We start from the raw sequence: 56,994 nt of genomic DNA, 5'->3' as shown, positions 1-56,994 counted from the left end.
GCTCAGGCGAAAGCCTAATTCCCTTTAAATTGACTATATGCATTTGTGAGGGATATATCAATCGCGGCATACCGTCTCCTTTTGCGGGATTCAGTAGATGCAACTGCGCAGAGCCTATGCCAACACGCTCCGTTTCTTGAGAGAAAGAAAAGGGTTGAACCAACTGGAGCTGGCAGGCGCCGTGGATGCGTCCTACATCAGCCGTCTAGAGCACGGCGAGAGTGCGGTGACCATTGAAACCAATGAGGCATTGGCGGAGGCCTTGGAGATAGGCCCTTTGGCAGTGCTGGCATTAGTGCATGGGGCTAAAAGTAGTGGCTCAGCCCGAGAGATGTTAAAGGAGGCAACCGAAGAGCTAGAGCGCCTGGAGCTTCTGGACTGCCAGATCCCGATTGACCAAGGCGGGCCACTTCATCCCCAAGTGGCCAAAGGTGTGGAAACTACAAAGGCCGTCCAGGCGTTGAAAGCCGATGGACTGAGTCAAGCTGAGGTAGCCCGGGCACTGAACGTTTCTACATCGACCGTGGGCCGCCATTGGCACCGTTCCTGACTGGCAGCCTTGGCTAACTGCAGACTCGATGAATCTGTTGAGGATATGAGCTGCAGGCCCGGTGCTCTATCCGCTATGATCGAGTCCTCCATCGACTCTCTCACGTTGTACAGGCAGCATGACACTCAGTGACGCGGTACTGGTTTTATTGCTGGCGGAGCGGATCCACGGAACAGACGCTGCGGTTCGCCGTGCGGGCAAGAACATTGTAAAGAAATTACCGCGCGGTAAGCGTGACATCCTGTACAAGCTGATCGACAGCCCTAACCCGATCAAACTCATCCAGCACATCGCCGCCAATCTAGATGATTAAGCGGTTCAAAGGCTGCGAGAGGTGGCGTTTGCCATCACTCGTTTCTCTTCGACGCGATCAGTGCATCGAAAGCCTCTCTGCTTGACAGCCCCTCCCTCATTTTTGATAACAAAAAATCAGCGTCCAATGCTGCTGGATCAAAGCACTCGCGCGCATACCTAACGAAATCGAGCCAGAGTGTCAGCGGTAGCGCAATTCGCTCCTGGTTGCGACACCGATAACTGGGGCGCTGCAGCAGCTTAGGCTCTCGTACAACCAATTGCTCGCAGACTCGACTTAAGACTTCAAATGGGCCGTCAGTCATGCCGATGAGGGAAGGATGCCGCCACCGTCCAATCGATTGGATTGGCGCCAGGACATCGACCTTGTGCAGACTGACCAATCGCTGTATTTCAGTCTCAAACGCATCCAAGCCAAGGGTTGTCATCAAGCGCTCGATAATTTCGAGCTCGGCCAAATTATGTCGCTCCAAGTCGCGAACCTGCTGCTCGCGGGAGGCTGACTGGAACGCTCGTAGATTTTTCAACATTGGCTGCCCTCCTTGATCGAACTCACCCATTCTCTGCTCCAAATCGGTTCGAATCGCCCTCCCGTTCGGCCTAATTATGGAGGCTTGGAGGTGTCAATGAAACCAGGGTCGATTCACTGTTAAGACCCAGCCAGTCATCTACGCTGGCGGGCGGTGGCATTCACAATCAACGGCTAGAGGACGCTCATGGTGGCCTCTCAGGACGTTTCACTGCGGGCAGATGCCACTGGATGACGCAGGGCGTCCTTCACAGAGCAATATATCGGGTACCTTAGCCAATGCTAACCACTCCATCCGCTGACGCTGCGAGGTCACTCACTAGGCACCGCGCGTGTTGTACGAAGTGGGTTCTATTTCAGGCGCAGGTACCCCACTCGAAAAAATATGGACTGCTTGTTTGTTTCCAAAGAGAAAGTAGGGCCTCACGGCCCCAAAAGCCGACCCCCCTGATAGCCCTCGGCCTGCCTGGCGGCAAGGCAACCAAGGGCTCAAAATCTTGTGATCTGTAAGCCGTAAATATCAGATGTAAAAACCGGTGGTGTCCCGTAGGAAATGCGGTGTCTGGGCCACTGCCGCTTTCCTCTTGCTCTCAAATATAAAACTCCGTCTCGCTTAAAAATTTTCAAGAGGGGGGGGCAAATTAATCAGGAGCTTCCGACGAACGGTCAGCGAAATTGACAATTTGCCAAGAACTGGTTTTCAACCCGAAGCGAGTGAAACCGGGGCTTCTAGGAAGAAATTAGCATGTCACGAGCTGCTACATCGTTTCATACAGGAGAAAACAGTAGGAGCAGCTCGACCTGCAGGCAGCAGGCCATTACACAGACTTCCCTCTAACCTGATTTCGCTACTGGATGAGGTGCTCAACTGCACAGAGGGGTGGTACGCTTTCCCAAAATGAATAGCAATGGCGTCTAGTAGACCCGCTCTAATCGTGAGCACGTTTGTACTCCCTTGGAACAATCATGAACGAGAACTGGCAGCGAGAGCGCGGACGACGACAAGCAATCTGGGAGCTTGCCGAGCTTCGGCCTGGAGATCGGGGTGCCAAAGCAATCCTGGAGCGCCTGGACGACCTTGAGCGACTCGATCGCGAGCAGCCCATCAGCGTCTGCAACCTTAGCCTAGAGCAGCTCTCTGATCTGCCCAGAGAGCCTCACAGTATCGGGTGCTGGATCATCAGAGACGCCAGTATTCCCGAACCCTGGAAAAGCCGCTTTACGGTCGCGTTAGGCCCAGCCGCGCGCGTCGTTGAGGGGTTCTATTGGCAGGATTGGATGGAATTTTTGCTGGCCTGGGAACGTGACCTGGAGCATGTCGAGCAGCATCGTCTTGAACTCGATGACGACTGAGCGAGCACGCCTAATGAAGCCCAAATGCCTTGCCGGGGCGTGTCGATACGGTGCGTAGGTCATGCGTGACGACCAGGCACCCCTGTCATTAATGAGATATAGGCCGCACAGCGCCTTCTTGGATTTTTCTAAAGGTCGCAATCACAGTGGTTGCGATGGCCAAGCCGGGCAGATTGCGCGTCGCTCCACTCCAATCCCACCTCATCGCAGACAGTGCGGGCTGTCAGTCTGTACCCTAGTCTCCACGGTGCGTATCACCGCCCTCATGCGGTCACATAGGAGACTCGCTCGCGAACACATAGTGATCGCCGCTTGCGCTTCTCATCAGCTTAAAGCCTTGCCTGACCTCCACGCATCTGAGAGGGGGTGTCGCAACTGTCATGCCATTTTCGGAAACGCCGGATTGATCGAAGTACACCTCAGCGGCGTATCGCTGCCCTGCCCTCGCCGCATTGAGAAGGTACGCGTCGATGCATACGCCCCATTCAACGCCCTGGGCCCTGATGATTTCCGGAGGAATGCCTTGCTCAAGGCCGGACGATTCTTCGGGGCTTGGGAGTTCACGCTGCCGCGCAAAATTAGCCATCAAGTCGATCTCAAATAGGGTAGAGGCCGTTGCGCTGTGCTGATCTATGGCGCTGCCTTCCCTTCTAGGGCGGAGGCACCTGATAGCGGCAGGCCGGCACGATTTAGCGATTAATTGCACGCAGGAGGGTCATCAAGACCTGCCAACGCACTATGGATCCGGCACGAAATAAGCAGGAAGCATCACTCCGTTGCATATCACCATCCTCACCTCAGGCGCCTCTAGGTGCGAGCACGGGTGAGAAACGGCATGCTTATATCGTATACACCATGTAACTGTACACGACAACGTGGCTATATCCTGCATTTTGAGGGATACGTCGTGTTAAAGCCGGCTATGGCAGCAGTAGTTCGGGCTTTGAGAGACAGTCTGGATTTGTCTCAAGAGGGCCTTGCAAGCGCGATGTCTCAGACTTTCTTGAGCCGGATCGAAAACGGCCACAGCAGTCCTACGGTCGACAAATTTGCGCAGCTTGCCCATGCCCTCGAACTGAGTCCAGTAACTCTTATGACACTGATTCTCTCGACCAGTGACAACACGCCTACCTCAGTCGTGCTCGCGAAAGCCGCCAAAGAACTGGAGGAGATCGAACGGAAGGTCAGCGCCAGTGACATTGCTGCTCATCTGGAGGGAATAGAGGTTTTGAAGCGGCCTGCCTCACGGCCCGCTGATCTCGACAAGTTGCAAAGGGTGCTGGAGTGCAAATCTGAAGGTCTGACCAAATCGCAGACCGCGCGGCGCCTTGGCTTGAGCCGATCCACGATCGGGTTCCTCTGGGAACGATCAATACCAGCCAAAAGCTGACCGCGTCCCAACTCGCGTGCCCTAGCCTGGAATGGGTTGTAGGTACCCAGCGGGCGCTATCACCAGATCAATGGTGCGAGTGATGTTCGTGTCGGGGTGCGGGCCAACATAGAGAAGGAAGATCCAAAGTAATTGCTCATGGTTGAGCATCTGAAAATAGATCCTGGCCGCCCCCTGCGGCGATGTCCGATCACCACTTTTCAGGTGAAGGTGGTGCACCTCATCCCGGATGACCCTGCCGTTCACGCTAATTTTGAGCTTGGTCTGGATCCCGCCGGTTTTGGCGAAGTGGAGGTTTCGGGTTTTGAAGAACTCGTCTAGCCCGACACCGCATCCGTTTCCCGCCACAAGCTCGACGAAGGCCTCCATCGCCGAAGTGACAAACCCTTGGCGGTAGTCGGGCAATCCATCGCAAAGCTCGATCGCGTCGCCAATCAGTACAAGTCGGGGGCTGGATGCTACCGCCCTGGCGATGTGCTGCGAGAGCGGTGGGTCTGGAGCAACCTCCTCTACAAGTGCCTGCATAAGAGCGTCAAAAACTGCATCCAGGAACGGCTCGGTTACCTTAGGGCGAGGAATGTGGAGGTAAGGCCAACCGTCGACTTCCATTTCGAAGTCATACACCTGCGCCCCCATCTCGACCATGGTCTCAAGCTCAGCCTCCATATCACCAGGCACGGGCGCGTAGGGCAGAACGTAGACCTCAGCGTTCTCGAATCCGCCGTCCAGGGGTTCGTAGTACTGCCTCAGCAAAGAGACAGCTACCTCAGGCTTCGGCATCAGTTGGAGCCGACCCGTTCGATCCAGGTCAGTGATGATCGTGCTTGGAGAGACACCACGACCTTCCAGGGCGCTTTCGACCCTTCTTCGCAACTGCTTCGGCACGCCGATTAGGAAGACCTGTCTCATGACTGCTCACATGCGTCAGAACTTGGATTTGCTCAGCACGCTGTTAAGCAGTACGGGAATGGCTGATTTCAGGATGTCTTCGTCGCTCATCAACTCCAGCAGGCGAATGGCCTGTTGACGAGAGCTGAGGATGTTGCCTGATGGGGCCGCTGGGCGTTCTACAGCAGATGCGCTGGCAGCCGGCGGCTGAATGCTCAGGTTGTCAGGATTGATGTTGTGTTCAACGGCCCACGCTTGAATCTTTTCGCTGATTTTGAGCGTGCGCATCTGGCGCCATTGCAGTTCCCGGTCACCGAGAGCCTTGGTAAAGGCCGCGTTCACGTCGCTGCTATAAGTCGATTCCACCAGTGCCTGCAGGGGCACCAGTTCACCGGGAGTAACTGCTGCTAGCTCTAGAAATTCGCGCATCCACGCTCGATGTGCATCGACCGGAATCTGAACAATTTCTACGAAGTCTGCTGGATTGCTGTCAACGAGTCGATGAAAGTCGTGGTCGACGCCTTCCACGAAGTGAACGACCCGATTGGTAATCAGGTTGTAGAACCGCTTACGGTTGGTGTCCGGGTTCGTAAAGGCTTGCCAGACGTCACTGCGCAAGGCGGTGGGTCGATCAACCTTCGTCCGGCTTTCCCGACTGATAGGCCTCTGCCGAACAGGTGCCACTTCACGCTTTAGCGTGACGCGCACGTCACCCGGGCCCTCTGGCCATTCGAGTTTTACGTAGTCGCCCAGCGGGCCTTTCAGAAAATCAGCGAATTTACGGCAGCCGTACTTCTTCTCATCAAGGGCCGGGTGGCCTTGCGATTTAAGGGTGGCATTGAGGCGTTGCTTGAGACGAGCACTGAGCTCGCCAGAGGAATTCGAGATCAGCTCGATGATGATTCGAGTGATAAGTTGCAATTCGTCCATAAAAATCCCAGGCTGAGAGCAATACCCCGCCACAGAGTGTGGCGGGTATCTAGGTGTCTATCATATGCTCTGGGTTCCAAACTGTTGGCAACGTCGTCTGAAGGGTAGAACTCCATACCAATCAGCGCTTGGGCGTTGCTACAGCCCTTGAGAAGCGATCCGGTCGCTCCATGAATGGGGCTATCGATCTCGTAGTAGCCCTTCCTGAAGATCATGATGATCAGGAAGCCGTACGACAATGTTAAGCGCACCACATGTTGTGAGTCAACGTCGCAACGTGCATTAGATCTGCACTTCGCATCGAAACCGCAAGCCGAGTGATGACTGAACGCCTGTGATACGTAGAGACCTCTGTTGGTCAAAGATGCAGAGTCGAGTCGGCCCCGAAGCCACCCTCCCCGCTAAAAGCAGATAAACCCAGACCACAGCCAAGCCCGCCCTGAAGGTCGCCCTATGGCCCACGACCTTAACCATTTCCTCAACCGCTCGCACGGGATTACGGCCTTAGAAATTCATAGATTGCGCCGTTTCACTATTCACACGAAATTTTTTTAAGGTATAATCCCGTCAAACGAAATAGAGACTTCTCTACATGAGCAAAACCCGTCAGCCCTCCATTCCCGAATTGTTGATCCGCCACATCCCTCGAAACATTGTGATGGGTGCCGAGGATGCCTTTGAAGCAGGTGCGCTCCGTGCCTATTTGGACACAAAGGACATGGACAAAAATCATCGGAAGAATGCGCTTGGGCAGATGCGAGCTTTCCGGATGAACGAGTCGTTTGAGCAGATGCTGCTTGCCGCCGACGCAGTTCATACACCCCTTAAAGGCAATGGGGTCGTCCTGGGCCATGCCGGCATCTTTAAGTTCGGTCGGGTGAATATGTCTGCCACCCTGTGGAACAACGTCAAGCGCGGCGCCACTCGTCGTCAGCTCGCGGAGGCCAACCAGGCCATGACTCAGCTGGTTCAGCCATCGCTGTTTGCTCCGGAACCTATCACCTCCGGTACGTTCTTTTTCGTGTCGTGCTTTAGCGGCTCCCTGACCAATCAGCCCGAAGCACCTTTGGAAATTCACATCGCGGTACCGGATGCGGAAATGAAAGGTTGGCTTTTCCGAGAGCCGTTGAGTAAGTTCCTCGCTCGCTACGATGCAGCACCAGAGCAGGTTGACAATGCGAAGCCGAAGCTCAAGACAGGTGTGCTCGAAACGGGTCTATTCGAAACAGGACATCATACAGAATCATGAGTCGCGGAATTACAGGGTTCGAGCCGGGGCGGCTATTACAAGCGCTCGCGGCTCGCGGCCTTTCTCAAGTCGCACTGGCAAGCATGGTGGGGGTCTCCCCTGCCACGATAAGCAAGTGGAAAAGCGGGCAGCAGTCTCCCGAGGCTGAAGCATTGGCTAGCCTTTCTCAGGTCATTAATGTGGCACCTGAATGGTTCACCCGCCCTTTACCTGAGAAATGCTCTCTCCCCTTGTTCCGAAGCAATGCCTCGGCGCATGCCAGCGCGCGAACGATGCTTGAAGCACGCCTGGAATGGGCTCAGGACATCGCACTTGCACTGGGCGAGTTCGTGGATTTCCCTGATGTGAATCTGCCCAAGCGCGCGTTCACAGATCCTGAGCAAATCACCAACGCCGATATTGAAGAAGCTGCCGATGAATGTCGCGAGCTTTGGGGCCTGGGTCGACGTGCGATACCTGACTTGGCAATGGCGGTTGAAGGTGCCGGCGTTATCTTGGTGCGCGAAGAAACGGGCGTTGCGACCATCGAGGGATTGTCGGCGTGGAGTCAGGTGTTGAACCGCCCACTCGTGCTGCTTTCCGCTGACAAGCAAAACGGCTTCCGCAGTCGCTTCGACTTGGCCCATGAACTTGGCCATCTGATCCTGCACAAAGGAATTGAGCGCTCGACTGACCCTGCTCGGCATAAAATCATGGAAGACCAAGCGCATCGTTTCGCAGGAGCTTTCTTGCTCCCAGCCGAGACATTCGCCGCTGAAGTCCGCAGCCCAGTCACCTTAGACAGCCTTTTGCTGCTCAAGCAGCGCTGGGGTGTTTCTGTGGCTGCGATGGTCATGCGCCTGTGGGCCTTGAAGGTGATCGATGATGATACAAAGGGCCTGCTCTTCAAGCGTCGCTCAGCTCGCTGGGGCGTGAAAGCAGAACCGGGTGATGAAGGTCGCACACCTGAACAACCTCGTCTTCTCAAACGCACCATCGAGTTGCTGGCCACTTCAGGCGTCTTGCCCGTGAACGGAGTCGCTGGGTACATCGGTCTGGCATCAACGGATATCGAGATGCTGACAGGCTTACCCAACCGGTACCTGAGCGGTAACGCTGAAGTTGTTCACTTGGCCAAGCTCAAAAGCAACAGCAGCGCCATGACCCCCGTGGCCGTTTCGCGTAAAGCACCGGAGCCAGGGATAGTGGTACCGTTCAGTCGCGGGAAATGACTGTCACGGAGGCTTGTCATGGCCTCCGCTGATCAAACACCCTCTGGTGCTGATCACCTGGCAACACTGTCCACAGCGTATGGCTCTATTGATTTCATGGCCAGACGACCAGCTTGCGCAGATGCTTCCGGCCTAAGCGCCCCTGCTTGTAAACCACTTTTTTGATGTGTAAACCGGTATGGTTTACAAGTCAAAAAACTGGTTTACAGCGTCCTGAGATACCTGGTTGATTGATGGCAAAGCTGGTCATTTTGATTCGAAAACCGCCGTTGCTGGCAGGCCTTTAAGATTCTCATGAAAGGTCGAGTGGCGATCAGACAAGGCGAAAATAAGCGAGGAAGCGGCTCTTGCTTTTTATAAATGAGCTTTTGACCCTGTTTTCACCGCGATTATATTCGCCGCACACCAAAATTCCGTATGGAGCCCAGCAGCACCTACCGCGCTACACCATTCCAAAACCTTAACATAGTTTATTGGGCGCCAAGGCAGCTACTGAATTAAATTAACAATCATACCGCTGGGAGCTTTAAACCATGCGCACAGGATTCCAAAAATAAAACATAGCTAAGACAGCAAGCGCCCCTCCAGCCCTTATATATTTGCTGACTCTCACATCAATAAAACCAGGAATAACCGCCCCAACCCCTGCGCCTGCCAGCGCTAGAACAGTACTGAAAACCTTATATTGAAAGTCCGTAGGATCTGGCTTAACCAAAGCAATAATCAACAATGTAACAACAAAAGTCACACCAAATGCGAAAGAAAGAACCTTATCGGCTTTCATAAATTTTTTTGCCTTATTATCAAAACCATAAGTAGGTAGCTCGGCATCCTGAAAAATTCTGCGCAAACCTTCCTTTCTGTCAGGCAGGTAAGCCACAACCATCCGTTGCATGTTTGCAAATGCAGTTGAAGCGGGCTCTATGCTCGTGCCAACAGGCATCCTCAGCCTGTCAAACTCTAATCTTAACAATTCCCAGTGACCTGGCATTTGTTCAAGAATGGCGAAGCAATCTTCAGCGAACCCTTGAGTCCACTCCTCCCGTTCACGCGCACCGAGCAAATCACTACTGCCCACCAGGCCTTCAACAAAATTGAAAAGCCGCGTGCTTTTACTCTGATAATCAAGTAACGCTTGAAGCTCTCGCTTCTCATCAGTGTTCTGCAAGCTGACCAGAGACCTTAGAGCAACCTTCGCAGCGTCATTTAACTCTTCAACCTTCTGCGTTGCTCTATATATCTCTAATTCGTGGGTCATTTTTTTGAAGCCTTTGCGCTTGCGATCGCCATAGCAAGCAGAGTTTTATAATCAGAGTTATCTATACCCTCCATGCCATCGTAACGCAGGCTTGGAAACATTTCCGAAAAAACCTCGGAGACATCTTTAATGCTGCTGGCGTTAGCTTCAGCTAACTTTCTCGCCAGCTCCTCCAGTTGCGTATTTGTAGGACTCCAATTAAACGGCTTGAGTAAGGCGCTGATTGACCCGCGAAATTTGTGAAGCTCAGTTTCATTCATGTTCTATTCCTTGAGTTAGCTATGGCAATTCTCAAAAGAGTATTAAGGTCAGAATTATCAATACCTGAATACGAGCAGGTACCAGCACTATTACAGTGCTCTAGCACGGCATATTCCCAGTCAGAGTACATAGGTGTACCCCCTGCATTTTGAATACGCTGGATATCTCTTTTGATACGGGCAAGCTGGTTAAGAGTTGGCTCGTTCTTGGCCAGCCCAAACTTTATCTTCAACGAGTGCGCAAGCTTTTCATCTTCAGTCACAACAGCTTAGCCCGAGCAAAAGCTCTATCTTTACTCAGGAGCTGGCATTTTGCAATCAAATTAACTAACTTCTAGTCGGTGACTAGGTGCTACGTTACCGCCTGCACACTTAAGTGAGCAGGCACCGGATTTGGCACCAACGCGATGTTTGGCACTTCTGATAAACCAAAACGAAATCAGAATGTTACGTGAATTTCGAGTACCAAACACGAAGCTCAAGAAAATGGGAGATTTTCCTCATGCTTACGCACTTACCAGACTATTTGGCATCCAAAATTGTCTCCAGCCCGGATGTTTACTGGGGATGCCAATGACAGCGCTTCACAGTGCCAAATCCGCCGCCTCCTCACAGCACCCCACCACTAACGGGCAGTTACTATAGGCAAGCGGAGCACGCAGCCGTGAAGGATGGACGCCCTTAGGGCCAAGACGGGCCCTGCAGGGGCCAGGCTTGGTTCACGAGAGCCTGACCGCAGGGGCACGGTAAAGGCCTCATCAAGTAATTCCCAGATAAACAGCACAGGCCCTTGCACGCGATACAGCGCTATTTGCAGCCAGTAACGCCATGATCGTTTCGAAGCACCACCGCAGGAAACCACGAGGGTGGACAGAACTAGAACCCAGGAGTGTAATCGGCCTCAGGAGCGGGTCTCTGGAAATAACCCCTCCCCTTGCGCAACACCCGATCCGCTTCGGGAATATCAAGCTGGATGATCGGTGGGGCCACGCCCTTCGTGACACGCAACCGAGACTCATGGGGAGGTTGGAGGGTCTCCATAGATCTCAAAACGAGCTCAGTTTCAGGATCGTCGGGACTGGCTGCGAGCTCTCGTGCAAACTCGCGCATCTCCTCCTGCCCAGGGGTGCTTCCAATGTCAAACTCCCGTCCCAACACTCTCCTCGCAGCCTTGGCAAGAAGGAGCATGGTTTCTTCAGCGCTTTTCATCAAATCTTCTCCAATGTTGCTTTCAGCCTAGCATGTGCGGTAAGGCCGAGGTAAAGGGGTCAGGCTCGAATACCTCATCACGCGTCTAGTAGGCGACATAGCCCTTCCGTCGATACGGGTCATTGCGCTTGATGATCACCGCTGCACCTTCACGCTTGAGCAGCATGTACCCTTTCCTGTCTAGCCAGCGAAACGGAGTAATTGGCAGGGCTTTGAATCCGATCGATTCAAATCCCAATTTCTTGTAAAGCTGAACCAAATCTTTACCACCATTAGCCGCAGCATGGAGAAACAGCGACCCATCCAAACCTGCCCGATAAGAAGCGATAATGGCTGCGTCAAATAGTGCTTTTCCAACTCCTGCCAAGTTCAGGCTCCCAAAGTACTCATCGTAAAACTCAGTAGGGGCCCCCGAGATATACCAGGTGTACGTTTTCGTACCGAATGTATCTGCATTGCAAAGGTACTGCGGCACCAGAGTCATCATTCCGACCGGCACCTCCTCGCCCCGCTCGTTACGCGCAATCATCGTCAGGCCATAGGCCGGATGCGCACTTCTGATGCTGAAGTGCCCATAGTTATGCACGCTCAGCAACTGGAAGCTTCTATTCCAGTTCCAATTCAGATCAGCGCGGATGTCTTTATTTCCACCTTGCGAAGCAGTGCGATAATTTCCTTTGATGATCGGTTGAACGTAGTCATGCCACCAAGAAGCGTGATCGGCTGTCATGGGGACAAGCTCGACCTCGACCTGGCCCATGGATTTACCACCGGGCGAATAGGCTTCCACATAAGAGACGTAGGGTGGAACCCTAGCTGGATCCGGATACATAGCTTCGAGCTGTACATCCAATTCGTCGAGCGCAGAGAACGGAGGGACTTCGTTTGACGATGACAATGCTTTTATCCTATTCAACAGCCAAACGGCGATGGGGTGATTCTGGCGACCTAAAAATGGATGCGTCAAGGCGCGAAACGCTCTAAATCGGGCATTCCGGTTAACTGCCGAGCGACTCTCTGAGGAATGAGCATCATTTCATTTAGTGCTCAGCGGGATTTTCCCCACTGAGGATTGACAATCAACAGCTCAGAATCCAGGACTGTCCTAGAAATCAACGACAAGGTTTCGAGCGACGGGCGCGCCCGGATCACCCTGCTGAGCTCCTGGGTATCAATCTCCTTCAGCCGTGACTGGGTCTTAAGCCGACGTGCCTTTGCGACCTCCACCGCCTCAATAATTTCTTCACCCAACCTGACCACGCCCTCTTTATCCAATGGCTCCGATGCAGGCATATTGATCTTGCTAGTGAGGAAGCGGCTCAACTTGTCGAATTTTACTGGAACTGGATTGTCTGAGCAGCGATAAGCCACGCCACGTCGGTTGAATACGACATAGTGACTCTCTTCATCTGGAAGCTCTCCGATAGCCGCAGGACTAAATGCCATTGAATTATCGAGAATCACGTCACTGAGATAGTGGGCGTTTAGCTCCGCACACTCATGAAAAAGGGGGGCCGCGTAAGCAACAAATTTCCCTGTGCTTTCGAGTTCGAGCAGCAAATTATGTTGATCTGACCGCTGGAGAGAATGCAAATGCCAGCGATAGTACGGCCCCCCCATGAGGTCGTGTTCCTTGCAATTCGTCCGCACCATGTAGTGGCTCAACTTAAACTGCAAGAAAATCGGAATACCACCTACAATTTTAACATCGTACCCTCCCCCTGCCTGACCTTCAGCGTACAGCGTCGGAAATTGCGGTGCAGCGGCGATCGAGGTTCCCAGCAGGTTCACGACCTCGTTGGTCACTGCATAGCCATAGGAAAACTCGGAGATGTTAGGCGTCATAGATAGTCCTTATCTTACTCTTGTTATGCCACGGCTTTAGAGTGACCGCGCGACAACACCGCCGGTACTACTTCCCGGGTACCAGGCAGCCAGCCAACCCTGTTGAGATTCGTCGATGTGCCGGTAGATATCGACATACTCATTTCCGTACGTTTTCCCGTGTTCTTTGGTAGGGATCACGAAGATGCTGTCATAGCTCTTTACCCCATCAGCGTAACCAATTTCCCACGGACACCAGCGTGACGCCAAGGCATTGGGCGTTGCCAGAAATAAAAACAGGTCAGCCTCCAGAATCTTGCTTTTGATCATTCTGGCCGTGTTGCCGTTGGTGCGCTCTGGCATCTCGCTGTCCATCCAGTCAACGTAGAGATCAAGACCTTGATCTTTGAAGAACTTGAGAACCCCCTCAACCGCTACTCGATCTTTATGGCTATGGCACAAGAACGCTGTCTTGTAACCCCGCGCACGGGCATTCTGAGAGTTCGAGGCAGTGGTGTAGTAACGACTGCGCGAGCCCGCAGATCTTAAGGTGCCGAGGTCAAGGGGCATTGCTGGTTATCCTGTGGTGTTGCCGAAACGGGTCAGCGGTATTTACTCGTATTTAAGATAATGGCATTGCTAAGGTGTCGGGATGGCTAGGATGTCCCCATTGCTAAGCCATCCGGGTTGCTAAGCTGCCGGTGCTCCTACGATTCTCGTCGCAGCTATGATCGAAGCGGATACAGAGCCATGAAAAATGATCAGCGTCTTGGAGAAGACGGCCTTGAAAAAGTCCATGTTTCCATTTTTGACGTCAAGCGTCATGGCAAAGTCGACGTTATCCGGCTCCAGCAATCTGATCTTGTCGTAGAGACGCCGGTAGTTACGCTCCAAAGCCAGAAAATAGCCATCCAACCCCCACAACGCGATCGCTGGCACAAGTGCATATTGCGCGAAGCCCTTACTGTCCTGAGCGGCTGCCAGCGCGAATAACCCGGAGATCAGCAATACCGACCAGCCTTTTAGGAGGAAGGAATTCGTGGACAATCGGTTGACAATACCTTGGACGAACTCCAGGTGCTTAAGCTTCCTATCCAATTTAGTAGGCTCGATTTGGGTTGGCATGGAACTGACGAATTGCCGAATTAAAGCTTTTGGCATCATCAGAATTAGGGCGAGACTTCAGCCAATTCATGAATCTGGAAGACGAGACAGACTTCAGATGCTCAACAGGGGCAGTATGAAAAATTGGGACTGACGTGCTGAGCGACTCCATGGCCGCGTCAAGCAAAATGTCTTTATTCCGCAATCGCCATATCATATGACTAAACATCAGCTCCATATGAATCCAAGGCGAATGCGTCATGTTCTTCCCTTGAATAGAGTTCTTGGTGGAAACAGAGCGATCCGTATTTAGAAACAACAGCGTGGAGGACTGCATGATCATTTTCTGCAGCGCGCCCGCCAATATCATATGAACATGGGCAGCAGATCGGTTAGCCCGCTCGTAGTCAAAACTCCCGCCCGGCACCGTCCTAGAGTATTTCTCATTAATCACCCTAAGCAACTCATAAGAGGACCCCCAAACAACGGAATCTACAAAAGCATTCACGCCTTTTTGTCTCAGCTCATGGGCAAGCTGAATGGCCAAATCCTGATCATCGAAGGAATGTGAAATAAAAACATCACAGCTCACCTCTGGGAAGAGATGATTAGCAATTAATTGCGCATCAATACTATTACCGTCCTTCATGAGGTACGATTTCAAGCTAACAATTTTTCTTGAAGTTGCGCTCTTATGCGCATCAACAACCACTGATGAGACCGGCAGACTCACGCGATCCAAACTTAGATCAAAACCGAAATGCATTACTAAATTCCCTTTAAATCATCATTAATACGAAGCTTCGGAGCAGTCGGTTGACGTTCGTGCTTATGGCTGAGCCCAAGCCCAGATGAGAACAACCCTACATAATCAAGGAGTTCATCATCTTCGTTTTCGGCCAAACCCTTAATTTCCGCCGCCGCTCCCCCTGGACTTTTCAATGCAAGAACCGTAGCTAGCGGGCATTGCTGCTTGAAGAGTTCGTATTCCGTCACAATCCCCTCCTTGCCACCAATGAAAACCGCACCGTCGTAGTGATAGGTGCTGAACATCTGGTTTCTCATGATATCAAGGCTAGCTTGCAGATTTTCACCAACCGGGGTGGCAATGAAATTGGCAAACTGCAGGTTGTCTTCAGGGAAGCTCTTCGAGAAATGCTTACTTTGGAAAATTGTTACGGCATTCTGGTTCTCAATTCCCAGGTCTTCACACGCAGCCAAGATCAAGGGCGAAATGGACGGATGACCACCGAAAACCAGATGCTTACGACCCAGCACCGAAAACAGGAATGAGCGCAGGGCGGCCTGGATCAACACCGGATCGCACTTTTTATAGAATGGACTCTCGATGTCGGGAACGCTGGCGGATAGAAAAATGCTGCTCATTGTTTATTCCAGAATTGTGATTGGCAATGCATCATGGTGAGTTGTGGAGAAGATCTCCGGTCAACAGCTGTGAAGCAGTTGTTCAAATCACCGCACATGATTCAGGCCAATCAGTAAACTCCCATCCCGCATCGTCCGTAGATATCAAGCGAACCTGATGGGTAACACACGCCTGGAGCCAGTCCATGTGAGCACGCCATTTGCGCTCTTTAATGCCCACCTGATTGTAAACGACCGCTACGGGTGGATGGTGCAAATCAAGAGTTGCCTCGTGCAACGCATAGCTCGTCGGCACACCCATTTCGGGATACACGACAATCCGCTTCCCTCCGACAGAGACAATCAGGCTACGGCGCACAGAGTATCCTTGGATCTCCCCGCCGCACTCCGCAATTGAATTGCGCAGCTTACCCACCAACCGGGAGTAGCGCTGCGCGACGCTCTTGGTTCGCAGCATCTCGACCATATCGATGACGCTTTTCAGCTCGGCTTCCTGGAGCTGCTCCAGAGCATTCAAGGATTCCGGTGTTAGCGAGATCTCGCCGCAGGCGGTTTGCTTTGCCTTAGACTCCACACCTGGCCAACCTACCCGCAGCACACACAGACCCCGCAACGTGGCCCTCGCGAATTCCTGAATTGTCCAGCGGCTATCGAAGTAGTTCTTAGTATCCAGGTAGACGATCACATCCGAATCGCAAAGGCGCTGCCAGAGCACCTCTTGGAAGTGCTCACCCGGGAGGATGTCGTGGGTGTCGAGAAACACATCGTACTGACGGGCGGACAAGGCCGCGTAGAGCTGCAGGGCGGCATTTGTGGATTCGACGCGGCGGTAGCTGAGGAAGACCCGCCGCTGCTTCGGAACGAGCGAGGCAGCCTCCAGCAGAGCAACTGCGAGGCTTGCGGGGCCCGCTTTCATGTCGAGGCCGTTGAGACCGCCCAGCTTGCCCGGAAACTCCTGAGGCAGTCGAGTCTTGCAGGTCGCTACGGGAACCAGGGGTATGCGGCGCTTTATGAGCTGCTCTACCGAGGCTTCCTGGTCTGCACCAATCTCGAAACAGAGCGCTGCACAGCAACGGTCGATCGATGGACGGAAATCACTGAGGCGCCCCTCGAACAGGCTTACGTCCTTGCCAAGCGTCAGGCCCAGTTCTCTCAGGCGGGCCGATATTTGCTCCCTGAGAACTGCCGCGAACTCCTCGGGATGGTTACCCAGAAGTGCCAGGCAATAAAAAGGAACCTGGCCTATCGCTTGATCAACCACTTGGTCTTCCATGAGCTGCTTCCGTAACGTACAGGCATTTTGATGGCCATATGCTAACCAAAACGGCAGGGCTTGTGCTCGGAATCTTGCATCGGAAAAGTCGAGTTCTGGATTTCGTGCGTGGGTTGGTATGCCTGGAGCTGGAGCAGGCACTGGCAGTAAATTCGCAAAACCTTGAGCCTGGGCGGTGGGGGGCGGCTCAGCGGCGCCGTGCTGATGGCTTCTAAAGGCTGAAAGCTGGCAAGGGGTTGCGCGGGGGAGTGAGCGTCCTGAAAAGCGAGCTTGGACTGGAAGCTAGGATGAAAACGTAAACCCATGCAGCCCAGTATTCATAGGGTTTGAGAGATGCTAAGCCCATTCGCATACGGGGACTAGCGGGGAGAAACGGGTCTTCTGAGGGAAAGGGGGTTTACGTTTTTGAATCGAGGGAGGGCCCAGCATAGGGGGTTTACATTTTGTTAAGCGCTGATGCTATACTGAAATCCAGAGTACATGATCACCACCTCCTAAAGCCCCGTAACATGGGGCTTTCAACAAAAGATCAGAAGCTCAGGCTGAATCCGGAAGAAAATCCTGGCCGTTTACGTTCAGAGCCTAGGAAAAACAGGGAGTCGGTAAAACGGTCGCAGATCACCACGGCGCCGCGGGCCAGGGCCGGTCGGATCACCTCGGCCAGATGCTGGGCACGGGCGGCGAACACCAGCAGCAGCTCGGTGTCCGCATTCATCGGCTCGTCACCCGGCGCCAGCAAGACTTCACGGATGCGCTCGGCCAGCGGCGTACCGCCGGGCTCACGGGTCAATACCACTTCGACGCCCGCGGCGCGAAGGCGCTCGGCCAGGTAATCGCGGTTGGTGCTTTTGCCGGCGCCTTCCGGGCCTTCGAGGGTCATAAACAAGCCAGTCACAGGCAGTCCTTAGTCAGAGTCATTGCGGGCTTTGCGGGGCGCTGGTGTCCGGCGCGGGCTCTACCGGTACGTCAACGGGCGGCACCGTGTCTTCCAGCGGCTTGACCTGCGGTGCCGGGCTGGATCGGTAATCGGCGCGGCGCTTGAGTTGAAACTCGCGTACGGCGGCATTATGCGCATCCAGGTCATCCGAGAACACATGGCTGCCATCGCCACGGGCGACGAAATACAGGCTGCTGCCCGGCACCGGGTTCAGGGCGGCATGAATCGCCTCGCGGCCCACCATGGCGATGGGTGTCGGCGGCAGGCCGGCGATCATGTAGGTGTTGTAAGGGTTGGCCTCCTTGAGATGGGCGCGGGTCAATTTGCCGTTGTAGCGCTCACCCAGGCCATAGATCACCGTGGGGTCGGTCTGCAACATCATGCCCAGCTTCAGGCGACGCACGAACACACCGGCAATCTGCCCACGTTCTTCGGGCACACCGGTCTCCTTCTCCACCAGCGAGGCCATGATCAGCGCTTGATAAGGCTCGGTGTAAGGCGCATCAGCGGCGCGCCTGCTCCACTCCTGGGCGAGCACATCGTCCAGACGGTTGTAGGCTTTCTTCAGGAATTCGACATCGGTCATGCCCCGCACGAAACGGTAGGTGTCGGGAAAGAACCGCCCTTCAGGGAATACGCCGGGATGGCCGAGCTTGTCCATCACTTCGCTGTCACTGAGGCCGGTGAGGGTCTGCACGATCTTTTCGTGCTTGGCCAGGGCCGAGCGCACCTGGCGAAAGTTCCACCCCTCCACCAGGGTCAAGCTGTATTGCACCACTTCCCCACGCTGCCAAAGGCCGATCAGGCCTTCGGCGGTCAGGCCCGGGGTCATGCGGTATTCGCCGCTGTGCAGCGGCTGGTTCTCAAGGTTAAAGCGCCAGTAAAGACGCAGCCAGAAGGCACCGTCGAGCACGCCATCGGCTTCCAGACGATTGAAGGTGCCGGTGGGCGTGGCCCCTGCCGGTACATCGAGCAACTGCTCCTGGGTCAGGTGCAACGGCTGCTTCAAGGCAGCGTTGTATTTCCAGGCGCAAAAGCCCAACAGCAAAACCGCCGAGAACAGACCGATCAGCAGCAGTACAACCAGTTTTCGTATCACTCAAATATCCAATAGTGCGCGAACAATGCCCTGCAGTTTACGGGTGAGCGGCCCAACCGACCAGCTCATCCCAGCGCACTCGCGTACCGGCCAGATGCCATAAACGCTGTTGCACACGAAGACTTCGTCGGCCTGTTGCAACTGCTCCAGGCTGATGTCGGCCACGGCCACCGGGACGCCCAGGGCTTGCGCCTGGTCCAGGATCTCGGCGCGCATCACCCCGGCAACGCCGCAACGCGTCAGATCAGCGGTACGTAACACGCCGTTGCGCACCACAAACATGTTGCTGAACACGCCTTCGATAACCCGCCCGGACCTATCCAGCATCAAGCCTTCGGCATGCTCGGCATCCCGCCATTCGGCGCGGGCGATGACCTGCTCAAGGCGGTTCAGGTGTTTGAGCCCGGCCAGCAGCGGTTGTTCGGCCAAGCGGGTGGCGCACGCAAACAGACGGATGCCGTCGGTGCCATGGGCTTCGGGATAGATGGCGGGCGGACCGCCCTGCAAGATACGGCGTACCGCAGCATCGGGATCGATGCCGTAACCGCGCTGGCTGTCGCCACGGGTCAGGATCAACTTGAGCACGCCATCGCCCAGGGCTGCGGCATAGGCCAGCACTTCGCTGCGGACCAGGGCGTGATCCACCTCCAACGCGAGGCGCCTGCAGCCCTCATCGAGGCGCTGCAGGTGACGGTCGAGCAGCACCGGCTGCCCGGCCTTGACCGCGATGGTTTCAAACACACCATCGCCATACGCCAGGCCGCGATCTTTCAGGGGCACGCTGTCCGCTGGCTGACCGTCGACCCAGCTGTGCATCACTCGGCGAACCGGCGGAACACCAGCGAGCCGTTGGTGCCACCAAACCCGAACGAGTTGGAGATCACCACGTCGATCGGCATCGGTTGCGCTTCGTGAGGCACAAAGTTGAGGTCGCAGCCCTCGTCCGGCTCATCGAGGTTGATGGTCGGCGGAGCGACCTGGTCCTTGATGGCCATGACACTGAAGATCGCCTCGACAGCACCCGCCGCGCCCAACAGGTGGCCGGTCATGGATTTGGTGGAGCTGACCGCCAGCTTGTAGGCGTGTTCGCCGAACACCGACTTGATGGCTTCGGCTTCCGCCAGGTCGCCGGTCGGCGTCGACGTGCCATGGGCATTGATGTACTGCACATGGTCGGCATTGACCTTCGCATCGCGCAGGGCATTGGTGATGCAGCGCGCAGCACCGGCACCGTCGGACGGTGGCGAGGTCATGTGGTAGGCGTCGCCGCTCATGCCAAACCCGATCAGCTCGGCATAGATGGTGGCACCGCGCGCCTTGGCATGCTCCAACTCTTCCAGTACCAGGGCACCGGCACCGTCGGACAGCACGAAACCGTCACGGCCCTTGTCCCACGGACGGCTGGCACGGGTCGGCTCATCGTTGCGGGTCGACAGCGCACGGGACGCGCCGAAGCCGCCCATGCCCAGGCCGCAGGCAGCCATCTCGGCGCCACCGGCAATCATCACGTCAGCTTCATCGTAAGCGATATTACGTGCCGCCATGCCGATGCAGTGAGTACCCGTGGTGCACGCCGTTGCGATGGCGTAGTTAGGCCCCTGTGCCCCCAAATGGATGGACAGGAAACCGGAAATCATATTGATGATCGAGCCCGGCACGAAGAACGGTGAAATTCGACGGGGACCGGAATCGTGCAGCGTGCGGCTGGTTTCTTCGATATTGGTCAGACCCCCAATCCCCGAACCCATGGCCACGCCGATGCGCTCACGGTTGGCGTCGGTGACTTCCAGGCCGGCGTTACGCACTGCCTGAAAACCGGCTGCCAGGCCGTATTGAATGAACAGGTCGAGCTTGCGCGATTCCTTGAGCGAAAGGTATTGCTCGACATTGAAACCCTTTACCGAGCCGCCAAAACGGGTGGAATAGGCAGAAAGGTCCGTGTGTTCGATCAGACCGATACCACTGTGGCCAGCCAGAATGCCCTGCCAACTGCTTGGCACATCCGTGCCCAGTGGCGACAACATACCCATACCGGTGACTACGACGCGTCTACGCGACACAGCACTCTCCTTTTTCTAATGACGACACTTTGCTTCGCAGCGTACTTTTCGTCACCGCTGAAAGAAAAAACCGCACGCCGTTACAGCAGTGCGGTTTTTCCCTGACAGCAGGCGACGACTACAAACTATTACGCCTGGTGGCTAGTAACGTAGTCGATGGCAGCTTGAACAGTAGTGATTTTTTCAGCTTCTTCGTCCGGGATTTCGGTCTCGAATTCCTCTTCCAGAGCCATCACCAGCTCAACGGTGTCAAGGGAATCGGCACCCAGGTCTTCTACGAAGGAAGCAGTGTTGACCACTTCTTCTTCCTTAACGCCCAGTTGCTCGGCGACGATTTTCTTGACGCGCTCTTCGATGGTGCTCATACCTTGTTTAACTCCTAATGGACAAATTCAGGCAGCTGGCCAGTGGGTAAGTGTATAGAAAGCCATTTCGGTTTTTCAACCGAAAGCTTCACCCTGTACCCGCTCGACCACCTGCCTATAAATTAAGTTGCAGCTTTATAACGGATTTTAGACAGCTCGTATGACATATTTTTGAAGCGATCCGTCACAATTTAACTCATGTACATCCCGCCGTTCACCGGAATTGTAGCCCCGGTCACGTATGCCGCACCGTCGGATGCCAGGAAAGTGACCACATTCGCGATCTCTTGGGCCTGGCCCAGACGGCCCAGCGGAATCTGCGTCAGCAAGGCTTCACGCTGTGCTTCGGGCAGTTCGCGGGTCATATCGGTATCGATGAACCCTGGGGCCACCGAGTTTACCGTAATCGACCGCGAGCCGACTTCACGCGCCAGTGCACGGCTGAAACCTTCCAGACCGGCCTTGGCCGCAGCGTAGTTTACTTGGCCGGCGTTGCCCATGGCACCCACTACGGAGCCAATATTGATAATTCGGCCCCAGCGCGCCTTGGTCATGCCGCGCAAAACACCCTTGGACAGGCGGAACAGACTGTTCAGGTTGGTATCGACCACGTCGTACCATTCGTCGTCTTTCATGCGCATCATCAGGTTATCGCGGGTGATACCGGCATTGTTTACCAGAATCGCCGGCGCACCGAACTGCGCGGTGATCGCGGCCAGCACGGCCGCCACGGATTCGTCACTGGTCACATTCAGCTCGAGGCCGGTGCCCTGCACGCCGTTTTCCTTCAGGGTTGCGGCGATACGCTCGGCACCCGAGGCGGATGTGGCGGTGCCGATCACGACGGCGCCCTGACGACCCAGTTCCAGGGCAATGGCCTGGCCGATGCCACGGCTTGCGCCGGTAACCAGTGCAACTTTACCTTGCAGACTCATGCAGGCTTCTCCTAAGTTCGGGGATCAGGCCAGCGCCGCACGAGCGGCAGCGAAGGCATCCGGGGTATTGAGATTGGCAGTCGATACGCCGTCGGCGCAGCGCTTGTTCAGGCCGGCCAGGACTTTGCCCGGGCCGCACTCGACCAGTTCGGTGGCGCCCTTGGCGGCCAGGGTCTGCACCGATTCAACCCAGCGAACCGGCTTGTAGAGTTGCTCCAGCAGGTCGCGCTTGAGGGTCTCCAGGTCCGGGGCGATCGCCGCGCTGACGTTCTGCACCAGCGGGATCTGCGGCGCCTGCCAGTTGATGGCGGCGATGGACTCGGCAAAACGCTCGGCCGCCGGGCGCATCAGCTCGCAGTGTGACGGCACGCTGACCGGCAACGGCAGCGCACGCTTGGCACCACGGGCCTTGCAGCCTTCGATGGCGCGCTCGACCGCTGCCTTGGCACCCGCGATGACCACTTGGCCAGGGGAGTTGAAATTCACCGCGCTGACCACTTCGCCCTGCGCCGCTTCGGCGCAGGCTTCGATCACCACGGCATCGTCCAGGCCCAGGATCGCGGCCATGCCGCCCTGCCCGGCCGGAACGGCCTCCTGCATCAACTGGCCACGACGCTCGACCAGCTTGACCGCTTCACCGAGGGTCAGGCTGCCCGCCGCGACCAGGGCGCTGTATTCGCCCAGGCTGTGACCGGCGACGAATGCAGGGCGTGCGCCACCTTCGGCCAGCCACACGCGCCACAGGGCGATCGAAGCGGTCAGAATGGCCGGCTGGGTCTTGTCGGTTTGATTGAGTTGCTCTTCCGGCCCCTGCTGGGTCAGCGCCCACAGGTCATAACCCAGGGCGTCGGAAGCTTCCTTGAAAGTGTCCAGGACCAGCGGGTATTGCGCGCCCAGCTCGGCCAACATGCCGAGGGACTGCGAACCTTGCCCTGGAAAGACGAATGCGAGGGATGTAGACATGTAACAAGCCCCTAATGATCTGGTCGTCAAAAATGCGCACGCCGACGGTGGGAGCGCGCGAAACTGACAGATTGGATGGTCAATTGAACTGGCCGGTCACATTTAAGCACTCCCGGGCCGATTCGCCTAAGGCAACAAGCCCTCCAGACGCCCGCGCAAGCGTTGCGGCAGGTTGTCCTGAATCTCGATCACGGCCCGCGCAATCGCGCTCTGAAAGCCCTCGACACCTGCCGAGCCATGGCTTTTCACCACAACGCCCTGCAACCCCAGGAAACTCGCGCCATTATGCCGCGCCGGCGCCAGGTCGGCCTGCAGACGACGCATCAACGGCAGCGCCAGGGCGCCGACCATGCGCGCTGCCAGGTTCTGCTTGAACAAGGCTTCGATACGCGTGGCAATCATGGTTGCCAAGCCCTCACTGGACTTGAGCAGAATGTTGCCGACAAAGCCGTCACACACCACCACGTCGGCTTCGCCTCGGTACAAGCCGTCACCTTCGACAAAACCTACGTAGTTCAAACCCCGCGCGCCCTGCAGCAAGGTGGCGGCCAACTTGACCTGCTGGTTGCCCTTGATGTCCTCGGTGCCGATATTGAGCAGGGCCACCCTTGGCCGGACCACGCCCAGCGCTTCGGCGGCCACCGACCCCATCACGGCGAACTGCAACAGATGCTCGGCACTGCAATCGACATTCGCCCCCAGGTCCAGCAACTGGCAATAACCTTTCTGCGTCGGAATCGCCGCCACCATCGCCGGCCGATCAATGCCCGGCAGGGTCTTGAGCACATGCCGCGACAGGGCCATCAGCGCGCCAGTATTGCCGGCGCTGACACAGGCGTGCACCTTGCCGTCGCGCAGCAGCTCCAGGGCCACGCGCATGGACGAGTCGGGCTTGCCGCGCAGGGCCGCTGCCGGTTTTTCGTCCATGGTGATGGTTTCGCTGGCCGGCGTAACCGTCAGGCGCGCGCGATCCACCGCCGGATGGCTGGCAATCAGTTCTTCAATAAGGGTAGGTTGACCGACAAGGGTCAGGTGCAGCGAGGGCGTAGCAGACAGGCTGGCAATGCAGGCCTGAACAATGCTGCGGGGACCGAAGTCCCCGCCCATTGCGTCAATCGCGATGACTTGAGCAGACAAGTGATTACTCGTCAGCGCCCTTGTCGATCACTTTACGGCCACGGTATACGCCTTCTGGCGATACGTGGTGACGCAGGTGAACTTCACCGGTGGTCTTTTCCACGGACAGGGTGCTAGCCTCGAGAGCGTCGTGCGAACGGCGCATGTCACGGGCGGAGCGGGATTTTTTGTTCTGCTGAACAGCCATAATTGATTAACTCCTAAACGTTTGGGTCACGCTTTAACTGCGCCAATACACTGAACGGGTTGGACCGCGTTACCTCGTCCTCGCTCGGTTCGGGCTCGTCATCGAGGCCCGCCGGCTGCTGGCATTCTTCCGGATGATGAGCAGGCACAATGGGCAAGGCGAGCAAAAGCTCCTCCTCGATCAGTGCATGCAGATCCAAAGGATCTTCGCCCAGTTCCAGCACGTCATAACCTTTCGGCAACGACTGGGTATTCGCACCCTCCTTCACCACGGCATAACTGCATTCGCTGTGGATCGGCAGGGTGACCAGCTCAAGACAACGCTGGCAAACCATTTTGACTTCGGTGTCGATAAGGCTGTGAATTACCACAGATTTACGTTCATCTCGTTCAAAAACGAATTTGGCCTGGACCGCACCGACAGTGTCGGAAAGCGAGTCGCAGAGTCTCTCCAAATCGGCCAGCGGCAATTCACCTTGAAGGGAAGTGCCACGATCAGCCAATTTGCGCGGGTCAACGTGAGGTGGAATCGGGTCATTCAACATAGGCGCAGCATTATAGGGATGCACCCGGCCATGTCAAAGGAAATTCAGCCCTGTGCGTCAGCCGGTCACGCCGCTAGAATCTGCGGCTGTCTTGAGGAGACGTATATGCTGCCTTTATTACTCGCGTCCAGCTCGGTTTACCGCCGGGAATTGCTGAGCCGCCTGCACTTGCCGTTCACCTGCAGCTCGCCGGATATCGATGAAAGCCATCGCCCGGGTGAGTCAGCCCTCGAGCTGGTCAAGCGCCTGGCCGAACAGAAAGCGCGCGCCCTCGCCGCCAGCCATCCCGGGCATTTGATCATTGGCTCTGATCAGGTAGCGGCACTGGAAGGCCGGATCATCGGCAAGCCCCACACCTTTGAAAATGCCCGCGAGCAATTGTTGGCGGCCAGCGGCAAGCGTGTGAGCTTTCTTACAGGCCTGGCACTGCTCAACAGCGAGACGGGGCACTGCCAGGTCGACTGCGTACCGTTTACCGTGCAGATGCGTGAACTGGACGCGGAGCGCATCGAGCGCTACCTGCGGATCGAGCAACCCTATGACTGCGCGGGCAGCTTCAAGGCCGAAGGGCTGGGTGTGAGCCTGTTCCAGAGCACTGACGGCCCGGATGCCACCAGCCTTGTTGGCCTGCCACTGATTCGACTCGTGGACATGCTGGTGACCGAAGGCGTACAAATCCCTTAAATACACATCAACCCAATGTGGGAGGGGGCTTGCCCCCGATAGCGGTGGATCAGCCAGCTTATCTATTGCTGACACACCGTCATCGGGGGCAAGCCCCCTCCCACATTTTGATCGACTGCTGGCTTGAGATATCAGCGCAGGCTCGGGCCCTGGAAGCCTAGATACGATCAAACGGCGATTCCTCAACCGTGAAATCCACCGCTGCTGACCGAAGGCGTACAAATCCCTTAAATACACATCGACCCAATGTGGGAGGGGGCTTGCCCCCCGATAGCGGTGGATCAGCCAGCTTATCTATTGCTGACACACCGTCATCGGGGGCAAGCCCCCTCCCACATTTTGATCGACTGCTGGCTTGAGATCAGCGCAATGTCGGGCCCTGGAAGCCCATGTACAGGGCCAGCTTCTCGGCCACGCTGGCACCGAGCTTCTTGGAGAAGCGGTCAAACGGCGATTCCTCAACCGTGAAATCCACCAACTCCTTCTCGCCAACCACATCCCGCGCCACCGAACTGGCGCTGCCCAGGCCGTCGATCAAGCCCAGCGGCAGCGCCTGCTCGCCCGACCACACCAGCCCGGAGAACAGCTCCGGATGCTCCTTGTCCTTGAGCCGATCGCCACGCCCTTGCTTGACGCTGGCGATGAACTGGCGATGGGTAGTGTCGAGCACGCCCTGCCAGAACTGGGTCTCATCCGCCTTCTGCGGCTGGAATGGATCGAGAAACGCCTTGTGCTCGCCCGAGGTGTAGGTGCGACGCTCCACACCCAGCTTCTCCATGGTGCCGACAAACCCGTAACCGGCTGCCGTCACCCCGATGGACCCCACCAGGCTGGCCTTGTCAGCGTAAATCTGGTCGGCGGCACTGGCGATGTAATAAGCGCCCGAAGCCCCCAGGTCGGAGATCACCGCATACAGCTTGGTGTCCGGATGCAGCGCGCGCAGGCGACGAATCTCGTCATACACATAGCCCGACTGCACAGGACTGCCGCCGGGGCTATTGATACGCAGGATCACGCCCTTGACCTTGGGGTCTTCGAACGCCGCGCGCAGGCTGCTGACAATATTGTCGGCGCTGGCGGGCTCCTTGTCGGCGATCACCCCGCGCACTTCGATCAAGGCGGTGTACTGACTGCCACGGGTGGCGCTCTTTTCCATGTCCATCAACGGACTGAACAGCGCCAGTATGAGCAACAGGTAAGTGAAGGTCAGCAGCTTGAAGAAAATCCCCCAGCGGCGCGCGCGGCGTTGCTCCTGCACGCTGGCCAGGAGGGTTTTCTCCAGCAGCTTCCAGCTTTTGTCATCAGCGTTTTGCGCTTTTTCCGGCGCTTTCCACTCGTCACTCATGCCATCAACCCCAGCAAAGACTTATCGAGCCCGGCTGAGCCAGGCCTGCAATTGAGAAAAATGATCGATCGTGACCCTGGGCTCGTATGGCTGCAGGGCCTCCGCAGACTGGGCGCCGTAGCTGACCGCCACGCTGTCCATGCCAGCATTGCGAGCCATCATCAGGTCGAAGGAGGCATCACCCACCATCAACGCCTCGCGCGGCGATACACGGCAATGCGCCATGATCTGCTCCAGCATCAGAGGGTGAGGTTTACTGGCAGTTTCATCCGCCGCACGGGTGATATCGAAATAGTCTTCCCAGCCGTGCGCCTTGAGCACCCGATCCAGCCCGCGACGCGCCTTGCCCGTGGCGACGGCCAGGTGATAACCCTCGGCACGAAACGCTTGCAGCGATTGCACCACACCCTCAAACAGCGGCGAAGGCTCAGCCTCCAGCGCAATGTAGTGATCGGCGTAGTGCTCGCGGAAAGCGACCAGCTCAGTGTCGGATATGTGCGGATACAGCGTACGAATCGCCTCAGGCAAGCCCAGGCCGATAATGCCCTTGACTGCCAGGTCGCTGCACAACTCAAAGCCCGAGCGGGTCGACGCCATGTGCATCGACTCGACGATGCGGCCAATGGAATTGGCCAGGGTGCCGTCCCAGTCGAAAATCAGCAGCTTGTAATCACGGTGCGACACTCAGGCGCTCCACAGTCTTGGCCCACATGTCATCGACCGGCGCCTGCAACTTCAGCTCGCCACCGTCGGGCAGCGGCACGGTCAGCATGTAGGCATGCAGGAACAGGCGCTTGCCGCCCAGATCGCGGATCTCCCTGGAGAAATCCTCGTCGCCGTATTTGGTGTCGCCGGCAATGCAGTGACCGGCATGCAGGGTGTGCACGCGAATCTGGTGGGTTCGCCCGGTCACCGGCTTGGCCTCAACCAGGGTGGCGAAGTCGCCGAAGCGGCGCAGCACCTTGAACAGGGTCAGGGCCTCTTTGCCCTCCTCGTCCACTTCCACCATGCGCTCACCGGAACGCAGGTTGCTCTTCTGCAATGGCGCCCGCACGCTCTTGATCGAACTGGCCCAGTTGCCGCGCACCAGCGCCATGTAGCGCTTGTCCACACCGTCGCCGCGCAGGGCGGTGTGCAGGTGGCGCAACATGCTGCGTTTCTTGGCGATCATCAACAGGCCGGAGGTGTCGCGGTCCAGGCGATGGACCAGCTCCAGCTCCTTGGCATCCGGGCGCAACTGCCGAAAGGCCTCGATCACGCCGAACGTCAGGCCGCTGCCGCCGTGAACGGCAATGCCGCAGGGTTTGTTGATCACGATGAGTTTGTTATCTTCGAACACGATCGACGCTTCGAGGCGCTGCAGCAGGCCCTGGGCCAGTGGCACGGGCTCGTCGCGCTCAGGCACGCGAACCGGCGGCACACGGACGATATCGCCCGCCTGCAGCTTGTACTCGGGCTTGATCCGACCCTTGTTCACCCGCACTTCGCCTTTACGCAAGATGCGGTAGATCAAGGTCTTGGGCACGCCTTTGAGCCTGGCCAGGAGAAAATTATCGATGCGTTGGCCGGCATATTCCGGCGAGACCTCGAGCAGCTGGACGCTGGGGGTCTGGGGGGCGGTAGTCGTCATGCCGGCGATGATAACAATTTTTTATGGAATTGAAGCACTTAATCATTGCTGCTATAGTCGCGAACGCCGCCAAAAGCGGCCTGGACAGAGGACTTGCGGCAAACTGCCGGCCCTGACCATCGCAATTCATCAGGACGCGAGGCCGTCCTACGGGGCGTTCGCCACCCTGGAAGGCTTGAGATTGTAACAAGCGCAGGTGACATGAGGCCTGAAGCGAGTGCGGTACGCAGAGTGAATACTCGCGTCCTGCGCCGATATTTACGGCCAGTTCACAAAGTGCAGTCAGTCCCGAGCCAGACCATGGCGAATGCTTCGGAAACAACGCCTGTTAAGAGCTGAGTGAGAGCGCAATCGCCCACACCTAGTCTTGTTTAGCCATGAGCGTGGACTCCCCTTTGGAGAACACGGTAAATGCCAACCCGCTGCGGATTCTGCGCGCGGCAGCACCCGAATTATCAGGGATACGTGTAGGGTGGAGATGCACAACCGTCGGACCGTGTAGCACTAGGCTTATATTTAGACGCTTCATCTCGTCCACAGTCGCCGGTTGATTCCTCCTCCTGACCTTAGCTTTTGTTGAAGTGGTGCCTTTGTCACCACCGCTAACAAGCAGGACGCGTCCGTCGCGATACCCGCCCAATTGGCAGGTTTTGCTGGACACTGGAGTGGCCAACCACTCTTGACGCACCTGACACCGACCGTGAGAAGTCGTGTGTGCCGAACGCCGTTTCCGGCAGCCCGGAAACCGACGGTACAACATGAAAAGAATGCTGATTAACGCAACTCAACCCGAAGAGTTGCGTGTTGCACTGGTAGATGGCCAACGCCTCTACGACCTGGACATCGAGTCCGGTGCACGCGAGCAAAAGAAGGCCAACATCTATAAAGGCCGTATTACTCGCATCGAACCAAGCCTTGAGGCTGCCTTTGTCGATTTCGGCTCCGAGCGCCACGGCTTCCTGCCCCTCAAGGAAATCTCCCGCGAATACTTCAAGAAAGCCCCCGAAGGCCGCGTGAACATCAAGGACGTCCTGAGCGAAGGCCAGGAAGTCATTGTCCAGGTCGAAAAAGAAGAACGTGGCAACAAGGGCGCCGCCCTGACCACCTTCATCAGCCTGGCCGGCCGTTACCTGGTGCTGATGCCGAACAACCCGCGTGCCGGCGGCATCTCCCGTCGCATCGAAGGCGAAGAGCGCAACGAACTGCGTGAAGCGCTGAACGGCCTGATCGCACCGGCCGACATGGGCCTGATCGTGCGCACTGCAGGCCTGGGCCGCAGCAGCGAAGAAATGCAGTGGGACCTCGACTACCTGCTGCAACTGTGGACCGCCATCAAAGAAGCTTCGCTGGATCGTTCCGCGCCGTTCCTGATCTACCAGGAAAGCAACGTGATCATCCGCGCCATCCGCGATTACCTGCGCCAGGACATCGGCGAAGTGCTGATCGACAGCGTTGAAGCCCAGGACGAAGCCCTGACCTTCATCCGCCAGGTCATGCCGCAGTACGCCAGCAAGATCAAGCTCTACGAAGACAGCGTGCCGCTGTTCAACCGTTTCCAGATCGAAAGCCAGATCGAGACCGCCTTCCAGCGCGTGGTCGAACTGCCTTCCGGCGGCTCCATCGTAATCGACCCGACCGAAGCCCTGGTGTCCATCGACATCAACTCGGCGCGCGCCACGAAGGGTAGCGACATCGAAGAAACCGCCCTGCAGACCAACCTGGAAGCGGCTGAAGAAATCGCCCGCCAGCTGCGCCTGCGTGACATCGGCGGCCTGATCGTGATCGACTTCATCGACATGACCCCGGCCAAGAACCAGCGCGCCGTGGAAGAGAAAGTCCGCGAATGCCTGGAAGCGGACCGCGCCCGCGTACAAGTGGGCCGTATCTCGCGCTTCGGCCTGTTGGAAATGTCCCGTCAGCGCCTGCGTCCATCCCTGGGCGAGAGCAGCGGCATCGTCTGCCCGCGTTGCAACGGCACCGGCATCATCCGTGACGTTGAATCGCTGTCCCTGGCGATCCTGCGTCTGATCGAAGAAGAAGCCCTGAAAGACCGCACTGCCGAAGTTCGCGCACAAGTGCCGATTCCGGTCGCCGCGTTCCTGCTCAACGAAAAACGCAACTCGATCACCAAGATCGAACTGCGCACCCGTGCCCGTATCGTTATCCTGCCGAACGATCACCTCGAGACGCCGCACTTCGAAGTCCAGCGTCTGCGCGATGATAGCCCGGAAGCCCACAGCGGCCAGTCCAGCTACGAAATCGCCGCCGCTGCCGCCGAAGTGGAAGAAGTCCAGCCGGCCGCTGCGACCCGCACCCTGGTCCGCCAGGAAGCCGCCGTGAAAACCGCCCCGGCCCGCGCCAATGCACCGGTACCGGCCGAAGCGGCTGCCCCGGTGGCCGCACCGGCCGCCCTGCCTGAGCCAAGCCTGTTCAAAGGGCTGGTGAAGTCGCTGGTCAGCCTGTTCGCCACCAAGGAAGAACCGGCTGCCCCGGTTGTGGTTGAAAAAACCGCCACCGAACGCCCGGCACGTAACGAAGAGCGTCGCAACGGTCGTCAGCAGAGCCGCAACCGCAACGGTCGTCGTGACGAAGAGCGCAAGCCGCGCGAAGAACGTGCCCCGCGTGAAGAGCGTGCGCCCCGTGAAGAGCGTGCACCTCGCGAAGCCCGCGAAGAAACCCCGGCCGTAGCCCGTGAAGAACGCGCCCCACGCGAAGAACGTGCGCGTACGCCACGCGCCCCGCGTGAAGATCGCAAGCCGCGTGGCGAGCGTGAAGAGCGTGTACGTGAACTGCGCGAGCCTCTGGATGCGACTCCTGCCGTCGCCGCAGCCGCTGCTACTGCTACTGCCACCGAAGAACGCCCGGCTCGCCAGCCGCGTGAAGAGCGCGCGCCACGTGAGGAACGCCAACCACGCGCCCCGCGTGAAGAGCGTCAACCACGCGCCGAACAGGCCGCTGCCGCCAGTGAAGAAGAAGTGCTGACCGGCGAAGAGCAACTGCAGGAAGAAGGCCAGGACAACGCCGAAGGCGATCGCCCACGCCGTCGCTCCCGTGGTCAGCGTCGTCGCAGCAACCGTCGTGAGCGTCAGCGTGATGCCAACGGCAACGTGATCGAAGGCTCGGAAGAAGCCGGCGAGAACGCCGAAGCGGCCAACACCGAACCTACCGGTGCCGACCTGGCTGCCGGCCTGGCCGTGACCGCCGCCGTGGCGAGCTCGACCATCAGCGCACCTGCTGAAGCCCAGGCCCATGAGCAGGCTGAACGCGCTACTGCGGCTGTCGAAGAGACCGCTGCGGTAGAAGCGCCCGTTGCCGAGACCCCAGTGGTTGAAGCACCGGTGGTGGAAGCGACTACCCCAATCGAAACCCCAGTGGTTCCGGAAGTGGAAGTGGCACCGGTTCGCGACGCTCAACCCGTGACCGAAGTGGTTGCCGTTGAAGTCGCCCCGGTCGTCGAGCCTGAGCCCGTGGTTGAAGCTGATGTTGAAGCCGTCGTTGAAGCACCGGCTGTCGAAGAAGCTGCCCCGGCCGTGCGTGAAGTTCGCGAAGAACAGACCGCCTTCCAATGGACTGCCGAACCTGCCGCTGCGGTTGAAGCGCCCGCTCCTGCCCCCGTGGTAGAAGAGGCTCCGGCTCCGGTTGCTGATGTCGTAGTGGCCGAGCCGACCCCGGAGGTCGAACCGGCCCCCGTGGTTGAGCCCGCCCCGGTCGTTGAGCCTGCAGCCGTGGCTGAAGCGCCGGTAGTGGCCGAAGTCGCTGCTCCGGTGGTTGAAGCTGCACCGGCAAGCGCCCTGACTGAAAACGGCCGTGCGCCGAACGACCCACGTGAAGTGCGTCGTCGCCGCAAGGAAGCCGAGGCTGCCGCCGCTGCTGCTGCTTCGGTAGAGCACAAGGCCCAGGAAGAAGAGCACGAGCCTAAACCTCTCGTCTGATTCCATCGGCCATTAAAAAGCCCCGCCTGAGCAATCAGGCGGGGCTTTTTATTGCACGAATATGGGAGGGAGCTTGATCGTTCCCACGCTCCGCGTGGGAACGATCATCGGGAGCAAGCCCACTCCCACATTCAGTCGGCGCTGAAACTCAACTGTTGCGGCACATCCACATCCCATAGCACGCCTGGATCATCCACCTGCACGCCCCGCACCTGTGCCAGTGCAAACAAAGCCTTCGCGCCACGGTCGCCGGCCAACGCCATCAATGCAGACCCCAACACACGGTCGAAAGCCACCGGATGCCCATACTGTCCGGCATGCACCGGCACGGTGATACTTGCCGGATCGGCCAGCACACGCTCGATCGTCGCGGATCGAATAAACGGCATATCCCCCAGCACCACCAGCCAGCCCTCTGCCCAAGCGCTGGCCGCAACGGCGGCAGCAATGCTGTCGCCCATGCCGGCCGACTCCAGCAGCAGGACCTTGCAACCATGCGCCTCAGCCAACCGAATCACCTCAAGGCGTTCCGGTGAAGTCACCACCCAGCGCTCAACAAGCGTCGCCGGCAGGTTCACCAGCACCTGCTCGATGACTGGCCGTGTCACACCATCGAGCCCAATACAATGTGCCAGCAACTTGTCTCGGTCAGCCCCGGCTTCGGCGCGAAAGCGACTGCCCTGCCCCGCCGCCAGCACTATCGCCGTCACTGTCACTGGGCAACCGCCGCCAGCGGCTTTTTCTGCAGAGGCGCCACGCCGTTCTTGATCGCGACGATTTCCGCCATCAGCGACAGCGCAATTTCCGCCGGCGTGTGGCTGCCGATGTGCAAGCCGATGGGCCCATGCAACCGTGCAATCGCTTCTGCCGACAAGCCCAACGCCGCCAGGTTTTCCCGTCGTTTCTGCGTGTTGACCCGCGAACCGAGGGCGCCAATATAGAACGCACTGGAATTCAACGCCGTGAGCAACGCCATGTCATCCAGGCGTGGATCGTGGGTCAGACAGACAATCGCCGTGCGTTCGTCGGTCTGGATATTGAGCACCGCTTCATCGGGCATGCCCGGCACGAAGCGGCCGTGCTGTTCCTCCCAGCCATAGACGAACTCTTCACGCGGGTCACAGATCAGCACTTCAAAGTCGAGCAGGCGCGCCATTTCCGCGACATAGCGCGACAGTTGCCCGGCGCCGATCAACAGCAGGCGCCAGCGAGGCCCATAGATGGCGCGCAGACACTGGCCGTCAAAGGTCACTGCATCGGTCTTGCTCGCGGCGTTAAGGGTCACTTTACCCGTGGCCAGGTTCAGCTCCCGCGCGACAATTTGATGATCCTCGCAGCGTGCCAGCAATTGCGCGACCCACTCCCAGTCGTCCACTCGTTCTTCGGTCAGGCGCAGGGTTCCGCCGCAGGGCAGGCCAAAGCGCGCCGCCTCATCGCGGGTGACGCCGTAGGTGACCAACTGCACGGGCGGGCCATCGTCGGGCAAACGGCCATCCTGCAGGCGCGCGATCAAGTCATCCTCGATGCAACCGCCGGACACCGAGCCAATCACCACCCCGTCGCCGCGCAGGGCCAACATTGCCCCCGGTGGGCGCGGCGCACTGCCCCAGGTCTGCACCACGCTGTACAACATCACGCGTTGCCCGGCGCGGCGCCATTCCAGCACGCTGCGCAGGACATTCAGATCCACACTGTCCACAAAACCTCCCGCAAGCGTTTCAACCGATTCATTTACTGTAAAACAAAAGCGACTGCCGTGACGCGCCAGAAACGCAAACGCCCCGAACCAGTCGGGGCGTTTGTGTGTTGCTGTCGGCGTTAGTTCACGCCATCTTCAGCTTACTTGACCACAGGTGCAGGGCCTTCGGCCACGCCCAGGTCATCGATTTCGCGGGTTTCGGAGATACCAGTACCGCCGGATGCCAGCTCGCTTTGCAGCTTGTCGGTGTCCAGTTCCTTGACCCACTTGGCCACAACGATGGTGGCAACGGCGTTACCCACCAGGTTGGTCAGCGCGCGGGCTTCGGACATGAAGCGGTCGATACCCAGGATCAGCGCCAGGCCGGCAACCGGCAGGTGGCCGACAGCCGACAGGGTGGCAGCCAGGACGATAAAGCCCGAGCCCGTCACACCCGCAGCGCCTTTGGAGGACAGCAGCAGCACCAGCAGCAGGGTGATCTGGTGAGTGATGTCCATGTGGGTGTCGGTCGCCTGGGCGATGAACACGGCCGCCATGGTCAGGTAGATCGAGGTACCGTCAAGGTTGAACGAGTAGCCGGTGGGGATAACGAGGCCGACCACGGATTTCTTCGCGCCCAGACGCTCCATCTTGATCAGCATGCGCGGCAGTGCGGATTCGGAAGACGAAGTACCCAGTACGATCAGCAGCTCTTCACGGATGTAGCGAATCAGCTTCAATACGCTGAAACCGTGGGCGCGGCAGATGGCGCCCAGCACCACCACCACGAACAGGACGCAGGTAATGTAGAAGCAGATCATCAACTGGCCCAACTGCACCAGGGAACCTACGCCGTAGGCACCGATGGTGAACGCCATGGCGCCCAGGGCACCGATGGGCGCCAGCTTCATGATCATGTTGATGATGTTGAACATCACGTGGGCGAAACGATCGATGAAGTCCAGCACCGGCTTGCCGTAGGCACCCAGGCGGTGCAGGGCGAAACCGAAGATCACCGAGAACATCAGCACTTGCAGGATGTCGCCGTTGGCGAAGGCGCCGACGATGGTGTTGGGGATGACATTGAGGATAAAGCCGACGATGCTCTGGTCTTTACCGGCGGTCACGTAGGCCGCGACTTTCGAAGCGTCCAGGGTGGCCACGTCGATGTGCATGCCGGCGCCCGGCTGCACGACGTTGACCACGATCAGGCCGATCAGCAACGCAATGGTGGAAACGACTTCGAAGTACAGCAGCGCGTAACCGCCGGTTTTGCCGACCGATTTCATGCTTTGCATGCCGGCGATACCGCTGACCACGGTGCAGAAGATGATCGGGGCGATGACCATTTTGATCAGCTTGATAAAGCCGTCACCCAGTGGCTTGAGGGCCACGCCGGTCTGCGGGTAGAAGTGGCCGAGCAAAATACCGATAACGATTGCAACGATCACCTGGAAATACAGGGATTTGTAGATTGGCTGACGAGTCGTCATTGCAAAGTTCCTCAATCGCACCGTGTGGCAAATATCCGCCATTGCCCACGACACTTGAATTGCGAACCCTCCTGCACTGGAGGGATTTGTTTTTGGCGAGGTCTGTAGGAACAATCCTGCGCTGTAATCCCTATCGCAAACGCCATGCCACTTTGCTTAAAACCGATGAAAGCCTTTGCACATGAGGGCTTGCGGCTTGCCGAGGCTCGGCGGGCGTGTAACAAGGTGGCGGATTTCCGCCGACTCGCCCTATCTCGTCCTACAATTTGGCGGATATCCGCCTTGTGACCCTCTCCGGGTGATGGCTACCATCGGCCCTTCCATGGACGAGGCCCTGTCATGCGTGAACGCACCATCGCCAGTCACTTCGCCCGCGCGGCCCTGGGCGGCGCGCGTCGGGCCGGTTACGACTACTCGCGCCTGTTGCAGCAGGTGGGTATCACCCCCGAACAACTGAGCGAACCGCGTGCGCGTATCGCTCCGGAGCAATTTACCCGCTTGCTGCAAATGCTCTGGCTGGCGCTGGATGATGAATACCTGGGTTTCGCCCAGGCGCCGAGCAAGCGCGGCACCTTCGCCATGATGTGTCATGCGCTGATTCATTGCCGCACGCTGGAGAAGGCGCTGGAACGCGGCCTGTTATTTTATAGCCTGTTCCCCCACGGCCCGCGCTGGCAGCTGACACGCGAAGGCGACAGCGTTCGCTTGAGCCTGGACGACTCGCCACTGTGGGACCCGGACCACTTTCTCAGTGAATGCCTGCTGGTGATCTGGCATCGTCTGGGCAGTTGGTTGATCGGCCAGCGTATTCGGCTGCATCAGGTCACCTTCAGTTATCCGATGCCGGCCCACGCCAGTGAATACGACCTGCTGTTTCCTTGCCCCCAGGTATTCGCCGCACCGAACAGCAGTCTGGTGTTTCCCAGCCGTTACCTAGACCTGCCGCTGCTGCAGGATGAACGCACCCTCAAGCACTTTTTACAGCGCTCCCCCGCCGACCTATTGTCTCGACCCGATGAAGGCGACAGCCTGAGCAGCCAGCTGCGCCGCTTGCTCAGCCGCGACCGCACGCCCTGGCCGGACCTGGAAGCGGTCGCACAGCATTTGCATATCAGCCCGCAAACCCTGCGCCGGCATTTGCGTGAAGAAGGCAGCAGCTTTCAGGCATTAAAGGATGAGTTACGCCGTGATATCGCCATATACCATTTGGGGCGGGCGGACTTGTCCTTGCAGGACATTGCAGAACAGCTGGGGTTCTCGGAACCATCGGCGTTTCATCGGGCGTTCAAGAAGTGGACCGGCCTGACACCGGGGGCGTATCGCGCGCAGGAGGGTTGAAGGTGGGCAGCAGGCCTGCCCCCCTCACAAGGCCGGAAAGTGAATCCTGAACGCCGCGCCACCCAGCGCCGAATCGCCCAGGGTCAACCGCGCGTGATAGCTCTCGATAATGTCTTTGACCACCGCCAACCCGATGCCCTGCCCCGGGTGCTGGCGATCAAGCCGTTCGCCGCGCTGCAGGATCCGGGCGCGCTGGTCCGGTGGCACGCCGGGGCCATCGTCTTCGATGCACAGCTCACTGCCGTCCGGGTGCTCCACCAGGCTGATACGTACCTGCTTCACGCATAGGCGGTAGGCGTTTTCCAGCAGGTTGCCGAGCATCTCGAGCAGGGCGCCCTTTTCGATGGGCACGTCGCAGGCGTCCGGCAGGTCGAGGGTCACGGTGACGCGCTTGTCCCGGTAAACCTTGTCCAGGGTGTCGCACAGGCTCTGCAGCACCGGCTCCAGGCGTACCTGATGGCGCACCAGGCCGCTCTTGCGCAGGCTTGCGCGCTGCAATTGATAGCCGATCTGCTGGCTCATGCGCTCGATCTGCGACTGCAGCACCCAGGCCTGGCTGCGCTCCTCGGGGCGCTGGGCCATGTCTTCGCTCACCCCCTGCAATACCGCCAGCGGGGTTTTCAGGCTATGGGCCAGGTCATCCAGGGAGTCGCGGTAGCGCGCCCGCTGTTCACGCTCGCTGTGCAGCAAACGGTTGAGGGAACCGGTGAGGCGCAGCAATTCCCGGGGGTGCTCTTCGCTGAGGCTTTCGCGGGTGCCGCCTTCGATCTGGTCCAGCTCCTGGCTCAGGCGTCGCAGGGCCTGCAGGCCCCAGGTCAGGCCGAGCCAGAGCAGCGTCAACAGCACCAGCAACGCCGCGCCGAAGCCCAGGTAGAGATTCTCGCGCAGGCCTTCGAGGGTCAGTTGATACTCACGCACCGGTTGCAAGGCGACGATGCTGAACGCCGCGCTTTTGCCACCCAGCAGCCGCACCTCGACGTCATAGACGAAGAACTCCTGACCGTTGGCCTCACGAATGCGCGCGAATTCGTTGCCACGCCCATCGTAGCGCGGCTTGTAATTGATCCTTTCTTCCTGGGTCGCCCGCGACCGCCACACCAGATGACCTTCACGGTCGTAGATATAGCCGAGCAGGCGGCTGTCGGTCAGGTTGAAGCGCTCATCGGGCAACTGCGCCGGCATCAGCAGCCGGTTATTTTCCACGCGGGCCGCCGAGATCAGGGTGGTGACATCCGACGCCAGGCGCTGCTCGATGGAATCCTGCAGCGCCAGGCTGAAAGCACCTTGCATGGCGGGCAACAAGCCCAGCATGAACAGCACCGCCAGGGTGGCGGCGGCCAGCATCAGGCGCACACGGAGTGAGCGAATCAACGGCAGCGCTCATTGAACAGGTAGCCCAGGCCACGCACGGTGTCGATCGGCTTGAACCCGGCCGGCCCTTCCAGCTTGCGGCGCAGGCGGCCGACCAGCACTTCGATGACGTTTGGGTCGCGCTCGTCATCATCGGGGTAAAGCTGCTCCATCAAACGGTCCTTGGCCACCACCTGTTGATGATGGCGCATCAGGTATTCGAGGATGCGGTACTCATAGGCGGTCAGCGCCAGCGGTTGTTCGTCCAGCGAGGCTTGCTTGCGATTGAGGTCCAGCAGCAGGGGCCCGGCGACGATGGTGGACTGGGTGAAACCACTCGAGCGGCGCAGCAAGGCGTTCATCCGCGCCTCCAGCTCTTCGAACTGGAACGGTTTGACCACGTAGTCGTCGGCACCGGCAGCCAGGCCTTCGACTTTGTCCTGCCAGTTACCGCGGGCGGTCAGGATCAGGATCGGAAAGGTCTTGGCCTGGGTGCGCAGTTGCCGGATCAGGTCCAGGCCGCCCATGCCGGGCAGCCCCAGGTCGATGATCGCCAGGTCGTGGTTGAATTGGCCGGTCTGGTACAGGGCTTCCTCGGCATTGGCCACGGCCTCGACGACGTGGCCGCTGTCGGTCAGGCGGGTAAACAGGTGATGACGCAACAGCGCCTCATCTTCCACCACCAGCAATTTCATAAGGCTCTCCAAGGCAATTCAACAGTCCGAGCGAGGGATATCATAGCGGCCCTGCAGGTCTTGCGGGCGCAGTTTAATGCCATTGTAGTGGCCAGACTGAGGCGCGTAACCGGCGCGGTAACCCGGTTGAGGCGCGGTGACCAGCGACCGGCCCCACGGTGCGGCCTGAACGCTCACCTCTTCGAAGCTGACCCGATGGATCAGGTTGCCGGTTTTTTTGCTTTTCTCTCGGCCAAAAGCGGCAAACGTGCTATCGCTGGCTTGCACACCGGCGGTGGCACTGAGCATGGTCAATGCCAACAGCAGTTTCTTGATCGCAGTCATGGTGCTTACCTCTTAAGCGTTCAGGCTGTGGCGTCCACACTACGCAAGCGCCCCTGAACTCCCCCTGAACGGGCTCTGAACCCGGCCTGAAGCGCGATGGGGACATACACGACGGACTATCACTACGGGCTATCACTACGGGCTATGCACTGACGCGCCAACTCGGCAAAATGTCGCGCATGACGCCCCTACCCGCCTGCTGTACCCCACTCGATGCCCATTGGCCGCTGCCTGCTCCTTTGCCGGGCACCGTGTTTTTGAGCACGCGATTCGACCCGGCCTTGTTGAACGCCGGCGACTTCCACCGCAGCGCCGTGCCGCCGCCGGCGAGTATCCAGCGCTCGGTGGCCAAGCGCCAGGCGGAATTCCTCGCCGGCCGCCTGTGCGCCCGCGAAGCGCTGCGGCGACTCGATAACCTCGACTGCGTGCCGGCCATCGGCGAAGACCGCGCGCCGATCTGGCCAGTGCACATCAGCGGCTCCATCACCCACAGCACCGGGCACGCCGCGGCGATCGTCGCGCACAGGGCGCAGTGGCGCGGGCTGGGAATGGACCTGGAGAACCTGCTGACGCTGGAACGGGCGCAACGCCTGGCGGGTGAGATCCTTACCCCCGATGAAATGCAACGAATGGCCAGCCTGCCGCGCGAGCAGGTCGCCCTGCTGGTGACGCTGACGTTTTCGGTCAAGGAGAGTCTGTTCAAGGCGCTCTACCCGCTCGTGCACAAGCGCTTTTATTTTGAGCATGCCGAGGTGGTGGAGTGGTCGCAGGCCGGGCATGTGCGGTTGCGGTTGCTCACGGACCTGTCCAGTGAGTGGTGCCATGGCAAGGAATTGGAGGGGCAATTTGGGGTGGACGGGGAGCAGTTGTTGAGTCTGGTGGCGGTTGGCGCCTGATAGACCGCTATCGGGGGCAAGCCCCCTCCCACAGGGGAATGCATTCCAAATGTGGGAGGGGGCTTGCCCCCGATGGCGGTGTCAGGGTTTTCCCTGTTCTCTGGGCCAACTCAGACTGAAACACGCCCCGCCCAGGTTGTTGCTCTTGCTGATCAACGCCCGCCCGCCATGCCAATAGATAATCCGCCGCACGATCGACAGGCCCAGGCCGTGCCCGCCCGAGGCGCGGGTGCGGCTGTCGTCCAGGCGCAGGAACGGGGTGAACACACGTTCCCAGGCACTTTCCGGTATGCCGGGGCCATCGTCTTCCACGTCGATACGGCACCGCACCTGCCCGACCTGATAGCTGATCAGCACCTGGCCCTTGGCGTGGCGCATGGCATTGCTGACCAGGTTCTGCAGCGCGCGATGCAGGTAGCGGGGCTCGGCATCGACCCAGGCGTCCTGCCGATGCGCCGATGAAGAGCACATCCCGCGGGTGACGCTGACCTGCGGGCGCAGTGGCGACAATTCGCCGATCACCTGGTCGAGCAACGCATCGAGGTCGACGCACTGGAAGTCCAACGCCGGCGCGCCCTGTTCCAGGCGCGCATAAGTGAGCATCTCATCGACCAGGCCATCGAGGTCCTGGATATCGCCGTCCATGCCCTCCAGGTATTTGCGCCGAGCCTCGGCGGTGTTGGCGTCGCCCAGCATCTCCAGGCCGAAGCGCAGGCGCGCCACGGGCGTGCGCAGCTCGTGGGACACTGCGCGTACCAGTTCACGCTGAATCGCCAGCAATTGCTGCAAGTGCTCGGCCATGCCGTTGAACGCCGCCGCCAACCGCCCCACCGAGTCGACGCCTCGCGCCGGTACGCGAACCTCCAGGTTGCCCTTGGCGATGCGCGTGGCCGCCGCCTCCAGGCCCTTGAGGCGGCGCTCGAGCTGGCGCACCAACAGGTAGACGATCAGACCGATCAGGGTCAGGCCGATCAGCGCGATCAGGATCAGCCATTGCGCCGGGTACGGGTTCATTTGATACAGCGGGCCGATCTCCAGCACCCACGGCGTGCCGACCATGCCGGCAAACACACGGATCGAATCACCGCCCTTGCCCAGGGCCATCACCGTATCGCCCTCGGCCACGCGTCGACGCTGGTCCTCGTCCATATCGGCCTGGTCGAGGGTCATCAGGTGCATCTCGAAACCAAAGCCCTTGGCCTGCTTGAGGTCAGCCAGACGTTGCGGCTGCTCGGCCACCGGAAACCGCACCAGTTCGTCGGCCAGCAGGTAGATAGTGGCGCGGGCCAATTGCTCGCTGATCTGCTGCACTTCGCCGGTGAGCACCCATTGCTCCTGTTCGCTGACCAGACGCAGTACCCGCGCAGCATGGGGCCCCGTCTGCTCCACCAGGACCTGGCCACGTTGCAGGCGCTTGCGCTGGCTCATGTCCAGCTGCGCGTCGGCGAAGGTGCGCAACTGCAACGGAATGCCCAGCAATCGCTCCCACACCGCCAATGCGCGCTGACGCTCGATGGCGCTCATGGGCCGCAGATTGTCGCCCATCAACGCGAACGTGCCATGGGCCAGGCGCTCGCGGTATTGGTCGCTGCGCACATCGTTGAGCAAGTGCAGGGCCAGCACCCCCAGCAGCGCGACCAGGATCAGCGCGGCGCACATGCCGCCGTAGATGCGCAGGAAGATCGAGTTCACAGCGGCATGTCGGCAGCGGCTTCGGGCACGAACAGGTAGCCTTTGCTGCGGATGGTCTTGATCAGGCGCGGGTGGATCGGGTCATCGCCGATCTTGGGGCGAATACGTGAAATGCGCACATCAATCGAACGATCCTGGCCGTCGTAACCGACGCCGCGCAGGGCGATGAAAATTTCTTCGCGCGACAGAATGCGCCCGGCGTTGGCCACCAACAGCCACAGCAGGTCGAACTCGGCACTGGTCAGTTCGATGCCGCCCTGGTGCAGCCAGGCCTCGCGCAAGGCGTTGTCCACCACCAACGGGCCGAATTGCAGGCGTCGCTGGTGCTCCACCGCAACCGCCGGCGCCGGTTCGCTGCGCCGCAGCAGGGCCTGGATACGCGCCAGCAACAGGCGCGGACGCACGGGTTTGCACACGTAGTCATCGGCGCCCATGTCCAGGCCCTGCACCTGGTCCATGTCGTCGGTGCGCGCAGTGAGCATCAGGATGACGCCGTCATAGCCCCCGCGCACCTTGCGGCAGATGCTCAGGCCGTCTTCGCCGGGCAGCATCAGGTCGAGGATCACCAGGTCAGGCTGCTCGGCGATAATGCGCGCCGCCGCCAGGGCACCGTCGTTCTCCACCGACACGCGCAGGCCGTTGCTCTCCAGGTATTCGCGGGTCAGCTCGGCCAAGCGTTCGTCATCCTCGACGATCAATACCTGCCAGGGATCCTGTCCCATGGGTTGTCCTCATTGTTATAGGAAATTCTTCCGGCCAAGACGGTCCAGGCACAGCCTGTTTGTCATGTATTGAGGGCATAACGAGGGTCGATTGTAGCCATGGGCCAACCCATAAGCACAAGTCGGGAAATCGATTCGGCCATGGCGTTTTTTTGTGGTAGGGTTCGCGCCCTTCGAAAACCGCCAGCTTGTTTTAGCTTCGAAACATTTAATGACAAACGGCGCAATCCAGCAGTAATGCGGCCTACACGCCCCTTCAACCTTTCTTACACATTTTACTCACAGTGTTATCCACAGGTTAGTGCGTTGCTAACACCTGTAAAACGCATTATCTTGTACCTCGGCACTTCAAGAGACCCTACATGTAGGGTTTTGGCGGAAAGCGTCCAACCACATAAGCGGCTCGAAATTCAAGCGCTTTATTGCTGGCGCAACGTGGAACCAACCGATTTTCAGTAGACCAAACCGCTCACGCGGATGGCAGCTGTTTTTCATCCAAAGATATGGAAAACGGTACGGGTGTTGCAGGAAAGCCTGGCACTCGCAATCAAATATAGAACGTGGAGACAACCCCCCATGCAAACCGACACAACTCGCGAGAACCCGCAGGGCTCCGTGCCGCAGGCCGCCGATTCGAATATGGATCTGTCCGCCACCGCACCTGGCCAATTGCGCGTGATCAAGCGTAACGGCACTGTCGTTCCTTACACCGATGACAAAATCACCGTCGCCATCACCAAAGCGTTTCTTGCAGTTGAAGGCGGCACCGCTGCTGCTTCGTCGCGCATCCACGACACCGTTGCCCGCCTGACCGAACAGGTCACCGCGACCTTCAAGCGTCGCATGCCATCGGGCGGCACCATCCACATCGAAGAAATCCAGGACCAGGTCGAACTGGCCCTGATGCGTGCCGGCGAGCAGAAAGTTGCCCGTGACTACGTGATCTACCGCGATTCGCGCGCCAAGGAACGTGCCGTACACGCGCCATCCGCCGACGCCGTGCAAGCGCACCCGTCGATCCGCATCACCCTGGCCGATGGCAGCTTTGCGCCACTGGACCTGGGCCGCCTGAACACCATCATCACCGAGGCCTGCGAAGGCCTGGAAGAAGTCGACGGTGACCTGATCCAGCGCGAAACCCTGAAGAACCTGTACGACGGCGTGGCCCTGACCGACGTCAACACCGCCCTGGTGATGACCGCCCGTACCCTGGTTGAACGCGAGCCGAACTACTCGTTCGTGACCGCGCGCCTGCTGATGGACACCCTGCGCGCCGAAGGCCTGGGCTTCCTCGGTGTCGCCGACAGCGCCACCCACCACGAGATGGCCGACCTGTACGCCAAGGCCCTGCCGGCCTACATCGCCAAGGGTATCGAATTCGAATTGCTCAACCCGATCCTGGCCACCTTCGACCTGGAAAAACTCGGCAAGGCGATCAACCACGAGCGCGACCAGCAGTTCACCTACCTGGGCCTGCAAACCCTGTACGACCGTTACTTCATCCACAAGGACGGGATCCGCTTCGAACTGCCGCAAGTGTTCTTCATGCGTGTGGCCATGGGCCTGGCGATCGAAGAGAAGCACAAGGAAGACCGTGCGATCGAGTTCTACAACCTGTTGTCGTCCTTCGACTACATGTCGTCGACCCCGACCCTGTTCAACGCCGGCACCCTGCGTCCACAGCTGTCGAGCTGCTACCTGACCACCGTGCCGGATGACCTGTCGGGCATCTACCACGCGATCCACGACAACGCCATGTTGTCCAAATTCGCCGGCGGCCTGGGCAATGACTGGACCCCGGTGCGTGCACTGGGTTCGTACATCAAGGGCACCAATGGTAAATCCCAGGGCGTCGTGCCGTTCCTTAAAGTGGTGAACGACACCGCCGTTGCCGTGAACCAGGGTGGCAAGCGCAAAGGCGCTGTATGTGCCTACCTGGAAACCTGGCACATGGACATTGAAGAATTCATCGAGCTGCGCAAGAACACCGGTGATGATCGTCGTCGTACCCACGACATGAACACCGCCAACTGGATCCCTGACCTGTTCATGAAGCGTGTCTTCGATGACGGCCAGTGGACCCTGTTCTCGCCGTCCGAAGTGCCGGACCTGCACGACCTGACCGGCAAGGCCTTCGAGGAGCGTTACGAGTACTACGAAGCCCTGGCCCAGTACCCTGGCAAAATCAAGCTGTTCAAGACCATCCAGGCCAAAGACCTGTGGCGCAAGATGCTGTCGATGCTGTTCGAAACCGGCCACCCATGGCTGACCTTCAAGGACCCGTGCAACCTGCGCAGCCCGCAGCAGCACGTGGGCGTGGTCCACAGCTCGAACCTGTGCACCGAGATCACCTTGAACACCAACAAGGACGAGATCGCCGTCTGCAACCTGGGCTCGATCAACCTGCCGAACCATATCGTCAACGGCAAGCTGGACACCGCCAAGCTGGAACGCACCGTCAACACCGCCGTACGCATGCTCGATAACGTTATCGACATCAACTACTACTCGGTGCCACAGGCGCAGAACTCCAACTTCAAGCACCGTCCGGTCGGCCTGGGCATCATGGGCTTCCAGGACGCCTTGTACCTGCAGCACATTCCTTACGGTTCCGATGCTGCCGTCGAGTTCGCCGACAAGTCCATGGAGGCGGTCAGCTACTACGCTATCCAGGCTTCCTGCGACCTGGCCGACGAGCGCGGCGCCTATGAGACGTTCCAGGGTTCGTTGTGGTCCAAGGGCATCCTGCCGCTGGACTCGCAACAGATCCTGATCGAGCAGCGTGGCCAGAAGTACATCGACGTTGACCTGAACGAATCCCTGGACTGGGCGCCGGTACGTGCCCGTGTGCAGAAAGGCATTCGTAACTCCAACATCATGGCCATCGCACCGACCGCAACCATCGCCAACATTACCGGCGTGTCGCAGTCGATCGAACCGACCTACCAGAACCTGTATGTGAAATCGAACCTGTCGGGCGAGTTCACCGTGATCAACCCGTACCTGGTCCGCGACCTGAAAGCCCGTGGCCTGTGGGACTCGGTGATGATCAACGACCTGAAGTACTACGACGGTTCCGTGCAACAGATCGAGCGCATCCCGCAGGAACTCAAAGAGCTCTACGCAACCGCGTTCGAAGTGGACACCAAGTGGATCGTTGACGCCGCCAGCCGTCGTCAGAAGTGGATCGACCAGGCGCAGTCCCTGAACCTCTACATCGCCGGTGCTTCGGGCAAGAAGCTCGACGTGACCTACCGCATGGCGTGGTACCGTGGCCTGAAAACCACTTACTACCTCCGTGCCCTGGCCGCGACCAGCACCGAGAAGTCGACCATCAACACTGGCAAGCTGAACGCCGTTTCCAGCGGCAACCATGGTGATGACTCGGTTCTCGCCGCGCCAGCTGGACCTGCGCCAGTGCCGAAGGCGTGTGCGATTGATGAGCCGGATTGTGAGGCTTGCCAATAGGCCGCAGAGCTTGCTAGCGGCTAAAGGCAAATGAAAAACCCCGGTAACTCCAGGCTTTAAATGGATTTACCGGGGTTTTTCTTTTGACTGCTTATATAAATACACTGACTATGCCAGGCTCCGGAACCCCTCCGCGCTTTCCCCATAGCTCGACCCGATTACCGATAACTGCCATGGAATGGCTTTTATATTCCACAGTACCTATTTTTCCATTGGCGAAATCAGCATGAGTACCTTGCCGATATAGCCCACGCAGCCCTAAACGATCCAGACCTTCACGAGCCACCTCTCCATCGTTGAGAGTGCGCATTGCTTCATAAAAGCTGAGGTTGGTCTTCCCGTCATTCCCTTCCTTCTGCGCCCGCTTGGCACTTGCGGCATACATGAAGTTCGCATCAGTCATCATCGAGGCATCATCGCCTCTGAAATTAGCGAAACGGGCGGCCTGCTTCAGTTCGTCTTTGGATACATGGACCTGCACACCATCTCGCATCACCACATCCCAACCATTACCCGCCTCCGCTACATTTTTAAACACATCGGTAGGTTTTTGGCCGAACTGCTGCATTGCAGCCTTTATTGCTGAAACGGTGACACAATTTCCGGTGAAGCCTTGGCTGAAGCCACTCCAGATATTTTTGGGTGCAACACCAGGATTGCTGTTATCTACTCTATAGTCAAAATGGCTAGCGCCGCTGGTGATCGGCAAGTCGCTCATCGAGTCACGAGGGCCAAAATCCGCTCGATTCACGCCGCCACCACCACCTGGCGGCGTAGGAGAAGGAGCGGGAGAGGGGCCGTCTTCATCCGCAAACAATTCTGGAAAGAGCGCCTTCAACCAAGCCCACCAGGCTTCACTGACATCGCTCTTGAGCTGCTCGAGAATCGCCTTGAATGTCTCGTCCCCCAACTTCTCACGCAGCGCATTCAACTTGTCGCGCGTGTCCTGAACTGTCTGCGTCTTGCCCGACTGCTGCGCCTCAAACAGTTGGTTAAGCAGGGTTTTAACCGTTGCCTTGTCGGCGTCAGGCGCTACCGGTTTCGACTGATCCGCAACCCTGACAGGTAGCGGTCCTGCGCGCTTGCTATCGGCTGCGAAAACACCCGTACCCCACATATCCCCGCCCCCTATGATGGCTGAACCTCTCGGCTATGATCCGATCAGTGGCAAGGCGGGCATGCCGCGTTCCGTGCGGCGCATGTCTGCGCGTAACCCTATATGTCGCCGACACTTTTCCTACGGGCACAAAAAAGCCCCTCTTACGAGGGGCTTCCTGTGGAGCGCCGGCGCATCACGTCATCTGAATGATGGTCTGCATGATGGTGCTCTGGGTGGAGATGGTCTTGGCGTTCGCCTGGTAGTTGCTCTGGGCCTTGATCAGGTCCACCAACTCATTGGTCAGGTTGACGTTGGAGTTCTCCAGGGAGTTGGCCACGATCGAGCCCAGGGTGCCGGATTGCGGGGTGTCATAACCCGGTTGGCCCGACGCGAAGGTTTCTTTCCAGGTGGTGCTGCCGGCGGGTTGCAGGCCTTGTTCGTTGTTGAAGCTGGCCAGCGAGATCTGGCCGATAGCCTTGCTCTGCTGGTTGCTGAAAGTGGCGAACAATACGCCGCTGCCGTCGATCTTCAGGCCGGTGATCTGGCCGGTGGCATAGCCATCGGTCACCGGAGGGTTACGGTAGGTGGCCGAGTTGTACTGGGTGATGTTGGCCATGTTGACCGCAATCCCACCCGGGTTGGCATTCGCACCGTTGGCCTTCCACACACCATTGGTCACCGTACCCGGGACCCAACCGGCAACGGTGAGGGTCTTATCGGATACACCACCGGTCACCACACTGGTGAGTTTGCCCGCGCCATCGAAGGTCAGCGTCGACGCCACAGGTGGGGTCGATGGGGTGCCCGTCGGGGAAGAACCGTCAGGGTTGCGGCCGTCGATCAGGGTGTAGGCATTCCACTTGTTGCCGTCGGTTTTCACCAGGTACTGCACCATCGGGTGAGCGTTGCCCTGGGAATCGTACAAGGTGGTGCTGTATTGCGTGGTAAAGGTGTCGGTCTTGGTGGGATCGAATGGCTTGGCCGTTTGATCGATCACCGGCTCCGAGGAGTTCAGGTTACTGGCGGAGTCCACTTTGGTGGAGGCCTTGGGCGGCAGGTTCGTCAGGTTCAGTTGCAGGTCGGTCAGGCCGCCCTTGTTGATTTTTCCGTTATCATCCGCCGCGTAGCCTTGCAGGCGCGAGGTACCGCTGTTGTTGGTGATGTAGCCGTCTTTGTCGGCACGGAACGCACCGCTGCGGGTGTATTCCAGCGAACCGTCACTGCCCTTCTGCACGAAGAAACCGCCGCCCTGGATCGCCATGTCCAGGATGCCGCCGCTGCCATTCACGTCACCCTGGGTGAATTGCTGCGACACCGCCGCCAGGTTCACGCCATTGCCGATGCTGTTCTTCCCGGTGCCCAGTTTGGACGCCGCGTAGATGTCCGCGAACTCTGCACGGGACGACTTGAAACCAGTGGTCGCCACGTTGGCAATGTTGTTGCCGGTCACGTCCAGTTGTTTGTTGGCCGCATAGAGGCCGCTAAGGCCGATATTAAAAGACATGTTTCTCTCCCTCTGCCGTTGTTAGCCGGCTCTATGTACCGATAGTCTGAATTTGCGACAGCTTGACGCTGCCCATGCCGCCTGCAAGGTTCAACAGCATTTCGCCACCAGTCTTGCTCAGCGTCACGCTGGTCACCGTTGCCGGCAGTGAAGTAGCCAGGGCAACCGCGTCGCCCTTGTCGCTCTTGGCGGAGGCCGCGAAGGTGTAAGTGCCGGCTGGGGCAACCTCACCCTTATCGTTTTTGCCATCCCAGATGAAGTCCGACGAACCCGCGCTCTGGGCGCCCATATCGAGGGTGCGCACCACGTTGCCGTCCTTGTCGGTGATCTTGATCGAGACGTTGCCCGTTGCCGCCGTTACCGCCACCGACCCGTTCATGCTCTTGCTGGTATCGACCAGTGCCTTGTCGGTCTGGGTGATGATCGAACGTCCCACCAGCGACGAAGCCTGCAGCGCCTGCGACGAGCTGAAGTTGCTCGATATGTTGTTTACCGAGTCGTTCAGGGTGTTGATGCCTTCCAGGCTGCTGAACTGGGCCAACTGCGCCACGAAGGCACCGTTGTCCTGTGGCGACAACGGGTTCTGGTTTTTCAGCTGGGTGACCAGCAGTTGCAGGAATGCATCCTTGCCCAACGCCTGGTTGCCGGTGGCAGCCTTGGAAACATTCGCTACATTGTTTGAAGCGTCCTTGACCTTGGAGTTGAACAGGTCCTGGACTGCCGTGTTGTTCGACGTATCAACGATGGCCATTATTTGGCGCCCCTTATCACTGACCCAGGGTCAGGACCTTCTGCATCATGGTTTTGGCGGTGTTCATCATTTCCGCGTTGGTCTGGAACGAACGGCTGGCGGAAATCATGTCGGCCATCTCCTCGACCACGTTGACGTTGGGGTAGTAGACATAACCCTTTTCGTTCGCTGCCGGATGATTGGGCTCGTAACGCGCTTCGAGGTTGCTCTGGTCCTCGACCACACCCAGTACCTGCACGCCTTGCCCGGCGGCATCCTGGTTCTGGAACAGCGAATCACTGCCGCCGCCCTGGCCGCCCTGGAACATGGTGGCAAATACCGGATGACGGGCACGGTAAGTCTGGTCGATGCTCGAAGACACGGTCTCGGCGTTGGCGATGTTACTGGCGACGGTGTTCAAACGCGTGGTCTGCGCGCTCATGCCACTGCCGGCAATATTGAAAACACTGGACAGGGACATGGCTTATTCTCCACGCAGGGCTGACATCAGCCCTTTGAATTTGCTGTTGAGCAGGGTGAAGCTGGCCTGGAAGTTCACCGAGTTTTCGGCGTAGTTCGATTGTTCCAGTTGAGCATCAACGGTGTTCTGGTCGATCGACGGCTGCATCGGCGTGCGATACAGCAGCGACTCGTCACCACTGCTCAGGCCTTGCGCTTCAATATGACGGCTGTTGGTCATGTTCAAGGCGAAGGCGCCGTTTTTGGTCTTGTCCTGCTGTGCGGCGAGCACGGCGGAGAAGTCCAGGTCCCGAGCCTTGTAGTTCGGGGTGTCGGCGTTGGCAATGTTGTTGGCCAGGACTTCGGCACGCTGGGCGCGGAAGCCCAGGGCTTTTTCGTGGATACCGAGCGCTTTATCGAAGCTGATGCTCATGGCGGAAACCTTTAGGCTGACCTGCTGTTCGTTAGCAGGGTTATAGCAAGGTGCATGCCAATGTGACCAAGCCCCGTATATCAAGGGCTTGCAGAGAAATTGCCGGCGGCAATGCCAGAAAAGCGGCAAGTGCTTTCCGCGTGGCGCCAGTAAAGCGGCAATGGAAGGATTGCCGCTACCGTTGAAAGTGCCGCGAAACAAATGTGGGAGGGGGCTTGCCCCCGATAGCAGTGTGTCATGTCATGAATAGCTGACTGACCCACCGCCATCGGGGGCAAGCCCCCTCCCACATTTTTTACCGGGTAAACGTTGTTATTTGGCCTGGTAGATGATTCCCGGGCTGCACTGCACCATCTGGTAGTGATCCGGCAAGCCGTTCAAGGCTTCCGACGCGCCAAGGAATAGATACCCGCCGCGCTTGAGCGTGCCATGAATGCGCAAGAGGATGTCCTTCTTCACTTCGGCCGAGAAGTAGATCAGCACGTTGCGACAGAACACCATGTCGAACTTGCCCAGGCTGGCGTAGCTGTCGAGCAAGTTGAACGAGCGGAACTCGACGCGGTTCTTGATCGGCGCCTTGATCGCCCAGCGCCCTGCCCCCTTCGGGTCAAAATAGCGCTGCAAACGTTCCTGGGACAGGCCTCGGCCCAGGGCCAGGCTGTCGTACTCACCGGTCTTGCAGTTGGTGAGCATGCTGCCGGAGAGGTCCGTCGCCACAATTTGCGCGCCGGCTTTCAACTGGCCCATGTTGGTCCGCTCGAACTCGTCGATGGTCATGGAGATCGAATAAGGTTCCTGTCCCGAGGAGCATGCCGCCGACCAGATGCGCAGGCGCTGGCCCGGGCTGGCCTTGATGGCTTCGGGCAGCACTTTGTTCTTGAGCACCTCAAAGGGGTAGGTATCGCGAAACCATAAGGTTTCGTTGGTGGTCATGGCATCGACCACCATCTCCTTGAGCCCGCTGCGCGGCTGCCCCTGGATACGCTGGACCAGCTCACCCAGGGATTTGATGCCCTGCTGTTCCATCAGCTTGTTGAGACGGCTGGATACCAGGTACTGCTTGTTTTCACCGAGCAATATGCCACAGGCTTTTTCCAGGAAGACCCGGAACTGTTCGAAATCCAAATTACCCGTAGACAATGGTACCGCCTCTTAAATCGTGTGACCGCCAGGAGAAATGCCCCTAGCCGTGATCTGCTGCCTTGATCCGGTCGACTACCCGGGATGCGAGGTCATCAGGCCGGAATTTGGCCAGGAAGTCATCTGCACCGACCTTCTTGACCATGGCCTGATTGAATACCCCCGACAACGAAGTATGCAGGATGATGTGCAATTTTTGCATGCGTGGATCGTTGCGTATTTCAGCCGTGAGGGTGTATCCGTCCATTTCCGGCATTTCAATGTCGGAAATCATCATCAGGAACTCTTCTTCCGGCTTCTTGCCCTCGTCCACCAACTTGCGCAGGTAATCCAAGGCTTGGCGCCCATCATTAAGGGCTACGACCTCGACGCCAACGGTTTGCAGGCAACGCGTGACCTGCTTGCGCGCGACAGAGGAGTCGTCCACGGTCAACACGCGCAGGGATACCGCCTTGTGTGCCGTCTCGGCATCCACGACCCCGACGGAAATCGTTTCCGAGGTGGGCGCAACCTCGGCGAGGATTTTCTCCACGTCGATGATCTCGACCAACTGGTTATCCACCCGCGTCACCGCCGTGAGGTAATGATCGCGCCCGGTGCCCTTGGGCGGCGGATGAATCTCTTCCCAGTTCATGTTGACGATACGTTCCACCGAGCGCACCAGAAACCCCTGGGTCTTGGTGTTGTACTCGGTAATGATCACGAACGGGCTCTCGCGGTCCTGCAAACCAGAGGACCCGGTGGCCATTGCCAAGTCAAGAATGGGGATGGTCGCGCCACGTATATTGGCAACGCCACACACCACCGGACTGGACTTGGGCATGATCGTCAGCTTGGGACACTGCAGCACTTCGCGCACTTTAAACACGTTGATCCCGTACAGCTGCTTGCCGTCCAGGCGAAAAAGCAACAACTCCAGGCGATTCTGCCCTACCAGCTGTGTGCGCTGGTTTACTGAATCCATTACACCTGCCATGCCCAGACTCCTAAATCCCAGAGGTACGATGCGTACCCAACACTAAACGGCACGAGCTTTGCTATTTGGTTGGCTATGGATATTAAAACGACAGTTTCCCGACGCGCTTGCCGCCCAAAGTATCGCAGATTGCTCTGCGCCGCGATGGCGCTGCTTGTCTGGGGCGTGGGCGTCACCGCTCGCGCCGACAACGTCACCCTGCCTGATCTCCTTATCGGCGTCACCCAGGGCTTTCTTGAATACACTGTAGAAGATTATCTGGAGACCACCCAGACACCGGGGCGCTATGAGATCCAGGTCAATCAGTTGGACCCGCGCCTGCGCATGCCGATGTGTGACAAGGAATTGACAGCCACCCTGGAAAGCCCGGCCCAGCCCATTGGCCGTGTCACCGTAAAAGTACGCTGTGAAGGCGCCTCACCCTGGACGGTGTTTGTACCGGCTCAAGTCAAATTGTTCCGCGACGTCGTCGTGGTGGCACGGCCGTTGAAGCGCACCGGCATCATTGGCGATGACGACGTTGCACTGCGTGAACGGGATATCAGCCTGATCAACCAGGGTTACCTGACCTCCCTGGACCAGGCGATCGGGCAGCGCCTCACCCGACCAGTGGTCACCGACCAAGTGATTACCCTGGTTCACCTGGAGCAGGCTGAAGTCATTCGTAAAGGTGACCAGGTCGTGATTTCCGCCAGCAGCGGCGGGTTGAACGTAAAAATGCCGGGGGAAGCGCTGTCCAACGGTGGCATGAGCGAACAGATTCGCGTCAAGAACCTCAACTCCAACCGCGTGATCAAGGCGCGAGTGACAGCTCCGGGCCAAGTCGAGGTGGCGTTATAGATGACTGGTACGGGGCGCCAGGTTTTCCTACACTGTGCATAGAGTGCTCCGTGCGGAGATTTATTGTCATTCGCGCCTAAAGTTTGTCCGGGTATTGCCGAAAACATGGCAAGCGTCCAAATACCCAGAGGTTTTTTGATCATGGTCATTGATTTCAGCCGTTTAAATAACACCCCGACGACGTCAGGCACTACGCGTACTGCCGGCAAGGAAAACGTAGAAGCCAAGTCCCAGCCCCTGCCGGCCAAGGCAGAGCAGGCGAGTGCGAGCCAGAGTGGGGAGTCGGTTCACCTGAGTAATGAGGCTCAGCAGTTGCAGAAGGTCACTGACTCGCTGCGCGATCAACCGGTTGTCAATAAAGCCCGCGTGGCCGAGTTGAAACAGGCTATCGCCGATGGCAGTTACACAGTCGACAGCAACCGTGTAGCCAGCAAGCTGCTTAACTTCGAAGCCGAGCGCTAGGCAAAGGCCTGCGCTGGGCTTCTGGACGCTTAAAACCCAAGGCCAGCCATGCACCACGACGAACATTTGCTTCAACTGATCATTGATGATCTGGCGCCGACGCAACAACTGCTCGAGCTGCTAAAAGAAGAGTCCCTGGCCCTGTATGGCCGGGATATGCCTTTGCTCGAAGAAATACTCGCGCGCAAACAATCGCTGATTGTGCTGCTCGAACAGCACGGCACGAAGCGCAGCGAGATCCTCAACAGCCTGGGCCTGCCCGCCGATCACGACGGCCTGGCACAGTTGGCAAGCCATTCCTCGGTCGGCGATCAGTTGCTGACGCAAAGCAAAGCGCTCAATCACCTGCTCACCCAGTGCCAGGAAGCCAATCTGCTCAACGGCCAGTCGATTCAGCTACAGCAAGCCACCACGGCCAATCAGTTACGTATTCTTCACGGCGGCGAGCCCCCGGCCCTGTATAACGCCCAGGGGTCCACTTCACGCCTGGTCAAGCCAAGCACCCGCAGCCAAGCCTGACAGCGGTTCAAAGCGCGGCCTATCCAAGGTGCGCTACATACTGGCAAAATGCCGGTTCTTGCGTGTAGTCGTATTTTCCTGGAGATGGAACAACCGTGTTCAACGCCCTTAATGCGGAAGATGCACCGCAGCCACCCAAGGTTCTTACCACACCTTTGGAAATCGCCAGCACGCTGCGGATGCTCCAGGAAAGCCATGATCCATTGATCATCACTTTCCACGAACGCAGCCAACGCTTCCAAAGCTACCTTGTGGACATCGACCGGGACAGCAAGACGCTGGTGCTGGACGAAATGATTCCGCGTGACGGTGAACGTCACCTCGAAAATGGCGAACCCTTCCGCGTCGAAGGTTTTCATGACGGTGTCCGGGTCGCCTGGGAGAGTAACGGCACGCTGAGCATCAGCGAGAAGGATGGTCACCGTATCTACAGTGGCAGCATGCCCGGTGAGGTGGTCTATCATCAGCGTCGCAATGCATTTCGCGCGGCACTGAAATTGGCGCAGTTGGTCAATATCGAATTGGGCGGCGAAAAGCTCAAGGCTCCGGTCAACGGCAAGTTGCTGGACATTTCCGCCACTGGATGCAAATTGCGCTTTGAAGGCGACATCGCCGAACGCCTGCAACTGGGGCAGGTCTACGACCGCTTCATCGCCGCGCTGCCATTCGGCAACATGACTACCGCTGTCGAGTTGCGTTACCTGCATTTCGAAGACAGGATCAACACCACGTTTGCCGGCGTGCGCTTTCATAACATGAGCGGTTTGGTGCAGCGCCAGGTAGAACGCTTTGTGTATCAGCTGCAGCGTGAAGCTCGACGCTTCGACAAGGACGACGACTTTTAAGCCTCGAACGCTGAAGTGAAAACGGGCAGATCCTGATAGGGTCTGCCCGTTTTCCGTTCAGGGGCGCGCTCTGCTCAAGTCGTGGGGATGGTCTTCCGAGTCTGTCGACTCAGGCGCTACCTCGACAGCCGGCTCGTCGACGACAGGTTCTGGGTCCGGTTCAGGAACAGTGGCCTGCATCTGCTCTTGCACCACCTGTTCATCTACCCGCGGGTCAAGGGCTGCCACCAACGGCGAGCTGGACATACTGTCAGGCATCGCCACGTGATGCAGCGGCGCATCGTCTACCTGATGCAAGTTGGTCACCGCCTTCGGCCGTATGCGCCATACCAGGATCAACGCGCAGAGGCTGAAAAACGCGTACAGCATCTGGCTGCCGAACAGCTTCATCACCACACCTGCCAGAAGCGGGCCGATACTGGCGCCCACTCCGTAAGTCACCAGCAACATGGCCGTCAGCGAGACCCGGCGATCACCTTCTACGTGGTCGTTGGAAAAAGCCACGGCCAACGGGTACAGACAAAACTGCACAAGTGAACAAAAGAAGCCCGCTACGAACAGCACTTCCAACGGAACCTGAGTCATGATCGCCAAGGGCAATGCCGCCACTGCCAGACACAAGGCAAAGCAGCGGATCAGCAGCGCGCGGTCATAGCGGTCGGACAACCAGCCCAGCGGCCACTGCACGAGCAGTCCCGCAAAAATGCAGGAGCCCATGAACAGGCCGACTTGCTCGGTCGTCAACCCCTGCTGGGAGGCATAGAGCGGCGCCAGGCCATAGAACGAGCCCACGATCAGTCCAGCCCCCAGCACCGTGCTGAGGGACTGTGGCACGCGCTTGATAAAGAAACGCGGCTCCATCGGCGCCGGATGCAGCGGTGCGGGGTGAATACGTCGGGTCATGGCCACCGGCACCAGGCACAGGGCAAAGCACAGCGCGACCAGCATCAGCAGTTCAAGCCCCAGATGGGGATGCATGACCAGTATCAGCTGGCCCAGTACGAGACCGAGGTAGGAAGCGATCATATAGCCGCTGAACACTACGCCACGCTGCTTGGCCTCCGCCTGCTCATTGAGCCAGCTTTCAATGACCATGTACTGGCACATCATCCCCAGGCCCACGATCACCCGCAGGACGATCCAGGCAGGCAGCCAATCGATCAAACCGTGCCCCAGCACAGCCGCGCCGACGATCCCGGCGCAGGTCGCGTAGGCGCGTATATGCCCGACACGAGCGATCAAGCGGTGCCCGATCTTGCCGCCCAGCACCAGGCCAAAGTAGTTGGCCGCCATCAACGCACCCACCCACAGGCTGTCGACATGGTCAGCCGCCAGTCGCAAGGCTAAATAAGTACTGAGCAGGCCGGAGCCGATCAGCATCATCAAGGAGGCGAAATAAAGGGCTCGAAAAGATTTCCAGATCTGGCGCATCGGCGTTCCGAGCGGCTCCTTGCAGTGAGGGGACAGGGCTATCGCATGATAGTCCGCGTTGGTCGGGTCCGGACAGGCGGCATTAGCCTTTTCCAGGGATTATTTTGCTTAAGCTCAGACGCTGACTGCGTGGCTGAAAGGTACATAGCGGGCAGATAAATATACCGCGCACCACCTGTGAACCTGGATCAGGTGCAAGGTTCGACTGGTGTTTGGATATCTGCGATAAAAGCCCTGAATAGAGCGATCCATAGAGGGTGAGCCTGTTCGATGCGCAGGCTTTTCGAGCGCCCAAAACAAAACCCCTGTTTGCGTTAGCAAACAGGGGTTCTGGAATTTAATCTTGACGATGACCT

At 58.3% G+C, this 56,994-nt stretch carries 58 protein-coding genes and 1 pseudogene; 15 read left to right on the top strand and 44 right to left on the bottom strand.

The genetic code is table 11. From position 1 onward, the window contains the following. Positions 1-97: 97 nt before the first annotated feature. A complete protein-coding gene (locus tag BFP90_RS04300; protein WP_065896037.1) occupies positions 98-550 on the top strand; it encodes a helix-turn-helix domain-containing protein in 453 nt (150 codons plus the stop codon). Between the two features lie 118 nt (positions 551-668). Then, on the top strand, positions 669-863 hold the full coding sequence (locus BFP90_RS04295; protein ID WP_065896036.1) for a DUF7740 domain-containing protein: 195 nt from the start codon (positions 669-671) through the stop codon (positions 861-863). 34 nt (positions 864-897) lie between these two features. On the opposite strand, the gene BFP90_RS04290 is transcribed toward BFP90_RS04295, so the two are convergent. Then, a complete protein-coding gene (locus BFP90_RS04290) occupies positions 898-1,422 on the bottom strand; it encodes a hypothetical protein (protein ID WP_256097451.1) in 525 nt (174 codons plus the stop codon). A gap of 935 nt (positions 1,423-2,357) precedes the next feature. Between BFP90_RS04290 and BFP90_RS04285 the strand changes: the two genes are divergently transcribed. Continuing rightward, entirely contained in the window at positions 2,358-2,744 is a 387-nt protein-coding gene (locus BFP90_RS04285) for a hypothetical protein (RefSeq protein ID WP_065896034.1), read from the top strand. Positions 2,745-3,015: 271 nt separating this feature from the next. Here the strand turns inward: BFP90_RS04285 and BFP90_RS29045 are convergent, their stop codons facing one another. Continuing rightward, positions 3,016-3,330, bottom strand: coding sequence for a hypothetical protein (locus BFP90_RS29045; protein ID WP_065896033.1), 315 nt, complete (start codon positions 3,328-3,330; stop codon positions 3,016-3,018). Positions 3,331-3,666: 336 nt separating this feature from the next. Between BFP90_RS29045 and BFP90_RS04275 the strand changes: the two genes are divergently transcribed. Then, a complete protein-coding gene (locus BFP90_RS04275; RefSeq protein WP_083203158.1) occupies positions 3,667-4,134 on the top strand; it encodes a transcriptional regulator in 468 nt (155 codons plus the stop codon). Between the two features lie 21 nt (positions 4,135-4,155). On the opposite strand, the gene BFP90_RS04270 is transcribed toward BFP90_RS04275, so the two are convergent. Both BFP90_RS04270 and BFP90_RS04265 read right to left on the bottom strand, forming a co-directional pair. Beyond that, the gene (locus BFP90_RS04270; protein WP_065896032.1) at positions 4,156-5,043 is read right to left on the bottom strand and encodes a hypothetical protein; all 888 of its coding nucleotides are present in this window, start codon (positions 5,041-5,043) and stop codon (positions 4,156-4,158) included. Between the two features lie 15 nt (positions 5,044-5,058). Further along, entirely contained in the window at positions 5,059-5,952 is an 894-nt protein-coding gene (locus tag BFP90_RS04265; protein ID WP_065896031.1) for an OST-HTH/LOTUS domain-containing protein, read from the bottom strand. Between the two features lie 592 nt (positions 5,953-6,544). On the opposite strand from BFP90_RS04265, the gene BFP90_RS04260 reads away from it, so the two are divergent. Together BFP90_RS04260 and BFP90_RS04255 are read left to right on the top strand one after the other, a co-directional pair. Continuing rightward, positions 6,545-7,201, top strand: a complete 657-nt coding sequence (locus BFP90_RS04260) for a hypothetical protein (protein ID WP_065896030.1) — start codon at positions 6,545-6,547, stop codon at positions 7,199-7,201. Further along, positions 7,198-8,412: an XRE family transcriptional regulator gene (locus BFP90_RS04255; RefSeq protein WP_065896029.1), complete on the top strand. Its 1,215-nt coding sequence runs from the start codon at positions 7,198-7,200 to the stop codon at positions 8,410-8,412. Before BFP90_RS04260 ends, BFP90_RS04255 begins: the two co-directional genes overlap by 4 nt. A 526-nt stretch (positions 8,413-8,938) precedes the next feature. On the opposite strand, the gene BFP90_RS04250 is transcribed toward BFP90_RS04255, so the two are convergent. The 20 genes and pseudogenes from BFP90_RS04250 to BFP90_RS04150 form a co-directional block, all read right to left on the bottom strand. Then, a complete protein-coding gene (locus tag BFP90_RS04250; RefSeq protein ID WP_065896028.1) occupies positions 8,939-9,670 on the bottom strand; it encodes a hypothetical protein in 732 nt (243 codons plus the stop codon). Next, entirely contained in the window at positions 9,667-9,930 is a 264-nt protein-coding gene (locus BFP90_RS04245) for a hypothetical protein (RefSeq protein WP_065896027.1), read from the bottom strand. The genes BFP90_RS04250 and BFP90_RS04245 overlap by 4 nt, the downstream gene beginning before the upstream one ends. Next, positions 9,927-10,193: a hypothetical protein gene (locus BFP90_RS27080; RefSeq protein WP_083203157.1), complete on the bottom strand. Its 267-nt coding sequence runs from the start codon at positions 10,191-10,193 to the stop codon at positions 9,927-9,929. Before BFP90_RS27080 ends, BFP90_RS04245 begins: the two co-directional genes overlap by 4 nt. A gap of 1,031 nt (positions 10,194-11,224) precedes the next feature. Next, a complete protein-coding gene (locus BFP90_RS04235; RefSeq protein ID WP_141688918.1) occupies positions 11,225-12,106 on the bottom strand; it encodes a GNAT family N-acetyltransferase in 882 nt (293 codons plus the stop codon). Positions 12,107-12,186: 80 nt separating this feature from the next. After that, the gene (locus tag BFP90_RS04230; protein WP_065896024.1) at positions 12,187-12,984 is read right to left on the bottom strand and encodes a hypothetical protein; all 798 of its coding nucleotides are present in this window, start codon (positions 12,982-12,984) and stop codon (positions 12,187-12,189) included. A 36-nt stretch (positions 12,985-13,020) separates the two neighbouring features. Beyond that, complete coding sequence (locus BFP90_RS04225; protein ID WP_065896023.1) at positions 13,021-13,533, bottom strand: toll/interleukin-1 receptor domain-containing protein; 513 nt, start codon at positions 13,531-13,533, stop codon at positions 13,021-13,023. 120 nt (positions 13,534-13,653) lie between these two features. Beyond that, entirely contained in the window at positions 13,654-14,010 is a 357-nt protein-coding gene (locus BFP90_RS04220; RefSeq protein ID WP_256097450.1) for a hypothetical protein, read from the bottom strand. A 52-nt stretch (positions 14,011-14,062) separates the two neighbouring features. Further along, complete coding sequence (locus BFP90_RS04215; RefSeq protein WP_065896021.1) at positions 14,063-14,833, bottom strand: toll/interleukin-1 receptor domain-containing protein; 771 nt, start codon at positions 14,831-14,833, stop codon at positions 14,063-14,065. Positions 14,834-14,835: 2 nt separating this feature from the next. Beyond that, the gene (locus BFP90_RS04210) at positions 14,836-15,453 is read right to left on the bottom strand and encodes an SLOG domain-containing protein (protein WP_065896020.1); all 618 of its coding nucleotides are present in this window, start codon (positions 15,451-15,453) and stop codon (positions 14,836-14,838) included. Positions 15,454-15,535: 82 nt separating this feature from the next. Continuing rightward, on the bottom strand, positions 15,536-16,726 hold the full coding sequence (locus BFP90_RS04205; protein WP_065896019.1) for a toll/interleukin-1 receptor domain-containing protein: 1,191 nt from the start codon (positions 16,724-16,726) through the stop codon (positions 15,536-15,538). Between the two features lie 562 nt (positions 16,727-17,288). After that, positions 17,289-17,621, bottom strand: a pseudogene (gene tmk, locus BFP90_RS04195) (dTMP kinase); the annotation flags it as partial. A gap of 19 nt (positions 17,622-17,640) precedes the next feature. Further along, complete coding sequence (gene mltG, locus BFP90_RS04190) at positions 17,641-18,762, bottom strand: endolytic transglycosylase MltG (protein WP_065896017.1); 1,122 nt, start codon at positions 18,760-18,762, stop codon at positions 17,641-17,643. Further along, complete coding sequence (gene pabC, locus BFP90_RS04185; RefSeq protein WP_065896016.1) at positions 18,763-19,578, bottom strand: aminodeoxychorismate lyase; 816 nt, start codon at positions 19,576-19,578, stop codon at positions 18,763-18,765. It abuts the gene before it with no gap. Further along, a complete protein-coding gene (gene fabF, locus BFP90_RS04180; RefSeq protein ID WP_065896015.1) occupies positions 19,578-20,822 on the bottom strand; it encodes a beta-ketoacyl-ACP synthase II in 1,245 nt (414 codons plus the stop codon). Before fabF ends, pabC begins: the two co-directional genes overlap by 1 nt. Positions 20,823-20,950: 128 nt before the next feature. Then, the gene (gene acpP, locus BFP90_RS04175; protein WP_003175607.1) at positions 20,951-21,187 is read right to left on the bottom strand and encodes an acyl carrier protein; all 237 of its coding nucleotides are present in this window, start codon (positions 21,185-21,187) and stop codon (positions 20,951-20,953) included. A gap of 191 nt (positions 21,188-21,378) precedes the next feature. Further along, a complete protein-coding gene (fabG, locus tag BFP90_RS04170) occupies positions 21,379-22,122 on the bottom strand; it encodes a 3-oxoacyl-ACP reductase FabG (protein WP_057721118.1) in 744 nt (247 codons plus the stop codon). A gap of 24 nt (positions 22,123-22,146) precedes the next feature. Next, on the bottom strand, positions 22,147-23,085 hold the full coding sequence (gene fabD / locus BFP90_RS04165) for an ACP S-malonyltransferase (RefSeq protein ID WP_065892938.1): 939 nt from the start codon (positions 23,083-23,085) through the stop codon (positions 22,147-22,149). Between the two features lie 126 nt (positions 23,086-23,211). Continuing rightward, positions 23,212-24,222: a phosphate acyltransferase PlsX gene (plsX, locus tag BFP90_RS04160; RefSeq protein ID WP_083203155.1), complete on the bottom strand. Its 1,011-nt coding sequence runs from the start codon at positions 24,220-24,222 to the stop codon at positions 23,212-23,214. Between the two features lie 4 nt (positions 24,223-24,226). Continuing rightward, a complete protein-coding gene (gene rpmF / locus BFP90_RS04155) occupies positions 24,227-24,409 on the bottom strand; it encodes a 50S ribosomal protein L32 (protein WP_003179396.1) in 183 nt (60 codons plus the stop codon). A gap of 13 nt (positions 24,410-24,422) precedes the next feature. After that, positions 24,423-24,953 (bottom strand): YceD family protein, encoded by a 531-nt coding sequence (locus BFP90_RS04150; protein ID WP_057721115.1) that lies wholly within the window; start codon positions 24,951-24,953, stop codon positions 24,423-24,425. A gap of 105 nt (positions 24,954-25,058) precedes the next feature. On the opposite strand from BFP90_RS04150, the gene BFP90_RS04145 reads away from it, so the two are divergent. Continuing rightward, positions 25,059-25,637, top strand: coding sequence for a Maf family protein (locus BFP90_RS04145; protein ID WP_065896013.1), 579 nt, complete (start codon positions 25,059-25,061; stop codon positions 25,635-25,637). A 361-nt stretch (positions 25,638-25,998) separates the two neighbouring features. Here BFP90_RS04145 and BFP90_RS04140 read toward each other — a convergent pair whose 3' ends face one another. Genes BFP90_RS04140 through rluC form a run of 3 tightly spaced genes read right to left on the bottom strand, consistent with a single transcriptional unit; the run spans position 25,999 to position 28,612 of the window. After that, a complete protein-coding gene (locus tag BFP90_RS04140) occupies positions 25,999-26,982 on the bottom strand; it encodes a S49 family peptidase (RefSeq protein WP_065892941.1) in 984 nt (327 codons plus the stop codon). Between the two features lie 21 nt (positions 26,983-27,003). Beyond that, positions 27,004-27,666, bottom strand: a complete 663-nt coding sequence (locus BFP90_RS04135) for an HAD-IA family hydrolase (protein WP_065892942.1) — start codon at positions 27,664-27,666, stop codon at positions 27,004-27,006. Then, the gene (gene rluC, locus BFP90_RS04130; protein WP_065884788.1) at positions 27,653-28,612 is read right to left on the bottom strand and encodes a 23S rRNA pseudouridine(955/2504/2580) synthase RluC; all 960 of its coding nucleotides are present in this window, start codon (positions 28,610-28,612) and stop codon (positions 27,653-27,655) included. Before rluC ends, BFP90_RS04135 begins: the two co-directional genes overlap by 14 nt. 767 nt (positions 28,613-29,379) lie before the next feature. Here rluC and rne point away from each other — a divergent pair. Further along, the gene (rne, locus tag BFP90_RS04125) at positions 29,380-32,544 is read left to right on the top strand and encodes a ribonuclease E (protein WP_065896012.1); all 3,165 of its coding nucleotides are present in this window, start codon (positions 29,380-29,382) and stop codon (positions 32,542-32,544) included. Positions 32,545-32,675: 131 nt separating this feature from the next. Here the strand turns inward: rne and BFP90_RS04120 are convergent, their stop codons facing one another. The 3 genes from BFP90_RS04120 to BFP90_RS04110 form a co-directional block, all read right to left on the bottom strand. Further along, positions 32,676-33,260 carry a nucleotidyltransferase family protein gene (locus BFP90_RS04120; RefSeq protein WP_065892944.1) on the bottom strand — a complete coding sequence of 195 codons (585 nt, stop codon included), beginning with the start codon at positions 33,258-33,260 and terminating at the stop codon, positions 32,676-32,678. Next, complete coding sequence (locus BFP90_RS04115) at positions 33,257-34,243, bottom strand: XdhC family protein (RefSeq protein ID WP_065892945.1); 987 nt, start codon at positions 34,241-34,243, stop codon at positions 33,257-33,259. Before BFP90_RS04115 ends, BFP90_RS04120 begins: the two co-directional genes overlap by 4 nt. A 140-nt stretch (positions 34,244-34,383) precedes the next feature. Beyond that, positions 34,384-35,715 carry a dicarboxylate/amino acid:cation symporter gene (locus BFP90_RS04110; RefSeq protein ID WP_065884792.1) on the bottom strand — a complete coding sequence of 444 codons (1,332 nt, stop codon included), beginning with the start codon at positions 35,713-35,715 and terminating at the stop codon, positions 34,384-34,386. 339 nt (positions 35,716-36,054) lie between these two features. Between BFP90_RS04110 and BFP90_RS04105 the strand changes: the two genes are divergently transcribed. Beyond that, entirely contained in the window at positions 36,055-37,053 is a 999-nt protein-coding gene (locus BFP90_RS04105) for an AraC family transcriptional regulator (RefSeq protein WP_065896011.1), read from the top strand. Positions 37,054-37,077: 24 nt separating this feature from the next. On the opposite strand, the gene BFP90_RS04100 is transcribed toward BFP90_RS04105, so the two are convergent. The 3 genes from BFP90_RS04100 to BFP90_RS04090 are packed head-to-tail and all read right to left on the bottom strand — an operon-like array spanning position 37,078 to position 39,422. Beyond that, positions 37,078-38,424, bottom strand: coding sequence for an ATP-binding protein (locus BFP90_RS04100; protein WP_065884794.1), 1,347 nt, complete (start codon positions 38,422-38,424; stop codon positions 37,078-37,080). Continuing rightward, a complete protein-coding gene (locus BFP90_RS04095) occupies positions 38,421-39,098 on the bottom strand; it encodes a response regulator (protein ID WP_010208358.1) in 678 nt (225 codons plus the stop codon). Before BFP90_RS04095 ends, BFP90_RS04100 begins: the two co-directional genes overlap by 4 nt. Positions 39,099-39,116: 18 nt before the next feature. Beyond that, a complete protein-coding gene (locus BFP90_RS04090) occupies positions 39,117-39,422 on the bottom strand; it encodes a hypothetical protein (RefSeq protein WP_065896010.1) in 306 nt (101 codons plus the stop codon). Positions 39,423-39,601: 179 nt separating this feature from the next. Between BFP90_RS04090 and BFP90_RS04085 the strand changes: the two genes are divergently transcribed. Beyond that, the gene (locus tag BFP90_RS04085) at positions 39,602-40,318 is read left to right on the top strand and encodes a 4'-phosphopantetheinyl transferase family protein (RefSeq protein ID WP_065896061.1); all 717 of its coding nucleotides are present in this window, start codon (positions 39,602-39,604) and stop codon (positions 40,316-40,318) included. 81 nt (positions 40,319-40,399) lie between these two features. Here the strand turns inward: BFP90_RS04085 and BFP90_RS04080 are convergent, their stop codons facing one another. Both BFP90_RS04080 and BFP90_RS04075 read right to left on the bottom strand, forming a co-directional pair. After that, positions 40,400-42,010 (bottom strand): ATP-binding protein, encoded by a 1,611-nt coding sequence (locus BFP90_RS04080; protein ID WP_065896009.1) that lies wholly within the window; start codon positions 42,008-42,010, stop codon positions 40,400-40,402. Then, positions 42,007-42,732, bottom strand: coding sequence for a response regulator (locus BFP90_RS04075; protein WP_065896008.1), 726 nt, complete (start codon positions 42,730-42,732; stop codon positions 42,007-42,009). The genes BFP90_RS04080 and BFP90_RS04075 overlap by 4 nt, the downstream gene beginning before the upstream one ends. A 576-nt stretch (positions 42,733-43,308) precedes the next feature. On the opposite strand from BFP90_RS04075, the gene BFP90_RS04070 reads away from it, so the two are divergent. Next, entirely contained in the window at positions 43,309-46,200 is a 2,892-nt protein-coding gene (locus tag BFP90_RS04070) for a ribonucleoside-diphosphate reductase subunit alpha (protein ID WP_065892951.1), read from the top strand. Positions 46,201-46,291: 91 nt separating this feature from the next. Here BFP90_RS04070 and BFP90_RS28065 read toward each other — a convergent pair whose 3' ends face one another. The 7 genes from BFP90_RS28065 to BFP90_RS04035 form a co-directional block, all read right to left on the bottom strand. Beyond that, on the bottom strand, positions 46,292-47,317 hold the full coding sequence (locus BFP90_RS28065; RefSeq protein ID WP_065896007.1) for a hypothetical protein: 1,026 nt from the start codon (positions 47,315-47,317) through the stop codon (positions 46,292-46,294). A gap of 175 nt (positions 47,318-47,492) precedes the next feature. Further along, positions 47,493-48,803, bottom strand: a complete 1,311-nt coding sequence (gene flgE / locus BFP90_RS04060; protein WP_065892953.1) for a flagellar hook protein FlgE — start codon at positions 48,801-48,803, stop codon at positions 47,493-47,495. Between the two features lie 31 nt (positions 48,804-48,834). Further along, positions 48,835-49,554 carry a flagellar hook assembly protein FlgD gene (gene flgD / locus BFP90_RS04055; RefSeq protein WP_065884801.1) on the bottom strand — a complete coding sequence of 240 codons (720 nt, stop codon included), beginning with the start codon at positions 49,552-49,554 and terminating at the stop codon, positions 48,835-48,837. 16 nt (positions 49,555-49,570) lie between these two features. Then, positions 49,571-50,014 carry a flagellar basal body rod protein FlgC gene (gene flgC, locus BFP90_RS04050; protein WP_065884802.1) on the bottom strand — a complete coding sequence of 148 codons (444 nt, stop codon included), beginning with the start codon at positions 50,012-50,014 and terminating at the stop codon, positions 49,571-49,573. A 3-nt stretch (positions 50,015-50,017) separates the two neighbouring features. Continuing rightward, complete coding sequence (gene flgB, locus BFP90_RS04045; RefSeq protein ID WP_065892954.1) at positions 50,018-50,425, bottom strand: flagellar basal body rod protein FlgB; 408 nt, start codon at positions 50,423-50,425, stop codon at positions 50,018-50,020. 312 nt (positions 50,426-50,737) lie between these two features. Beyond that, positions 50,738-51,565: a protein-glutamate O-methyltransferase CheR gene (gene cheR / locus BFP90_RS04040; protein WP_065884804.1), complete on the bottom strand. Its 828-nt coding sequence runs from the start codon at positions 51,563-51,565 to the stop codon at positions 50,738-50,740. Positions 51,566-51,608: 43 nt separating this feature from the next. After that, entirely contained in the window at positions 51,609-52,541 is a 933-nt protein-coding gene (locus tag BFP90_RS04035; protein WP_065884805.1) for a chemotaxis protein CheV, read from the bottom strand. A gap of 75 nt (positions 52,542-52,616) precedes the next feature. Between BFP90_RS04035 and flgA the strand changes: the two genes are divergently transcribed. The 4 genes from flgA to BFP90_RS04015 all read left to right on the top strand — a co-directional run bounded on the left by flgA (position 52,617) and on the right by BFP90_RS04015 (position 55,207). After that, positions 52,617-53,381 (top strand): flagellar basal body P-ring formation chaperone FlgA, encoded by a 765-nt coding sequence (gene flgA, locus BFP90_RS04030; RefSeq protein ID WP_065892955.1) that lies wholly within the window; start codon positions 52,617-52,619, stop codon positions 53,379-53,381. 141 nt (positions 53,382-53,522) lie between these two features. After that, a complete protein-coding gene (gene flgM / locus BFP90_RS04025; RefSeq protein WP_065884811.1) occupies positions 53,523-53,843 on the top strand; it encodes a flagellar biosynthesis anti-sigma factor FlgM in 321 nt (106 codons plus the stop codon). A gap of 48 nt (positions 53,844-53,891) precedes the next feature. Next, a complete protein-coding gene (locus tag BFP90_RS04020) occupies positions 53,892-54,362 on the top strand; it encodes a flagellar protein FlgN (protein ID WP_065892956.1) in 471 nt (156 codons plus the stop codon). Between the two features lie 95 nt (positions 54,363-54,457). Continuing rightward, complete coding sequence (locus BFP90_RS04015) at positions 54,458-55,207, top strand: flagellar brake protein (RefSeq protein WP_065884808.1); 750 nt, start codon at positions 54,458-54,460, stop codon at positions 55,205-55,207. Positions 55,208-55,264: 57 nt separating this feature from the next. Here BFP90_RS04015 and BFP90_RS04010 read toward each other — a convergent pair whose 3' ends face one another. Further along, entirely contained in the window at positions 55,265-56,638 is a 1,374-nt protein-coding gene (locus BFP90_RS04010) for an MFS transporter (protein ID WP_065892957.1), read from the bottom strand. 114 nt (positions 56,639-56,752) lie between these two features. After that, the coding region (locus tag BFP90_RS28910; protein WP_218061238.1) for a hypothetical protein at positions 56,753-56,994 on the bottom strand (242 nt) is incomplete at its 5' end.

This window comes from Pseudomonas sp. 24 E 13 (genome assembly GCF_900004715.1).
Lineage (GTDB): Bacteria > Pseudomonadota > Gammaproteobacteria > Pseudomonadales > Pseudomonadaceae > Aquipseudomonas > Aquipseudomonas orientalis_A.
The sequence above is the reverse complement of the archived record's forward strand: the minus strand, read 5'-3'. Positions and strand labels throughout refer to the sequence as shown.

Coding starts and splice junctions, on each gene's coding strand:
- BFP90_RS04230 (WP_065896024.1), bottom strand. CDS start 12,984: ATGACGCCTAACATCTCCGAGTTTTCCTATGGCTATGCAGTGACCAAC.
- flgE (WP_065892953.1), bottom strand. CDS start 48,803: ATGTCTTTTAATATCGGCCTTAGCGGCCTCTATGCGGCCAACAAACAA.
- fabG (WP_057721118.1), bottom strand. CDS start 22,122: ATGAGTCTGCAAGGTAAAGTTGCACTGGTTACCGGCGCAAGCCGTGGC.
- BFP90_RS29045 (WP_065896033.1), bottom strand. CDS start 3,330: ATGGCTAATTTTGCGCGGCAGCGTGAACTCCCAAGCCCCGAAGAATCG.
- BFP90_RS04260 (WP_065896030.1), top strand. CDS start 6,545: ATGAGCAAAACCCGTCAGCCCTCCATTCCCGAATTGTTGATCCGCCAC.
- rpmF (WP_003179396.1), bottom strand. CDS start 24,409: ATGGCTGTTCAGCAGAACAAAAAATCCCGCTCCGCCCGTGACATGCGC.
- BFP90_RS04070 (WP_065892951.1), top strand. CDS start 43,309: ATGCAAACCGACACAACTCGCGAGAACCCGCAGGGCTCCGTGCCGCAG.
- BFP90_RS04295 (WP_065896036.1), top strand. CDS start 669: ATGACACTCAGTGACGCGGTACTGGTTTTATTGCTGGCGGAGCGGATC.
- BFP90_RS04140 (WP_065892941.1), bottom strand. CDS start 26,982: ATGAGTGACGAGTGGAAAGCGCCGGAAAAAGCGCAAAACGCTGATGAC.
- BFP90_RS04245 (WP_065896027.1), bottom strand. CDS start 9,930: ATGAATGAAACTGAGCTTCACAAATTTCGCGGGTCAATCAGCGCCTTA.
- BFP90_RS04290 (WP_256097451.1), bottom strand. CDS start 1,422: ATGGGTGAGTTCGATCAAGGAGGGCAGCCAATGTTGAAAAATCTACGA.
- pabC (WP_065896016.1), bottom strand. CDS start 19,578: ATGCACAGCTGGGTCGACGGTCAGCCAGCGGACAGCGTGCCCCTGAAA.
- fabD (WP_065892938.1), bottom strand. CDS start 23,085: ATGTCTACATCCCTCGCATTCGTCTTTCCAGGGCAAGGTTCGCAGTCC.
- rluC (WP_065884788.1), bottom strand. CDS start 28,612: ATGACGACTACCGCCCCCCAGACCCCCAGCGTCCAGCTGCTCGAGGTC.
- BFP90_RS04250 (WP_065896028.1), bottom strand. CDS start 9,670: ATGACCCACGAATTAGAGATATATAGAGCAACGCAGAAGGTTGAAGAG.
- BFP90_RS04105 (WP_065896011.1), top strand. CDS start 36,055: ATGCGTGAACGCACCATCGCCAGTCACTTCGCCCGCGCGGCCCTGGGC.
- flgD (WP_065884801.1), bottom strand. CDS start 49,554: ATGGCCATCGTTGATACGTCGAACAACACGGCAGTCCAGGACCTGTTC.
- BFP90_RS04075 (WP_065896008.1), bottom strand. CDS start 42,732: ATGGGACAGGATCCCTGGCAGGTATTGATCGTCGAGGATGACGAACGC.
- flgA (WP_065892955.1), top strand. CDS start 52,617: ATGGATATTAAAACGACAGTTTCCCGACGCGCTTGCCGCCCAAAGTAT.
- flgC (WP_065884802.1), bottom strand. CDS start 50,014: ATGTCCCTGTCCAGTGTTTTCAATATTGCCGGCAGTGGCATGAGCGCG.
- BFP90_RS04210 (WP_065896020.1), bottom strand. CDS start 15,453: ATGAGCAGCATTTTTCTATCCGCCAGCGTTCCCGACATCGAGAGTCCA.
- BFP90_RS28065 (WP_065896007.1), bottom strand. CDS start 47,317: ATGTGGGGTACGGGTGTTTTCGCAGCCGATAGCAAGCGCGCAGGACCG.
- BFP90_RS04090 (WP_065896010.1), bottom strand. CDS start 39,422: ATGACTGCGATCAAGAAACTGCTGTTGGCATTGACCATGCTCAGTGCC.
- BFP90_RS04215 (WP_065896021.1), bottom strand. CDS start 14,833: ATGCATTTCGGTTTTGATCTAAGTTTGGATCGCGTGAGTCTGCCGGTC.
- BFP90_RS04285 (WP_065896034.1), top strand. CDS start 2,358: ATGAACGAGAACTGGCAGCGAGAGCGCGGACGACGACAAGCAATCTGG.
- BFP90_RS04010 (WP_065892957.1), bottom strand. CDS start 56,638: ATGCGCCAGATCTGGAAATCTTTTCGAGCCCTTTATTTCGCCTCCTTG.
- BFP90_RS04265 (WP_065896031.1), bottom strand. CDS start 5,952: ATGGACGAATTGCAACTTATCACTCGAATCATCATCGAGCTGATCTCG.
- BFP90_RS04205 (WP_065896019.1), bottom strand. CDS start 16,726: ATGGAAGACCAAGTGGTTGATCAAGCGATAGGCCAGGTTCCTTTTTAT.
- flgB (WP_065892954.1), bottom strand. CDS start 50,425: ATGAGCATCAGCTTCGATAAAGCGCTCGGTATCCACGAAAAAGCCCTG.
- BFP90_RS04275 (WP_083203158.1), top strand. CDS start 3,667: ATGGCAGCAGTAGTTCGGGCTTTGAGAGACAGTCTGGATTTGTCTCAA.
- BFP90_RS04145 (WP_065896013.1), top strand. CDS start 25,059: ATGCTGCCTTTATTACTCGCGTCCAGCTCGGTTTACCGCCGGGAATTG.
- BFP90_RS04095 (WP_010208358.1), bottom strand. CDS start 39,098: ATGAAATTGCTGGTGGTGGAAGATGAGGCGCTGTTGCGTCATCACCTG.
- BFP90_RS04085 (WP_065896061.1), top strand. CDS start 39,602: ATGACGCCCCTACCCGCCTGCTGTACCCCACTCGATGCCCATTGGCCG.
- BFP90_RS04150 (WP_057721115.1), bottom strand. CDS start 24,953: ATGTTGAATGACCCGATTCCACCTCACGTTGACCCGCGCAAATTGGCT.
- flgM (WP_065884811.1), top strand. CDS start 53,523: ATGGTCATTGATTTCAGCCGTTTAAATAACACCCCGACGACGTCAGGC.
- rne (WP_065896012.1), top strand. CDS start 29,380: ATGCTGATTAACGCAACTCAACCCGAAGAGTTGCGTGTTGCACTGGTA.
- BFP90_RS04270 (WP_065896032.1), bottom strand. CDS start 5,043: ATGAGACAGGTCTTCCTAATCGGCGTGCCGAAGCAGTTGCGAAGAAGG.
- BFP90_RS04225 (WP_065896023.1), bottom strand. CDS start 13,533: ATGCCCCTTGACCTCGGCACCTTAAGATCTGCGGGCTCGCGCAGTCGT.
- BFP90_RS04255 (WP_065896029.1), top strand. CDS start 7,198: ATGAGTCGCGGAATTACAGGGTTCGAGCCGGGGCGGCTATTACAAGCG.
- BFP90_RS04300 (WP_065896037.1), top strand. CDS start 98: ATGCAACTGCGCAGAGCCTATGCCAACACGCTCCGTTTCTTGAGAGAA.
- BFP90_RS04020 (WP_065892956.1), top strand. CDS start 53,892: ATGCACCACGACGAACATTTGCTTCAACTGATCATTGATGATCTGGCG.
- acpP (WP_003175607.1), bottom strand. CDS start 21,187: ATGAGCACCATCGAAGAGCGCGTCAAGAAAATCGTCGCCGAGCAACTG.
- BFP90_RS04110 (WP_065884792.1), bottom strand. CDS start 35,715: ATGACGACTCGTCAGCCAATCTACAAATCCCTGTATTTCCAGGTGATC.
- BFP90_RS04035 (WP_065884805.1), bottom strand. CDS start 52,541: ATGGCAGGTGTAATGGATTCAGTAAACCAGCGCACACAGCTGGTAGGG.